This is a genomic window from Achromobacter sp. PD1 (genome assembly GCF_048541815.1).
Classification (GTDB): domain Bacteria; phylum Pseudomonadota; class Gammaproteobacteria; order Burkholderiales; family Burkholderiaceae_B; genus Achromobacter; species Achromobacter bronchisepticus_A.
Map to the genome: position 1 here is coordinate 3128580 of NZ_CP183349.1, position 53797 is coordinate 3182376.

63 protein-coding genes, 1 tRNA gene and 4 pseudogenes (2 of these 68 only partly in view) are annotated in these 53797 nt (G+C 62.2%); 42 read left to right on the plus strand and 26 right to left on the minus strand.

From position 1 onward, the window contains the following. The 3 genes in view from ACM1PE_RS14760 to ACM1PE_RS14770 are tightly spaced (at most 32 nt apart) and all read right to left on the minus strand, a layout consistent with a single transcriptional unit that may run on beyond the window. On the minus strand, positions 1-323 hold the start of the coding sequence (locus tag ACM1PE_RS14760) for a zinc-binding alcohol dehydrogenase family protein (protein WP_004357654.1). Its footprint begins 703 nt before the window's first position; only the first 323 of its 1026 coding nucleotides appear in the window; its start codon is at positions 321-323; its stop codon lies beyond the left edge, outside the window. Then, the gene (msrA, locus tag ACM1PE_RS14765) at positions 323-886 is read right to left on the minus strand and encodes a peptide-methionine (S)-S-oxide reductase MsrA (RefSeq protein ID WP_011191350.1); all 564 of its coding nucleotides are present in this window, start codon (positions 884-886) and stop codon (positions 323-325) included. Before msrA (ACM1PE_RS14765) ends, ACM1PE_RS14760 begins: the two co-directional genes overlap by 1 nt. A gap of 32 nt (positions 887-918) precedes the next feature. Next, entirely contained in the window at positions 919-2151 is a 1233-nt protein-coding gene (locus tag ACM1PE_RS14770) for a bifunctional alpha/beta hydrolase/OsmC family protein (RefSeq protein ID WP_045269764.1), read from the minus strand. 228 nt (positions 2152-2379) lie between these two features. Between ACM1PE_RS14770 and ACM1PE_RS14775 the strand changes: the two genes are divergently transcribed. From ACM1PE_RS14775 to ACM1PE_RS14810, 8 genes are all read left to right on the plus strand, one after another. Beyond that, the gene (locus tag ACM1PE_RS14775) at positions 2380-3255 is read left to right on the plus strand and encodes a LysR family transcriptional regulator (protein WP_011191349.1); all 876 of its coding nucleotides are present in this window, start codon (positions 2380-2382) and stop codon (positions 3253-3255) included. Positions 3256-3401: 146 nt separating this feature from the next. Beyond that, entirely contained in the window at positions 3402-3845 is a 444-nt protein-coding gene (gene msrB / locus ACM1PE_RS14780) for a peptide-methionine (R)-S-oxide reductase MsrB (protein ID WP_004099035.1), read from the plus strand. Position 3846: 1 nt separating this feature from the next. Continuing rightward, positions 3847-4386: a peptide-methionine (S)-S-oxide reductase MsrA gene (msrA, locus tag ACM1PE_RS14785; protein WP_004099036.1), complete on the plus strand. Its 540-nt coding sequence runs from the start codon at positions 3847-3849 to the stop codon at positions 4384-4386. A gap of 132 nt (positions 4387-4518) precedes the next feature. After that, positions 4519-5223 carry a glutathione S-transferase N-terminal domain-containing protein gene (locus ACM1PE_RS14790; RefSeq protein ID WP_004099038.1) on the plus strand — a complete coding sequence of 235 codons (705 nt, stop codon included), beginning with the start codon at positions 4519-4521 and terminating at the stop codon, positions 5221-5223. Beyond that, complete coding sequence (locus tag ACM1PE_RS14795; RefSeq protein ID WP_039392455.1) at positions 5220-6188, plus strand: magnesium and cobalt transport protein CorA; 969 nt, start codon at positions 5220-5222, stop codon at positions 6186-6188. The genes ACM1PE_RS14790 and ACM1PE_RS14795 overlap by 4 nt, the downstream gene beginning before the upstream one ends. A 91-nt stretch (positions 6189-6279) precedes the next feature. Then, positions 6280-6852, plus strand: coding sequence for a hypothetical protein (locus ACM1PE_RS14800; RefSeq protein ID WP_047722653.1), 573 nt, complete (start codon positions 6280-6282; stop codon positions 6850-6852). Positions 6853-6939: 87 nt separating this feature from the next. Beyond that, on the plus strand, positions 6940-7389 hold the full coding sequence (locus ACM1PE_RS14805) for a hypothetical protein (protein WP_004099042.1): 450 nt from the start codon (positions 6940-6942) through the stop codon (positions 7387-7389). 106 nt (positions 7390-7495) lie between these two features. Beyond that, positions 7496-7897, plus strand: a complete 402-nt coding sequence (locus tag ACM1PE_RS14810) for a RidA family protein (RefSeq protein WP_004099044.1) — start codon at positions 7496-7498, stop codon at positions 7895-7897. 30 nt (positions 7898-7927) lie between these two features. Here the strand turns inward: ACM1PE_RS14810 and ACM1PE_RS14815 are convergent, their stop codons facing one another. The 6 genes from ACM1PE_RS14815 to ACM1PE_RS14840 all read right to left on the minus strand — a co-directional run bounded on the left by ACM1PE_RS14815 (position 7928) and on the right by ACM1PE_RS14840 (position 12196). Next, positions 7928-9199 carry an MFS transporter gene (locus ACM1PE_RS14815; RefSeq protein WP_103827477.1) on the minus strand — a complete coding sequence of 424 codons (1272 nt, stop codon included), beginning with the start codon at positions 9197-9199 and terminating at the stop codon, positions 7928-7930. Further along, a complete protein-coding gene (locus ACM1PE_RS14820) occupies positions 9187-9699 on the minus strand; it encodes a DM13 domain-containing protein (RefSeq protein WP_004357637.1) in 513 nt (170 codons plus the stop codon). The genes ACM1PE_RS14815 and ACM1PE_RS14820 overlap by 13 nt, the downstream gene beginning before the upstream one ends. A gap of 3 nt (positions 9700-9702) precedes the next feature. Next, a complete protein-coding gene (locus ACM1PE_RS14825) occupies positions 9703-10173 on the minus strand; it encodes a TlpA family protein disulfide reductase (protein WP_011191345.1) in 471 nt (156 codons plus the stop codon). Between the two features lie 151 nt (positions 10174-10324). After that, complete coding sequence (locus ACM1PE_RS14830; RefSeq protein ID WP_011191344.1) at positions 10325-10615, minus strand: DUF1330 domain-containing protein; 291 nt, start codon at positions 10613-10615, stop codon at positions 10325-10327. Between the two features lie 62 nt (positions 10616-10677). Then, positions 10678-11109, minus strand: a complete 432-nt coding sequence (locus ACM1PE_RS14835; protein WP_004357630.1) for a GlcG/HbpS family heme-binding protein — start codon at positions 11107-11109, stop codon at positions 10678-10680. Positions 11110-11182: 73 nt separating this feature from the next. Then, entirely contained in the window at positions 11183-12196 is a 1014-nt protein-coding gene (locus ACM1PE_RS14840; protein ID WP_066117801.1) for a zinc-binding alcohol dehydrogenase family protein, read from the minus strand. Positions 12197-12801: 605 nt separating this feature from the next. Here ACM1PE_RS14840 and ACM1PE_RS14845 point away from each other — a divergent pair. The 8 genes and pseudogenes from ACM1PE_RS14845 (at position 12802) to ACM1PE_RS14880 (ending at position 17868) form a co-directional block, all read left to right on the plus strand. Then, a complete protein-coding gene (locus ACM1PE_RS14845; protein ID WP_033982388.1) occupies positions 12802-13407 on the plus strand; it encodes a sulfite oxidase-like oxidoreductase in 606 nt (201 codons plus the stop codon). Then, the gene (locus tag ACM1PE_RS14850; RefSeq protein ID WP_044059343.1) at positions 13400-14143 is read left to right on the plus strand and encodes a ferredoxin reductase; all 744 of its coding nucleotides are present in this window, start codon (positions 13400-13402) and stop codon (positions 14141-14143) included. Before ACM1PE_RS14845 ends, ACM1PE_RS14850 begins: the two co-directional genes overlap by 8 nt. Positions 14144-14211: 68 nt before the next feature. Then, complete coding sequence (locus tag ACM1PE_RS14855) at positions 14212-15477, plus strand: thiolase family protein (protein WP_033982398.1); 1266 nt, start codon at positions 14212-14214, stop codon at positions 15475-15477. A gap of 100 nt (positions 15478-15577) precedes the next feature. Next, positions 15578-15802 (plus strand): annotated as a pseudogene (locus tag ACM1PE_RS14860) (glutaredoxin domain-containing protein); the annotation flags it as partial. A gap of 69 nt (positions 15803-15871) precedes the next feature. Continuing rightward, complete coding sequence (locus ACM1PE_RS14865; RefSeq protein WP_046092728.1) at positions 15872-16153, plus strand: DUF427 domain-containing protein; 282 nt, start codon at positions 15872-15874, stop codon at positions 16151-16153. Positions 16154-16323: 170 nt separating this feature from the next. Beyond that, on the plus strand, positions 16324-16590 hold the full coding sequence (locus ACM1PE_RS14870) for a hypothetical protein (protein ID WP_103243974.1): 267 nt from the start codon (positions 16324-16326) through the stop codon (positions 16588-16590). 198 nt (positions 16591-16788) lie between these two features. Then, positions 16789-17283 carry a Dps family protein gene (locus ACM1PE_RS14875; protein WP_018429639.1) on the plus strand — a complete coding sequence of 165 codons (495 nt, stop codon included), beginning with the start codon at positions 16789-16791 and terminating at the stop codon, positions 17281-17283. Positions 17284-17334: 51 nt separating this feature from the next. Then, on the plus strand, positions 17335-17868 hold the full coding sequence (locus tag ACM1PE_RS14880; RefSeq protein ID WP_103243975.1) for a peptide-methionine (S)-S-oxide reductase: 534 nt from the start codon (positions 17335-17337) through the stop codon (positions 17866-17868). Positions 17869-18866: 998 nt separating this feature from the next. Here the strand turns inward: ACM1PE_RS14880 and ACM1PE_RS14885 are convergent. Together ACM1PE_RS14885 and bdcA are read right to left on the minus strand one after the other, a co-directional pair. Then, positions 18867-19547: an NADPH-dependent F420 reductase gene (locus ACM1PE_RS14885; RefSeq protein ID WP_199416583.1), complete on the minus strand. Its 681-nt coding sequence runs from the start codon at positions 19545-19547 to the stop codon at positions 18867-18869. Continuing rightward, positions 19540-20253, minus strand: a complete 714-nt coding sequence (gene bdcA, locus ACM1PE_RS14890; RefSeq protein WP_026227545.1) for an SDR family oxidoreductase — start codon at positions 20251-20253, stop codon at positions 19540-19542. Before bdcA ends, ACM1PE_RS14885 begins: the two co-directional genes overlap by 8 nt. A 71-nt stretch (positions 20254-20324) precedes the next feature. Between bdcA and ACM1PE_RS14895 the strand changes: the two genes are divergently transcribed. Continuing rightward, positions 20325-20918 carry a TetR/AcrR family transcriptional regulator gene (locus ACM1PE_RS14895; RefSeq protein WP_018429645.1) on the plus strand — a complete coding sequence of 198 codons (594 nt, stop codon included), beginning with the start codon at positions 20325-20327 and terminating at the stop codon, positions 20916-20918. A gap of 333 nt (positions 20919-21251) precedes the next feature. Here the strand turns inward: ACM1PE_RS14895 and ACM1PE_RS14900 are convergent, their stop codons facing one another. Then, positions 21252-21527, minus strand: a complete 276-nt coding sequence (locus ACM1PE_RS14900) for a dual specificity protein phosphatase family protein (RefSeq protein WP_103243978.1) — start codon at positions 21525-21527, stop codon at positions 21252-21254. 79 nt (positions 21528-21606) lie between these two features. Between ACM1PE_RS14900 and ACM1PE_RS14905 the strand changes: the two are divergent. Beyond that, positions 21607-22361: pseudogene (locus tag ACM1PE_RS14905) on the plus strand (IS3 family transposase); the annotation flags it as partial. 31 nt (positions 22362-22392) lie between these two features. On the opposite strand, the gene ACM1PE_RS14910 reads toward ACM1PE_RS14905, so the two are convergent. Further along, positions 22393-22477 (minus strand) — tRNA-Leu (locus tag ACM1PE_RS14910). Between the two features lie 382 nt (positions 22478-22859). Between ACM1PE_RS14910 and ACM1PE_RS14915 the strand changes: the two genes are divergently transcribed. Further along, complete coding sequence (locus ACM1PE_RS14915; RefSeq protein ID WP_103243979.1) at positions 22860-23144, plus strand: helix-turn-helix transcriptional regulator; 285 nt, start codon at positions 22860-22862, stop codon at positions 23142-23144. On the opposite strand, the gene ACM1PE_RS14920 is transcribed toward ACM1PE_RS14915, so the two are convergent. The 3 genes from ACM1PE_RS14920 to guaB form a co-directional block, all read right to left on the minus strand. After that, the gene (locus tag ACM1PE_RS14920) at positions 23110-24366 is read right to left on the minus strand and encodes a tyrosine-type recombinase/integrase (protein ID WP_151690346.1); all 1257 of its coding nucleotides are present in this window, start codon (positions 24364-24366) and stop codon (positions 23110-23112) included. The two genes, ACM1PE_RS14915 and ACM1PE_RS14920, sit on opposite strands and share 35 nt — an antisense overlap. Positions 24367-24660: 294 nt before the next feature. Further along, positions 24661-26253, minus strand: coding sequence for a glutamine-hydrolyzing GMP synthase (gene guaA, locus ACM1PE_RS14925; protein WP_059373213.1), 1593 nt, complete (start codon positions 26251-26253; stop codon positions 24661-24663). 118 nt (positions 26254-26371) lie between these two features. Beyond that, entirely contained in the window at positions 26372-27832 is a 1461-nt protein-coding gene (gene guaB / locus ACM1PE_RS14930) for an IMP dehydrogenase (RefSeq protein WP_059373216.1), read from the minus strand. A 190-nt stretch (positions 27833-28022) separates the two neighbouring features. On the opposite strand from guaB, the gene ACM1PE_RS14935 reads away from it, so the two are divergent. Further along, the gene (locus ACM1PE_RS14935) at positions 28023-28664 is read left to right on the plus strand and encodes a DUF2239 family protein (protein ID WP_419343680.1); all 642 of its coding nucleotides are present in this window, start codon (positions 28023-28025) and stop codon (positions 28662-28664) included. A gap of 99 nt (positions 28665-28763) precedes the next feature. Here the strand turns inward: ACM1PE_RS14935 and ACM1PE_RS14940 are convergent, their stop codons facing one another. Continuing rightward, the gene (locus ACM1PE_RS14940; protein WP_419343681.1) at positions 28764-29357 is read right to left on the minus strand and encodes a LysE family translocator; all 594 of its coding nucleotides are present in this window, start codon (positions 29355-29357) and stop codon (positions 28764-28766) included. A gap of 118 nt (positions 29358-29475) precedes the next feature. Between ACM1PE_RS14940 and ACM1PE_RS14945 the strand changes: the two genes are divergently transcribed. Together ACM1PE_RS14945 and ACM1PE_RS14950 are read left to right on the plus strand one after the other, a co-directional pair. After that, the gene (locus ACM1PE_RS14945) at positions 29476-30426 is read left to right on the plus strand and encodes a GlxA family transcriptional regulator (protein WP_419343682.1); all 951 of its coding nucleotides are present in this window, start codon (positions 29476-29478) and stop codon (positions 30424-30426) included. Positions 30427-30534: 108 nt separating this feature from the next. Further along, a complete protein-coding gene (locus tag ACM1PE_RS14950) occupies positions 30535-30915 on the plus strand; it encodes a DCC1-like thiol-disulfide oxidoreductase family protein (protein WP_059373224.1) in 381 nt (126 codons plus the stop codon). A 58-nt stretch (positions 30916-30973) separates the two neighbouring features. Here ACM1PE_RS14950 and ACM1PE_RS14955 read toward each other — a convergent pair whose 3' ends face one another. Then, positions 30974-31243, minus strand: coding sequence for a hypothetical protein (locus ACM1PE_RS14955; RefSeq protein ID WP_059373226.1), 270 nt, complete (start codon positions 31241-31243; stop codon positions 30974-30976). 122 nt (positions 31244-31365) lie between these two features. Continuing rightward, positions 31366-32085 carry a carbonic anhydrase gene (locus tag ACM1PE_RS14960; protein ID WP_251879707.1) on the minus strand — a complete coding sequence of 240 codons (720 nt, stop codon included), beginning with the start codon at positions 32083-32085 and terminating at the stop codon, positions 31366-31368. A 193-nt stretch (positions 32086-32278) separates the two neighbouring features. Here ACM1PE_RS14960 and ACM1PE_RS14965 point away from each other — a divergent pair, with 193 nt between their 5' ends. From ACM1PE_RS14965 to ACM1PE_RS15035, 15 genes are all read left to right on the plus strand, one after another. Next, positions 32279-32464 carry a hypothetical protein gene (locus tag ACM1PE_RS14965; protein WP_059373231.1) on the plus strand — a complete coding sequence of 62 codons (186 nt, stop codon included), beginning with the start codon at positions 32279-32281 and terminating at the stop codon, positions 32462-32464. A gap of 155 nt (positions 32465-32619) precedes the next feature. Then, positions 32620-33120, plus strand: a complete 501-nt coding sequence (locus tag ACM1PE_RS14970) for a hypothetical protein (RefSeq protein ID WP_419343683.1) — start codon at positions 32620-32622, stop codon at positions 33118-33120. A 2-nt stretch (positions 33121-33122) separates the two neighbouring features. Next, a complete protein-coding gene (locus tag ACM1PE_RS14975) occupies positions 33123-33722 on the plus strand; it encodes an OmpA family protein (RefSeq protein ID WP_059373233.1) in 600 nt (199 codons plus the stop codon). A gap of 130 nt (positions 33723-33852) precedes the next feature. Beyond that, positions 33853-34179, plus strand: a complete 327-nt coding sequence (locus ACM1PE_RS14980; protein ID WP_419343684.1) for a hypothetical protein — start codon at positions 33853-33855, stop codon at positions 34177-34179. A gap of 306 nt (positions 34180-34485) precedes the next feature. Next, positions 34486-34716, plus strand: a complete 231-nt coding sequence (locus tag ACM1PE_RS14985) for a hypothetical protein (protein WP_054456318.1) — start codon at positions 34486-34488, stop codon at positions 34714-34716. A 75-nt stretch (positions 34717-34791) separates the two neighbouring features. Continuing rightward, entirely contained in the window at positions 34792-35049 is a 258-nt protein-coding gene (locus tag ACM1PE_RS14990) for a hypothetical protein (protein WP_059373237.1), read from the plus strand. Positions 35050-35266: 217 nt separating this feature from the next. Beyond that, entirely contained in the window at positions 35267-36244 is a 978-nt protein-coding gene (locus ACM1PE_RS14995; RefSeq protein ID WP_059373239.1) for a LysR family transcriptional regulator, read from the plus strand. Next, positions 36241-37704: an NAD(P)-binding domain-containing protein gene (locus ACM1PE_RS15000; protein WP_419343685.1), complete on the plus strand. Its 1464-nt coding sequence runs from the start codon at positions 36241-36243 to the stop codon at positions 37702-37704. Before ACM1PE_RS14995 ends, ACM1PE_RS15000 begins: the two co-directional genes overlap by 4 nt. Then, positions 37701-38675, plus strand: coding sequence for an ABC transporter permease (locus tag ACM1PE_RS15005; RefSeq protein ID WP_054456315.1), 975 nt, complete (start codon positions 37701-37703; stop codon positions 38673-38675). Before ACM1PE_RS15000 ends, ACM1PE_RS15005 begins: the two co-directional genes overlap by 4 nt. Then, a complete protein-coding gene (locus ACM1PE_RS15010; protein WP_059373243.1) occupies positions 38672-39589 on the plus strand; it encodes an ABC transporter permease in 918 nt (305 codons plus the stop codon). The genes ACM1PE_RS15005 and ACM1PE_RS15010 overlap by 4 nt, the downstream gene beginning before the upstream one ends. Beyond that, positions 39586-40593, plus strand: coding sequence for an ABC transporter ATP-binding protein (locus ACM1PE_RS15015; RefSeq protein ID WP_419343686.1), 1008 nt, complete (start codon positions 39586-39588; stop codon positions 40591-40593). The genes ACM1PE_RS15010 and ACM1PE_RS15015 overlap by 4 nt, the downstream gene beginning before the upstream one ends. Next, entirely contained in the window at positions 40590-41603 is a 1014-nt protein-coding gene (locus ACM1PE_RS15020) for an ABC transporter ATP-binding protein (protein ID WP_054456312.1), read from the plus strand. The genes ACM1PE_RS15015 and ACM1PE_RS15020 overlap by 4 nt, the downstream gene beginning before the upstream one ends. A gap of 65 nt (positions 41604-41668) precedes the next feature. Then, on the plus strand, positions 41669-43240 hold the full coding sequence (locus ACM1PE_RS15025; RefSeq protein ID WP_054456311.1) for an ABC transporter substrate-binding protein: 1572 nt from the start codon (positions 41669-41671) through the stop codon (positions 43238-43240). Positions 43241-43243: 3 nt separating this feature from the next. Then, a complete protein-coding gene (locus tag ACM1PE_RS15030) occupies positions 43244-44539 on the plus strand; it encodes an acyl-CoA thioesterase/bile acid-CoA:amino acid N-acyltransferase family protein (RefSeq protein WP_419343687.1) in 1296 nt (431 codons plus the stop codon). A gap of 18 nt (positions 44540-44557) precedes the next feature. After that, a complete protein-coding gene (locus tag ACM1PE_RS15035) occupies positions 44558-45727 on the plus strand; it encodes a CMD domain protein (protein WP_419343688.1) in 1170 nt (389 codons plus the stop codon). Between the two features lie 257 nt (positions 45728-45984). Here the strand turns inward: ACM1PE_RS15035 and ACM1PE_RS15040 are convergent, their stop codons facing one another. The 4 genes from ACM1PE_RS15040 to ACM1PE_RS15055 all read right to left on the minus strand — a co-directional run bounded on the left by ACM1PE_RS15040 (position 45985) and on the right by ACM1PE_RS15055 (position 48571). After that, complete coding sequence (locus ACM1PE_RS15040; RefSeq protein WP_419343689.1) at positions 45985-46908, minus strand: hypothetical protein; 924 nt, start codon at positions 46906-46908, stop codon at positions 45985-45987. Then, positions 46901-47686 carry a hypothetical protein gene (locus ACM1PE_RS15045; protein ID WP_419343690.1) on the minus strand — a complete coding sequence of 262 codons (786 nt, stop codon included), beginning with the start codon at positions 47684-47686 and terminating at the stop codon, positions 46901-46903. The genes ACM1PE_RS15040 and ACM1PE_RS15045 overlap by 8 nt, the downstream gene beginning before the upstream one ends. A gap of 103 nt (positions 47687-47789) precedes the next feature. Then, on the minus strand, positions 47790-48116 hold the full coding sequence (locus ACM1PE_RS15050) for a hypothetical protein (RefSeq protein WP_419343691.1): 327 nt from the start codon (positions 48114-48116) through the stop codon (positions 47790-47792). 11 nt (positions 48117-48127) lie between these two features. Next, entirely contained in the window at positions 48128-48571 is a 444-nt protein-coding gene (locus ACM1PE_RS15055; protein ID WP_419343692.1) for a hypothetical protein, read from the minus strand. A gap of 393 nt (positions 48572-48964) precedes the next feature. Between ACM1PE_RS15055 and ACM1PE_RS15060 the strand changes: the two genes are divergently transcribed. Together ACM1PE_RS15060 and ACM1PE_RS15065 are read left to right on the plus strand one after the other, a co-directional pair. Beyond that, complete coding sequence (locus ACM1PE_RS15060) at positions 48965-49726, plus strand: peptidoglycan-binding domain-containing protein (protein ID WP_419343693.1); 762 nt, start codon at positions 48965-48967, stop codon at positions 49724-49726. A 2-nt stretch (positions 49727-49728) separates the two neighbouring features. Then, a pseudogene (locus ACM1PE_RS15065) lies at positions 49729-50009 on the plus strand (peroxidase-related enzyme); the annotation flags it as partial. A gap of 87 nt (positions 50010-50096) precedes the next feature. Here the strand turns inward: ACM1PE_RS15065 and ACM1PE_RS15070 are convergent. Together ACM1PE_RS15070 and ACM1PE_RS15075 are read right to left on the minus strand one after the other, a co-directional pair. Then, the gene (locus tag ACM1PE_RS15070) at positions 50097-50726 is read right to left on the minus strand and encodes a LysE family translocator (protein ID WP_419343694.1); all 630 of its coding nucleotides are present in this window, start codon (positions 50724-50726) and stop codon (positions 50097-50099) included. A 36-nt stretch (positions 50727-50762) separates the two neighbouring features. Then, a complete protein-coding gene (locus tag ACM1PE_RS15075; RefSeq protein ID WP_419343695.1) occupies positions 50763-51143 on the minus strand; it encodes a VOC family protein in 381 nt (126 codons plus the stop codon). Between the two features lie 220 nt (positions 51144-51363). Between ACM1PE_RS15075 and ACM1PE_RS15080 the strand changes: the two genes are divergently transcribed. The 3 genes from ACM1PE_RS15080 to ACM1PE_RS15090 all read left to right on the plus strand — a co-directional run bounded on the left by ACM1PE_RS15080 (position 51364) and on the right by ACM1PE_RS15090 (position 53731). Beyond that, positions 51364-52224 (plus strand): class I SAM-dependent methyltransferase, encoded by an 861-nt coding sequence (locus ACM1PE_RS15080; protein WP_419343696.1) that lies wholly within the window; start codon positions 51364-51366, stop codon positions 52222-52224. Positions 52225-52329: 105 nt separating this feature from the next. Continuing rightward, entirely contained in the window at positions 52330-52905 is a 576-nt protein-coding gene (locus tag ACM1PE_RS15085) for a hypothetical protein (RefSeq protein ID WP_419343697.1), read from the plus strand. A 526-nt stretch (positions 52906-53431) separates the two neighbouring features. Further along, positions 53432-53731, plus strand: coding sequence for a hypothetical protein (locus ACM1PE_RS15090; RefSeq protein ID WP_419343698.1), 300 nt, complete (start codon positions 53432-53434; stop codon positions 53729-53731). Positions 53732-53789: 58 nt separating this feature from the next. On the opposite strand, the pseudogene ACM1PE_RS15095 reads toward ACM1PE_RS15090, so the two are convergent. Further along, positions 53790-53797: pseudogene (locus ACM1PE_RS15095) on the minus strand (IS3 family transposase) (its annotated part continues 736 nt past the right edge of the window); the annotation flags it as partial.

Consider the following 53797-nt stretch of genomic DNA (forward strand, 5'->3'; position numbering starts at 1 on the left):
TGGAACGCACCCTGCGCAGGTTGATTTACGGTTGTCCCGACCGCCTGTCCGATGACTCGATCGCCGACCTTGAACCGCTCGACCGCGCCACCGACCGCCGCGACCTCACCGGAGACGTCGCTGCCGAGAATCGCGGGATAGTCGAGCCATGGCAAAAGCGCGACGTCCTGCAGAATCCAGTCGAGTGGGTTGATCGCGATGGCCGCGTTGCGGATCAATATCTCGTTCGCCGCCAGATGCGGCAGAGCGGTGACACCGATCCTCAGTGGCTGCCCCGGCGCTTTCTGCCAGGCGGCCTGATTAGTCACGGTTTCGGTCATCATCAACTCTTTCTGTCAAGTATTACAGCTGGGCGTTCGTCTGAGCGGTCCAACCGCCAGGTCGGGCGCACGAAGTGGCAGCTATAGCCCCCAGGATAGCGCACCAGGTATTCTTGGTGCTCTGGCTCCGCCTCCCAAAAGGGTTCTTCTGGGTTGATCTCCGACACGACCGGGCCAGGCCAGCTTCCTGATGCCTCGATTTCCGCGATGGTTGTGAGGGCGACTTCCTTCTGCACTTCGGTGGTGTAGAAAATCGCCGATCGATAGCTCGGACCGACATCGCTGCCTTGTTGCTCGTAGGTCGTGGGGTCATGTATCTGGAAGAAGAGTTCCAAGAGCGAGCGATAGGCGAGAACGGAAGGGTCGAAGGTCACTTCCACTGCTTCCGCATGGCCGTAATGTCTCGCGTAGGTCGGATCAGGCATTTCTCCGCCTGTGTAACCGACACGCGTCGAAATGACTCCCCTGGCTCGGCGCAGCAAATCCTCCATGCCCCAGAAGCAGCCGCCTGCGAGAATTGCTCGCTCTGTCGCGGCCGCCCTATTGCCGGTAGGCGATTGGCTCACAGTCCGTTCGCCCTCCTCCGTGTGCGCCACGGTCAAGCCAGCCTCGCGGGATCCGCAGCCTGACTGGCGCTCAAGAGCTCGGTCTGCACGTCCGAACCCCGGATGAGACTCAGATCGACGGGACACCGATCAGCGATCGCGAGGATCCGAGCGCGCTGATCATCACTCAGCGGCCCATCGAGGACAATGGTGCGGGTGAACCGGTCGGGTGGCATCATGTCCGGCACCTTCTCGTGCTGCACGGTCGTGCTCGCCCGTTCGAGCGGAAAGCCCTTGCGGTTCGCATAGAGACGCATCGTCATCACCGTGCAGGCTGCGAGGCCGGCAGATACGAGTTCGTAGGGAGATAGTCCGGTCCCGAGGCCACCGACCGATGCTGGCTCGTCGGCGAACAGAGTGTGCTCGCCGCTGCGGACCTTGAGCTGGAACGTCCCTGCAAGAGTTTCGGTGGCGACGACGCCCTCCGCAACCTCGATCTGCGGAAGATCCGCGCTGAGTGGTGGGAGAAAGCGGCTCGCCCAAACCGCCACCATGGCCGCGGCGTAGTTCGCGTCCGCGACGTCGGTGAGAAGGTGATCCGCGTTGTCGAGCGAGATGAAGCTTTTAGGGTGCCTGGACGCGACGAAGATGCGCGACGCGTGGTCGATGCCGACCACCTGATCCAGCGGAGAGTGCATGACCAGCACCGGCCGTCGCAGGGAGGCAATGGCCTTCTCGACGTCGATCCCCTCAACCGCCTCAAGGAACCCTCGGCGAATGAGGAAGGGCCTACCGGCAATCTCCACCGAGGCCTCGCCCTCGCTCGCGATGGTGTCCAGATCATTCGGTCCGAAGAGGCGCAAGATATGCTGAAGGTCGGCCGGCGCACCAATCGTCGCTACCGCCGCAATATCAGGCATGTCGGCGGCGGCTACGATCGCAGCGGTGCCACCCAGGCTGTGCCCGACGAGGAGGGACGGTGACATGCCCGCCGCCGCCATCGCATTTGCGGCGGCCCGAAGGTCCTCGACGTCCGACGCGAAGTTCACAGGTTCTCCCGTCCCACCGCCGATCCCGGTCCCGGCGAAATCGAACCTCAAGACCCCGATGCCCGCACGCGACAGCGCGCGCGAGATGTGAACAGCGGCGCGACTGTCTTTCCCGCACGTGAAGCAGTGGGCGAAGATCGCCCAGCCCCGCGGCGTCCCTTCCGGCGGTTCGAGGTGCCCGGACAGCGGAGAGCCAGCCCCACTGACAAACGTAAATGATCTTCCTGCCATGTCCATCAAACCTCCAGCACGCGGCTTGGCGGTTGCGCTCTCAGAACCTTCGACGGAGCTGAGCGGAGCGCACCGCCAACCGGTAATCGTCATCTCAGGCTATCATTTATATGTCTGGCGCATATAGACAAGCCCCTATATCATGATTATATGCGCCAAGCATACTTCTGCGACCTGCGTTCCAAAGGCGGTCTCACGGAAGAGGTATCAGTCAGGCGCGTGGGCCAAAGGACTATGGAACTCAATCAAGTCAGCTATTTCATCAACTTGGCCGAGACGCTGAATTTCACAGCGGCCGCTCGCTTGAGCGGTGTGTCACAGCCAAGTCTGACCCGCGCGATCCGCCGCTTGGAAGATGAGCTTGGCGGGCCGCTGATCTATCGCGACGGGAAGAACAGCCGCCTGACTGGCCTTGGCCATGACGTCGAGGCAGAATTCCGGCGCATGGTGGTCGCGATGAAGAGCGTTCGCAATCACTCGGAGCACTGGGCGATGGGGGGGCACCGCGTGCTGGATGTCGCCGTCGCGCCCACCGTCGGACCAAAGGAATTTACGGCATTCTTCGAGAGCGCATTGGCGGAGATGCCATCCATCGAAATCAAGCTGCACTCGCTCCAGTCGAACGAGGACACATCGGAGGTGCTTTCAGGAAAATACCACGCGTGCATCATGCCGCGTGAAACAAGACCGGAACGCAAGCTGGATGTGCATCCTCTATTTCGGGAGCGCTTCGTGCTCGGCTGTTCTGCAAACCATCCCTTGGCTGCCAACGAGATCGTGCGCGGCGAAGACCTGCTCGAGTTTCCTTTCGTCGATCGCCTGAAATGCGAGTTTCGCGATCGGATCCTCGATCACTTCGCGCGACGGGACTTGCTCATGCGACCTCGCTTTCGATCAGATCGCGAGGACTGGGTGCAACGGGTCGTCGCTGACGGCCACGCCATATGCATTCTTCCGGAACGATCGCCGACCGTGCAAGGCCTCGTCACTCGGCCGATCGACGGATTTGTCTTGGAGCGCGAAGTCGTGATCGCGACAGTATCCGGCTCCACGGCAACGGTCGAGATACGGAACATCGCGCAGCTGGCAGCCCGGTATGAGTGGAACTGAATCACGACGTGAAGAGCTTCGGCGCTATGGAAACTATACGCGCAGCGTATTGGATAAATCTGGGGCGCACTGCGATAGTCGGCGCAATGACTGCAAAGATAAATGACAGTGTGTCGAGCTCTCTAGATTAATTATTGGAGACTATCATGAAGTTTGAGAAGTCACAGGCAGCAGTTGACCGCCTGACCCCCGAGCAACGCCGGATTACCCAGGATTCGGGGACCGAAAGGCCCTTCACGGGTGAGCACAACGACAACAAGGAGCCTGGCATCTACGTCGACATAGTGTCGGGAGAGCCGCTGTTCGCTTCAACGGACAAGTTCGATTCGGGTACTGGCTGGCCCAGCTTCACCAAGCCGATCGTTCCGGCAAACGTGAACGAGGTGCGGGACAGTGCACACGGCATGGTCCGGACGGAGGTCAGGTCGGTACACGCCGACAGCCATCTGGGCCACGTTTTCCCGGACGGTCCTTCCGACCGCGGCGGTCTGCGCTACTGCATCAACTCTGCGTCCCTTCGCTTCATCCCGCGCGACGAGATGGAGTCCGAGGGATACGGTGAATATCTCGATCAAGTAGAGGAGGCTTAACATGCATCAGCGCGCTGTTCTCGCAGGAGGATGTTTCTGGGGCATGCAGGATCTGATCCGCAAGCGGCCCGGCATCATCTCGACCCGTGTGGGTTACACGGGCGGCGATATTCCGAACGCCACGTATCGTAATCACGGCACGCATGCCGAGGGGATCGAGATTGTCTTCGACCCGACAGTGACGAGCTACCGGCACATCCTGGAATTCTTCTTCCAGATCCACGATCCGACGACGCTGAACCGCCAGGGCAATGATCGTGGGCTCTCCTACCGGTCGGGCATCTATTATGTCGACGAGGAGCAGAAGCGCGTCGCCGAGGATACGATCGCCGATGTGGATGCCTCGGGGCTGTGGGATGGCAAAGTGGTGACCGAGGTCCAGCCGGTCGGCGAGTTCTGGGAGGCCGAGCCCGATCACCAGGATTATCTGGAGAAGCGGCCGGGCGGCTACACCTGCCACTTCGTCCGTCCCGACTGGGTTCTTCCAAAGCGGCATGAGGCCGGCGATGTGAGCCCTGCGGCCGGGGCTGCAGCGGAATAGGCTTCGCTGCCGTTAGTGCCGCGCCGATCCGGTTCGCAACCTCCGACGACCGCGTCAATCGACGCGGTCGTCGAACCCGGCCTTGAAGCAGATCATTCCATTCAGCCGCCGTCGCAGTGCCAGGATCCAGATATGACAGACCTCTCCTCCTTTCCCATCACGCAGCGCTGGCCAGCATCTTATCCGGATCGCTTGCAACTATACGCGGCCCCCACGCCCAACGGCGTCAAGGTCTCGATGATGCTGGAGGAGACTGGCCTGCCGTATGAGCCCCACTTCGTCGACATCTCGAACAACGAGTCGAAGGATCCAGCGTTCGTGTCGTTGAATCCCAACGGCCGCATACCCGCGATCATCGATCCGGCTGGCCCTGACGGCCAGCCCATTGGCATATGGGAAACCGGTGCGATCCTCATCTATCTGGCCGACAAGACGGGGCAGCTCATCTCAACAACACCCGCCCAGCGGTACGAGACTCTGGCCTGGGTGTTCTTTCAGGTGTCGGGCGTTGGGCCGACCTTCGGACAGCTAGGCTTTTTCCTGCGATTTGCCGGCAAGGACTATGAGGACAAGCGACCTCGGCAGCGCTTTGTTGATGAATCCAGGCGTCTTCTCGGGGTCCTGGATCACCGGCTGGAGGGCCGCGAATGGATTGTCGATGATTACTCGATCGCGGACATTGCGACGTTTGGCTGGGTGAATGCGCTGGTCGAATTCTACGCAGCGGGCGACATCCTCGGCCTAAGCAGCTATTCGAACGTGCAGGCATGGCTCGAACGCGGGCTGGCGCGACCGGCTGTACAGCGTGGCCTGCGAATTCCTGCGAGGCCTGCATGACCATTATCGCCGCATATTATTACAACGAAGGTAAGCGAGTCCGTGAAATCAGGCTCGATGAGCACGTCGAACTAAACGAGAATCGCTCGGGCTTCTGCTGGATCGCGCTTAGCGAGCCCACCGCAGACGAACTCAGCGCGATCCAGACGACGTATAACCTCCATCCTTTGGCGATCGACAACGCCATGCACCCGCTGTGCCCGCCCAAGCTCGAGGTCTACAACGATGAGTTGTACGTCGTCGCCCAGACCGCCGAGCTGGTCGGCGACCGGATCAGCTACGGCAAGATGGCGATCTTCACCGGTCACAATCACCTTATCACCGTGCGGCACGGCAATGCCGGAGCGCTGGGCAAACTTCGGGAGCAACTCGAGGCATCGCCGACGCAGTTCGGCAAGGGTGTCGACTATGTGCTGCACGCGATCTTGCACCGAGTGGTCGACCAGTATCTGCCCATCTTCGAAATGATCGAGGACGACGTCCTGGCGATGGAGCGACGGTCGCTGCACGATTTCCTCGGGCCAGAAGAGGTGGCGCGAATCTTCGAACTAAGGTCCGAACTCACGCGGTTCCAGCGCACGCTCGGGGCTATGGCCGAGCTGGTGCGAAAGCTCGTTCGCGGCCACTTTCCCTGCATCAGCGCCGAAATGACACCATATTTCCACGACGTCGCGGACCATGTCCACCGCGTGCAGTCCATGGTCGACGGCCTCCTGCTTGTCCTGTCCACGGTCTTCGAGGCCAGCAGCCTTCTGGAAGCGCAAAGGATCGGTGTGGTCACTCGCCAGCTCGCGGCCTGGGCGGCGATCTTGGCGGTCCCGACGGCGATCGCCGGAATATATGGCATGAACTTCAAGCACATGCCGGAACTGGACACGCCATATGGCTACTTCGTCGTGCTCGGAGTGATAGCGGTGTTCTGCCTTCTCCTGTTCATGCGCTTCAAGAAGGCCAAGTGGCTATGAGTAACGCACTTCGCGAGCTTCTCCGTCCGCCGAGTCACAGCGCGCTTTGTGCGCGAGCGTGTCCAATCCAGTTCAAGATGAAGGTGCTTCCATGACCTCCCAGGTGACCGACGTTCTAGAAGCAGTCCAGTCATTCATCGCCAACGGCTATGACCGCGAATACCGCGTCAAGGACGGCAATCTCGTCGATCTCGAACTAGGGTCAACCCTCGATGCATGCAGCATTCGCGTCGATGCGGCGTTGCGCCTCGAGAGCGGGGACGACGGCGAAGATGCCTCCAACATCTACGCGATCACCGATCCGGCGACAGAGCATAAAGGCCTGTTGATCGACGCCTTCGACGTGTTCCACGAAATCTGCCCCCGCGACTTGTCCGAGCGCCTTGTGGAGCATCGGGAAACAGCACCGGCAGGTGACCAGGACGCGCCGAGCAAGCACGGACTACGGAAAGTCTACAAGAGCGAGTTTCACAGCGATCCCGAGCGTTACGTTCTGCGCGAGGGCTTTCCAGACTTCCCGCCATGCCCTTTCGGCCAATCCTTCAGCATCCTCGGCTTCGATACCGCCGAGCAGGAATATGTCTGGCTCGTCACGAGCATCATTCGAGATCCTCGGCTGATCAGGGTTCCATACCAGGGCGAAGACGTCATCAGCGACGAATAGCGGTGTCGCTTAGCCGGAAAGGCTGGCCATCCTGGCCCACACATCTGCAGGCTGAACTTTAAGAACATCGAAAATTAGGAGGTGATTATGGACTGGAACAAGGACCACATACGAGAAACTATGCTCTTGCTGGAGACAGCAGCGTTGCACAGCGCTCGCGAAAACTACCTGGACTATGTCTCTACCGCTCGGCTCGATCGGAGCGAACCGATCGAAAACGACGAACTAGCTCAGGCCGAGGTCGCGAGCGACTTCGCTGAAGCGCTCGATGACACGCTCCATGACTACGCCAATAAACTCGAAAAGCTCAGGACGATCGATTTCGGCCCCAAGTTGGCCGTCAACGAAGGCGCTGTCGTCAAGCTGTCCGGCCGCCACTTTGTGATCGCGGTGTCAACGAGCAAGTTTACCTGTCAGGGGCGTGAGCTCATGGGCATTTCCACGATGGCGCCGATCTTCGAAGCGATCGAGGGTGCCCGAGCCGGGGAGACCGTGCAGTTCAACGGCCGGGACCTCACCGTAGAAGACGTGGAATAAAGCCCTCCACCGCAGCCGGCGCGCTAGTGCCGAACGCCCTGCATCTCTTTCTGCATGCATACGGTCACTTGCAGCCGCATTGACCTGGCTCATCAAAGGCAAACTCATGACAACACCTTCATTCTTCATCACCCCCGGATACGGGACGCGCCTGCATGACGCGCTTCATTATTCTCAGGCAATGCGCATTGGTGACCGCGTGGAGATCTCCGGACAGGGCGGATGGAACGACGATCTCGTCATTCCGGAGTCGATTGAGGAAGAGATCGAGCAGGCGTTCAAGAACGTGGAACGGACGCTCGCGACCGCCGGAGCACGCTGGCCGCATGTGGTCCACGTCAATTCCTATCACGTCGGTGGATTCCCTCCCGTGATCAACGAAACAATGGCCAAGCTGTATCGCCACTACATGCCCGACCGCGCTCCAATCTGGACGCAGTTGGGAATCGAAGCGCTGGGGCTTCCAACCATGCGTATCGAAATTCGCGTAACAGCTATCATCGCCTGACCCCGCGGTTCGTGCAGGCGCCGTGCCGCGCTAATCCCGCACGCCCTGCGCCCGCTTCTCCATGCATATCATCGTATCGAGAGATCCGGTTATCATCGGCGTGCTCGGAGAACGGGGGGCCGCCTTGGCCTGGTTGGCGCGCCTCGGCTGCCTGCGGGCGATGGCCAGCACTGCCAGGAGCGTGAGCAACGCCGCCGCATAAAGGAACAGGCCGCCAGGGCCGACGATATTCATTGCAGCTGCTCCTATTAGGGGGCCAGCGGCTGTCCCGATCCCGTTGAGCAACAGAAGCCCGCGCGCGGTGCCGAGTAGCCGACCGGCCGGAAGATCGTCGTTTGCGACGGCGAGACACAACGAATAAATCGGGATGCCAAAGCCGCCGAACAGCGCACCTGCCGCAAGGAGCAGCGGCAGAGGCGCTTCCACCGCCAACGCTACGCCGATGGCAGACGCTGCGGACGCCAGCGCCGCACCGGCGATGACAAGATTCCGGGGCACTCGATCCGAAAGCCAACCGAGTGGCCAATGGAAGGCGAGCGTTCCACCAAGAACCGCAGCCATGAAGGCGGAGATACCGCCCACATCGAGGCCGATGCTCTGGGCAAAGTTCGCGCCCATGCCCCAGAAACCACCGATAGCCAGGCCGGCCAGGAAAGCGCCAGCCGCAGCGAGAGGTGATACGAGGACGAGGTCCCTGAACGCGACCCATTCCTGTTCCACCTGGGCCGGCGGATGACTGGGCAGCAAGGTGATCGGAACCACCGCCGCTGATATCAGCAGCGACACGATGAGGAACAATGTCACGTCGGCGGGCGGTGCGATGTTGAGTAACGCCTGCCCGATTGCCCATGAGCCCATAGAGACAACTCCGAATATCGACAGGAGCTGCCCGCGTGTGGATGGCAATGCGTGGGCGTTGAGCCAACTCTCCGTTGCGAGGATCATGCCCGCGTAGGCGAAGCCGGTAATCAGGCGAAGCGGCATCCAGGCGATCGGCTCCACGAACGCCACATGGAGAAGGGCGGTCATCGAGGCAATGGCCGCGAAGCCGGCGAAGGTTCTGACATGTCCCACGGAGACGATGATCGGTGGCAACACGAGCGCGCCGATCGTGAAACCCGCGAAATAGAAGGACATCATCGCGCTGATCGCGCCGGTCGAGAACCCCTCATGGCCGGCTCTCACGATCAGGAGCGTGCTCAGCAGGCCATTGCCCAGCAGCAGAGCGGCGACGCTCAGCAGCAGCGCCGCCACCGGCGCGAGAACGAGGCCGCGCTTGCCCGCCGACCTCATGGTATCCATCGCCGGGCTCGTTCTCGGGCCTGACTTGAGGGTTGATACTCTGCCGCACTGATGAACTGGTCGAATGCTTCGCACCAGATGACGACCGTGTTGTAGTCACGGACATCGATGCCGGCAGGCACCTCGACGATGAAGCCGTTGAACGTCTTCACATCGCCCACGCGGACTGATCTGTCCTTGATTAGGAGAAAGGCCTCCTTCGTGTCGACGAAACGTGGTGCGAGGTAGAGCTTGTAGTCGGGACCAGGGGCGAGGCGCCCGATATGGGCGATACGGTCGCGCGAGACCCGGATCTCGCCTTCCCCCCAGTGAAGCAGGTCGCTGCCTTTGAGATCGCGGGCCAGACGCCCTGCGTAGAGCGTCTCGGCTGAGATGGTCCGCAAGGCCGCCGCGTCCGGGGCCTGGGGGGCGGTCAGGATCGGCAGCGTGTAGACACCGCCCGCGAAGCCCATGGCGAGCATCGCGAGATGGGTGGCAATCAGGATGACCCAGCGCCGCATCGGTTACACCAGCTCCAGTCCCTTCACGAGCTGATCGGCGTCGAGATGGAAGTCCGAGAATACGATGCGGCCGCCAGCGTCCATCACGGAGAACCAGGGCGTTCCCCGCGTGCGGTAGTCCTCCATGAAGGTGGGAAGCGTCGCGCCGGCAGGTGGCTCGTCCTGACCGAACGCGACAGGAAGCGCATACTTGAGCTGGTTCACGCGCAGCTTCTCGAAGGTGTTCTCATCCGCTCCTTCGAAGACGGTCTGGATCACCGCGAAGCCCACGCCCTTGGCGCTCAATGCACCATGCAACCTTTGTAGCGTCGGAAATCCATGCAAATGGCAGCCACGGCACCAGTGCTGGAAGGCGAAGAGGACTTTCGGGCCGGTGCCGAGATCCGACAGCTTGAGCGGCGCGATGCTTTCTCCATCCGCGCCAATCCATCTCTGCACCCGCAGCTCGGGGGCTTGTCGTTCGTCGACGCTCATCTGATCCTCCAATTCCGATGCAGAAGTCCGATGAGTGGTCGCGTGTGGCGATGGCACGCGAACCTCACCGCCTTGATCCCCTACAGGTTGTAGGATGCGAGTTCGCCGACCGATACCTCGTGGCCAGCCCCGCCGTTCTTCCGTCGGTGTGTCACCGCCGCCCCTCAATGACAAAGGCGCGATAGCGGGAACCGGCAAAACGGTGCGCAGCGATGGTTTGGTAGGCGGGGCTATGATACCAATCACGGGCGGCCTGCATCGTCGGGAACCGCAAAATTACGGCCCCTTCGACGGGCGGCCCCTCCAAATGCTCCATCGCGCCATAAGCGGCGAGAAAGGTTACGTCGTGGCCATCGAACGATGGGCCGACGCCTGCAGAATAGGTTGCGAGTTCTTCCGGATCGGTGGTTTCTTCGCGGGTGAAGACGACGAACGCTTCCATCTTAAAGTCTTTCATAAGGTCGCATCTGCAGGCCACCGCCGCTGGCGATGGCCTTAAAGTCGTCAGGCTGGCAGCTCGAACCCGATTTTCGTGAGTGCCTCGACGCACGCATCCTGATCCTGCTGATAGTTGCCTCCGGAGATGCCGATCCCGCCGATCAACTTCCCGTCTTCCAGGATCGGATAGCCTCCGCCGACAGCGACCATCCGGGGGCGATAGGCCAGCGGCGCCACTTTTGGATCGTTCGAAACATAGTCGTTCCAGACATGGGTCGGGTACCCAAACGAGGCGGAACTCCAAGCCTTGTCGATGGCAACATCGACGGTGAGAAACGGCGCGTCATCAGTGCGCTCGAACGCGCGCAGGTTACCGGTGGCGTCGACGACGGCGACCGCAGCCGGGATGCCGATTGTACGTGCCGCGGCGATCGCCGCGTCGATGAGGGCGACGGCGGTTTCGCGGTTGATCGAGGCGGTGGCAATGGATTTCGTCATGAAATTTCCTTCACCGTGGCGTAATCCGTCCGGCGTTCTTGAGGTTAGAAAAGACGTTCGGCGGTGGCAGTCATCAGAAGCCTTCGAGGACAATCTTGCCTCTTGCCGCGCCACTTTCGATCAGTGCGTGCACCGTCTTCAGATTGGCGGCATTAATTGGCGACAATTTTTCGGTTAGCGTCGTGCGAATTTTGCCGTCGTCCACCAGCACCGCCAGCGAATTGAGGATCTTGCCCTGCTCATCCATGTCGGGCGTGCCGTAGAGCGACCGTGTGAACATCAGCTCGTGGTGGATCGACACTGCCTTGCGCTTGAACAGCATGACGTCGAGCGCCTTGGGATCGTCGATGAATCCGAACCGTCCTTGCGGGGCGATCAGTTCGGCGATGTCGGATGCATGCTGCTCGGTATGCGTGGTCGAGAACACGAAAGCGGGAGCGCCGATGTTGAGCTCGGCAATCTGTGGCGCGAGCGGCCGAGAGTGGTCGATGACATGATGAGCCCCAAGCCCTTTAACCCACTCCTGGGTTTCCGGCCGAGAGGCGGTGGAGATGACGATGAGATCCGTGCGCTGTCGAGCGATCTGGATGGCGATCGACCCGACCCCACCCGCACCACCGATGATGAGGATCGCCGCCGCCGCCCCGGGAACGGGCTTCGTCACGTCCAGGCGATCGAACATGGCTTCCCAGGCCGTCAACGTCGTGAGTGGCAGCGCCGCCGCTTCCGCCCAGTCGAGCGACGCGGGTTTACGACCGACGATCCGGGCGTCGACGAGATGGAACTCCGCATTGGTGCCAGGCCTTATGAGCGATCCGGCATAATAGACCTCGTCGCCTACCGCGAACTGCGTCACGTCGGGGCCGACCTCTTGCACGATCCCGGCCGCATCCCATCCCAGCACTTTCCAATCGCCATCAGCGGGCGGCGTGCTGCTGCGGATTTTGTAGTCGACCGGGTTGACCGAGACAGCCTTCACCTCAACCAGGATATCGCCTCCTTCAGCGACAGGCCGAGGCAGATCAATGTCGACCAGAGAGGCGTCCTCGGCGATGGGTCCCGGAACCTTGTAACCAACGGCTTTCATCGGTGTCTCCAGCTTGCTGTATCCTGAAGTCTTATCGATCAGATCGAAATTTCTTCCGAAATATACTCAGGATTTAAAGATTTCGCGTGTCAGACTATGAAGGTATGCGCGCAACATATCCAATAGCGGTACGACATAGTTTCCATACCTCGGAGCCGGATTCAGAAGTTTATCGAAAATAGCGGTTTATTGCTGTTCGGCGGGTGAGCATCCGGATGGAGGCGATAAGCGCCCAAGCGGTTGAGGAGTCGACCTCTCAGCGGTCGCGTTGGCAGGGGCGATCTCGCCCGCCGGTCTCACACCAACGTTGGCAAGCGACGGCGTCCGCTCGAAATCCGCTGACGGGGATACGCCTGCAATGCCGATTCGAAGCTATCGAAACTATAGCTACAGGGTATTGGGAAATCATACTGGACTGACGCTATAGTCTTCACGCACAACCACGACTCAAAATGGTCCAACACTTTTCTCTACGCTAATAGAGAATCCGGTATTCTGATTTTCAGTGAATTGGCTCGTTCGGCGGTTGTGCGCGCAAAGATCTTTTACAGAATTCTGAACTGAATCAGGTTCTGGTCTGTCGTGACAAGCAAGGGGGTTTCGCTATGGTCACCAGAGGTTTCACAGGCCGCGGTCCAGGCGGCGACCAGTCCGATCGGATTCCGCCGGGTCAGCATCTCGTGGAGAATTTCCCTGTTCTGACGGCCGGGCCAACGCCGAGCGTGGAGCCCTCCGATTGGAAATTCACCGTCAAGATCGGTCCGAAGCCCGTCAAAGTGTGGAACTGGAGCGAGTTCAACGCCCTACCGAAGACCAAGATGACCCGAGACATTCACTGCGTCACGTCCTGGTCCAAGCTGGATACCGCCTGGGAGGGCGTACTCATCGAAGACATCCTTGCAGATGCAGGGCTCGATCGGCCCACCGATTTCGTCTTGGCGCACTGCTACGATAATTACTCGACAAACGTCCCGCTGGCGGATCTGCTCTCCGGGAAAGCGATGGTCGCCCTCAACTATGCGGGCAAGCCGCTTCCCCGCGATCATGGAGGGCCGGCGCGTCTTCTGGTTCCGCACCTTTACTTCTGGAAGTCCGCCAAATGGGTGAACGCGCTGCAATTCACAACGCGTGACGAGGCGGGCTTCTGGGAGCTGCGCGGCTATCACATCTATGGCGATCCGTGGCGCGAGCAGCGATACACCAATGACTGAAAACGGCGCGCAAATCGCGTGGCAGTCATGCGTGATCGACGAAATCGTCCAGCAAACCCCGAGTATCAAGAGCTTCTTCCTTCGGTTGAGCAAACCGTTCGCGCACATCGCAGGGCAGCACGTCGATGTCCGGCTGACCGCGCCCGGTGGCTACAGTGCGATGCGGAGTTACTCGATTGCGTCTTCGGCAATCTCGTTCCCGACGGTCGAGCTCGCTATCGAGCGCCTGCCGGATGGCGAAGTTTCGCCGTTCTTCCACGATGTCGCGGCGATCGGCGACGAAATCGAGCTTCGTGGTCCGCTCGGCGGCCATTTCCTATGGCCTGAACCTGCCATAGACCCAGTGCTGTTGATCGGGGCAGGCTCCGGCCTCGTGCCGTTGATGGCGATGATCCGGCAGCGCCGCGCACTAGCCCAGGTCGTGCCGACAGCGCTGCTCCTGTCCGCACGAACCGCTGAAGACGTTCTCTTCTCAAAAGAGCTTCATTCCATCGAATGCAGCGATCCGGCATTCGCCTTGGCGCTGGCAATTACGCGCGAGAACCCGATCCGCGCATCGGACTTTGCGCGACGGATCGACGGCGTGATGGTCCAAGAAGTTCTGGCCCGGCTTCACCGAAAGCCCACACAAGTATTCGTTTGCGGGTCCAACGGTTTCGTCAACATCGCGACCGAGGGCGCGCTGCTGGCCGGCCTGGACCCCTCCATTGTCAAAACCGAGCGCTACGGCGGCTAGCGGCGCAAGCTACTTCGCGTCCCGCCGATCGTGGACGTGCAGCCCACGGATTAATTTTGGAGATCATCATGAGCCGCTTTGCCGAACCCGTCTTCATTGCCGCTGGCCTTCGGACGCCTTTCGGCCGCGGCGGAGGCGCGTTGGCTGCCTACGATGCCATCTCTCTGTCCGTGCCTGTCGTGCAGGCGATGGCGGCGCAGGCGGAGCCTGATCTCCTCGTCTGGGGAACCGTGATCCCGAATTTGGGCTGGAGCAATATTGCTCGCGAAACCTGGCTTGATGCCAAGCTCAATCCGACTGTTCCGGCGTTCTCCGTCGTCCTGGCATGCTCGACCAGCATGACGGCGACCTTCGCTGCGGCAGGGATGCTGGGCGGAGGAACCGACCTCACCATGGTCGGCGGGTCCGAAGTCATGAGCCGGCCGTCAATCGCCCTGACGGCCGATGCATCGAAGCGGCTCACCGACCTCTTTGCGCAGGATGCGACCGCCGCGCTTGCCGCCCTCCAGTCTCTGACTCCACGAGACTACGTGCTCCCCACAAAGGGCTGGGCAAACCGGATCACCGGAAGGACGATGGGTGATCATATGGAGGAGACCGCCAAGGCTTGGCGGGTCTCGCGCGTCGCGCAGGATGATTGGGCGCTCAAGAGCCACCAGCGGGCAGTCGCTGGTTGGGAACGTGGCTTCTTCGACGATCTCGTGATTTCGCTGCCTGAGCTGGCGCGCGATGCGAACCCGCGCGCCGATACGTCGCCCGAACGGCTGGCCGCACTCAAGCCCGCCTTCGATCGCGACAGCGGGAGGGGAACCCTGACCGCCGGCAACAGCTCACCGATTACGGATGGAGCCGCCGGGTGTTGGGTCGCTACCGAAGCCGGTGTGGCGAGACTCCCGGCGGGCACCCCCTACGCGCGGCTCGTCGACTACGAGATCTCTGCCGTCGATCTCCACACCGAGGGCCTGCTGATGGCGCCCTCCTATGGCATTCCGCGCCTGCTCGCGCGGCATCAACTCAGCTTCTCCGACATCGCACTCTGGGAAATCCACGAAGCCTTTGCAGCCCAGGTCCTGGCGAACGTCGCGGCCATCACCGATCGGGAGTGGGTGCGCGCGACAGCCGGTGTCCAGGCGGCTATGGGCGATTTTGACTGGGACCGCGTCAATCCCAATGGAGGCTCGGTCGCCCTGGGTCATCCGTTCGGCGCTACAGGCGCGCGCGACCTCAGCCAGGCGGTGAAGGAACTTTGGGCCATGCCGCCCGGATCGCGCGCAATCGTCAGCATCTGCGCCGACGGCGGTCAAGGCACAGTCGCCCTCCTCGAACGCGGCTGACGGTAGATCAACGCCATGACAGCGATCCGCTTCCAACTGTCGGAGACGCGATATGACAACTGATGTGCTGCTGTACATCACGAACTGATGCCCGTTCTGCCGCCGGGCGAAGATGCTCCTCGAGGAGAAGGGCGTGCAATGGAAGGAACTCGATATCGAGGCGGATCCGGTTCACCGGCAGGCCATGACGGAAGCGTCGGGTCGAAACACCGTGCCGCAGATCTTCATCAACGGCACGCATGTCGGTGGCTCCGACGAGCTTTTCGAGCTCGATGTCAGAGGCGAACTCGACAAACTCCTGGGGCGCACGCCGCCCGCCATCTGAGGGGGTGCGGCCTTGGGGCAGACAGCCCGCAAGCCCCGTGCCGGTTGATGAATACGAAAGGAGAGTCCGTTGGTCTCAGCTATCTGGAATGACGCCACCATCGCCACAAGCAACGAGACGGTCGTCGTCGAGGGAAACCACTACTTCCCACCGTCGGCAGTCGATTTTGGCCTGCTTGAGATGAGCCCGCACACGTCCGTCTGCCCGATCAAGGGCACCGCGCGCTACTTCCATGTGCGTGTGGGAGACGCGCTCAACGTGAACGCAGCCTGGACCTATCCAGATCCGACGCCAGGCGCCGAGGGCATCCGGGATCATATCGCCTTCTGGAAAGGCGTGGAGGTTGCGTAGCAGGCGGACAGGTGGCGGCCTCAGCGCCATGTGCAAGCGCCCGCGGGACGGCTTTTCCGCCCATCCCAGGCCGCGTCGGCTACAGGGCTCCGCCCCGGACCTTCTCCGCGGACTGGCGCCGAGGGCCTCGGACCCTTGGGCTTCTGTCGAATCAAGACGACTGGATTGAGATGGAGCATGCCGAGTTCGATGCCGCCTTCGCGGAGCTTCCCGAGGGATACAGCGAAGGCGCCTACGAAGGCCGGCGTTTCGGCGTGACTGTCCGGCGATCCGGTGACGGACGTCGCAACAGCCTGTTCGCCAGGGAGTTGGCCGGGACCGACATTGTCAGCTTCAACCTCTATCGCGTTACATCAGATAGAACATTGCTGAAGCCGTGCGAGATGTCCGCCGAAAAGGTCGTCGCGTTCGTGCTGGATTTCCGACCGGCCCCCTGACGGGCAGGTGGAGGTCCCGGCCGACCGGTCCGCCTGCGACGCCCGGCCCCCCAAGACTGCGCATGTCGCTCAAAGGTATCGAAACTATAGCCACCGGCCATTGGACTTCGTCTGGCAATGAATTCATCTTCTATACATCGCCATCCGTGGGGGAATCGGTGCTGGATCCCGTGTAGCCAGATTGAGAAAGTCTAAGCGATGACGAACAACAATGCCTCCGCCCTTCCGACACCTTCTGATCTTGACGAATGCGCGGCGATGACTGTCGCCGACGCTCTGAAGATCATTCTGGCGAACAGCTACGCGATTTACCTGAAGACAAAAAATTTCCACTGGCACGTCTCCGGACCCTACTTCAGGGACTATCACCTGCTTCTTGATGAGCAGGCCGCAGAGATCCTCGCCGTCACCGATGCGATCGCCGAGCGCGCCCGAAAGACGGGCAACACCACCATTCGATCGATCGGCGATATCGCGCGCCACCAGACGATCAAGGACAATGATGCTGAGTTCGTGACACCGCAGGACATGCTGGGCGAGCTCCGCGCCGACAATCTCCACATGGTCGAGTCGTTTCGCCGCGCAAAGGACGTCGCGGACAAGGCGAAGGATAATGCGACGTCCGGCCTGATCGATGCCTGGACGGACGAGGCTGAGCGCCGTGCGTGGTTCCTCTTCGAAATCAGCCGCTAGCGCTTTGCCGGGCAAACCTACGTCAGGATTCACGCCTCGGCGTGGGAGGTGATGATGGCGAAGGCCGGCTTTGGAGGGGGATGCCATTGGTGCACAGAGGGAGTGTTCCAGGCGTTGCGCGGCGTCGCCCAGGTCGACCAGGGCTTTGTCCGGTCGGACGCGCCGGCAGATACCTGGTCAGAAGGGGTGATCGTCACCTTCGATCCATCGGTTATTCCGTTGGCGACGCTGTCCGAGGTGCATCTCAGAACGCATTCCGCTGCCAGGGCCCGCTCGCCTCGCAGCAAGTACCGCAGCGCGATCTACATCTTTGAAGAGAGCCAGCGGCCGGAGGCCGAACAGGCGATCGTCCGCTTCGCCGGCGCGTCTGCCAAGGCGGTGCACACCCTGGTCCTCCCGTTTAAAGGTTTCAGAGCGTCGGACGAGCGTTACCAAAACTACTATCGAACCGACCCGAGCAGGCCCTTCTGCCGCCGCTACATCGATCCCAAGCTGGATCATATCCGACGGCACTTTTCGGAACTGGCGCTCCCTGAAGCGAACCCGACTGTCCGGCAAGTCATCGATAGCGGTGATGGTTCGTAGTTCTAATGCGGCTCCGCGCTGAAGCATTCGACGAGTTCGCGCGCAATGAGACCTTGATTGCCATGCTCCATACGGCGTTCCCCGGAATCGGCCATGTCCGCCGCAACCCTGTCGGATACGCCTGGGTTGCTCTCAACTACACCAACCGCGACCCCAACTGATCATCGACAGCGCGGTGCGCCTATTCGGCCCATCTTCGGACTGACGGTCGGCAGCGTTCCGGTTAAGCGGCTCGCCGCGGAACAGCGCGGTAACGCCCGTAGCCAACCTTGATCAACAGTCCTTCCTCGCACATCCTTGTTAAGTAGCACCGAGGAATGCCGACCTCCGTCAAATCACGGGTGCGGACTTCGCCTAGCTTCTCCGCCAACATCACTGCGCGCTCTCGGAGATTCGGCATCGGCCCGCCGGCAGCGACAATCCTTTCTGCTCTCAGTCGATCACGCTTGCGCATCTTGACGGCGGGCCTTTGGATATGATTGAGGGGAATCGGCAGATCGAAGTTCGCATTTTCACCGACTCCGGCGAGCCACGCTTTTTCCTACGCCATGGCGCGATACTGTGCGCTGGCGTGCGATGTTTCCCTACGCTACGATCCGGTGCGATCCTGTTGGCTTGGCCAGCGCAGGGCCGCAAGAGCGATCGAAGGCAGGCGTAGAATAGCGTTACGTACCGAGCTCGCCCACCCCTTCAGCGCGCCCGTCGCATAATCGGTGGCCATGGCGTGGAAAGACAGGCGATCGGCGGCGCATTTCGGCTTCGCGCCAGCAGCGGTCATTACCGACTTGGCTGAAAGGCGACATTCCGCTCTTCACACAGACTCCCGCTTTCAGTCGAACACCGTAGGCCTTGTCGGCGGGATCGCGGATCGCTGCTGCCCTCTCAGCGATACCGACCGCGGCAGGCGCAGGCCGACATGAACGTGATGCCGGCGCGGGCGAGAGAACGGCGAAGACCTCGTAGGCATGGGCGGTGTGGTCGGGCAGAGGCAGTCTGCCCTATCTCGGTGGGAGCGGTGTCGCCTTGGCAAGGTTCGCAATCAGCGCGGGACGCGTTTGATGGTCGTGCGCGTGCCATGCGGGCTGACCCGGAGCGCTCCGCCAGGACTCGCTAAGCGGGCTGTTGTCCGCCGTGTCGAAGCCGAACTGGTCGTACAGTCGCGTGACCAGCGCCACCGCTTCGGGATAGTCGCTCGACACCGACAGCGCGTGCCGCCCCGGCGTGCCAGCGGGCCGCGCCGACAGCAACAGGCGCGGTGCCTGGATATGCGTGAACGCCCTCGCGACCTTGGACGTTGGCAGCTGGTCCTGCCGCAGTTCGTGCTCGGTCTTCGCGCCGGTATCGACGAGGGCATAGCGCCCGTCGCGCCACGGCATATAGTTGTTGGTGTCGAGCACGATCTTGTTCGCCAGTTGCGCCACGGGCATGTCGTTGACCAGCTTGAGCGGGACCGCGATCACGACGAATTCTCCCGCCTCCGCCGCACCGGCAGCGGTCGCGGCGCGGGCAGGCGGCCCGAGCTCCGCGACCAGCCCGGCCAGGGTTTCGGGCCCCCGCGAGTTGGCGATGACAACCCGATAGCCGTTGGCGATGGCGGCGCGGGCAATCTGGCTGCCGACCTCGCCCGCGCCGATGATGCCGATGGTGGTCATCGGCGCGGGCGAGGTCGGATCAGGCACCGAACGCGCCGTCGATGGTGTGCATGGCGCCCGTAACGAACCCCGCCTCCGGGCCGGCGAGGTACGCCACCATGCCCGCGACTTCCTCTGGCCGGCCGTGGCGCTTGATCGCCATGAAGCTGTGCAGCAGCTCCTTCATCGGTCCGTCCGCCGGATTGGCGTCGGTGTCGATCGGGCCGGGCTGCACCACATTAATCGTGATCCCGCGGGACCCGAAGTCGCGTGCCAGCCCGCGCGCCATCCCTTGCAGCGCAGACTTGCTGAGCGCGTAGGAGGACATGCCTGGAACGGGCATCCGGTCGCCGTTCACCGATCCGATGACGATGATCCGGCCACCCTGGGGCATCTGGCGCGCGGCCTCGACCGAGGCATGATAGGGCGCGTGGATATTGATCCGGAACAGCCGGTCGATTGCGTCCGGATCCTGCTCCAGAGAATCGCCGAAAACACCGATTCCGGCATTGACGACCAGCACGTCGAGCGCGCCACTGTCCTTCACGCGCGCGATCACCGCGTCGCGATCCGCGCTGTCCGTCTCGACAGCGGTGCTGCCCGTTTCGGCCGCCAGCGCGTGGGCCGCGTCAGGCGAACCGGAATAGGTAAAGGTCACCTTCGCACCATCTGCCACAAAACGCCGAACGATCGCCGCGCCGATCCCCCGACTGCCACCCAGCACGAGAACGGATTTCGCCTCAAACACACCCATCGGACTTTCCTTGATCAATAACTTACGACTCGCTACATAAACGACTTGAAACACCCGTCAAGGTATTTGTAGTGGTTCATACAAAATTATCCCGCGCACGCGGCAGACCGCGCCTGTTCGACCCGGACGAAGCGGTCGCGACCGCCCAGCGGCTGTTCCATTCGCGTGGCTATGATGCCGTCAGCATCGCGCACCTGACTCAGGCGATCGGGATAAACCCGCCCAGCTTCTATGCCGCCTTCGGCAGCAAGGCCGAGCTCTACAGCCGCATTCTCGATCGCTATGCCGGTACCGGCGCGATCCCGCTGTTCGATCTGCTGAACGCCGATCGCCCGGTCGCGGAATGCCTCGTCGCGGTGCTGGAAGCGGCGGCGCGGCGCTATGCCGCCGATCCGGACGCGGCGGGGTGCCTCGTTATCGAGGGTGTGCGCTGCACCGACCGCGAGGCACGCGAGGCGGCCGGAACGTTCCTTGCGGCGGCGGAGGAGGCGATCCATCGCTTCGTCGCCGCGCGCCATCCCGAACAGGCCGAGCGCGTGACCGACTATATGAGCACCGTCATGGCCGGCCTGTCCGCCAGCGCTCGCAACGGGCACGATCTCGATCGCCTGCTCGCCGCCGCCCGGCTCGCCGGGGCTGGTCTTGAGCAGGTGGTTCGCGGCTAATCCGCAAGCTCGGCAAAATGACCAGGACGTTATCGACCGGAAAGGTTGGTCGCGAACACCGCGTCGCGCTGCCGCTTCAGCGTTTGCGTGCCATCGGAGTTGGACACCTGGATATGGCCGATGGGCAATGCGCACTCCGCCAGAAAAGACTGAAGCTCCCGGGCATGTCAGCTTATCGTGCGGACGCGAAGCTGACATGCTGAAGGTCCGAAACGAGTCACTAGCGGAACTTGGGTTCAGTGCCGGAAGCGGACACTCCACGCGAGTCGGTCACAAGTAGGCTCGCGGCTCCCGCTCCCGAAAGGTCATCTTTGGAACAGCTCCGAAAGTGAGCTAGCCATCCTGCAAATACTTCGCCCAATTCAGCCGCACATAGTCCGCCATGCCCTGAGCAGGTGCGTACGGCGGGTAGAGCCTCCGAAACGCCAACAGTGCGGCAGCGGGATCTTGCGACCCCAGCGCGTCCGTGTGTTTCAGTAGATAAAGCAACGCAATCGAGGGCGACCGCGAGAGGCCCTGGTTGCAGTGAACCAGCACTTTGAACTCGCCGATGTGACGGTCGATCGCGCCGAGCGCCGTATCCACGATGATAGGCGCGATGAAGCTCACCTGCGCGACATCGACTGGTCTGCCCCCTGAAAAGTGGTCCTCCCTGAATTAGGCTTTCGAGCCTTTGGAGGATTGAGCGATGGCGCAGAAGAAGCACAAGCCTGAAGAGATTGTCTCGAAGCTTCGGCAGGTCGACGTTTTGGTGTCGCAGGGACGGCCGGTAGCCGAGGCGATCCGGGCGATCGGGGTGACGGCATTCACCTATTATCGCTGGCGCAAGGAATTTGGCGGCCTGAAGAGCGACCAGGTTAAGCGGCTGAAGGATCTCGAGAAGGAGAACGAGCGGCTGCGCAAGGCGGTGTCTGACCTGACACTGGAGAAGCTGATCCTGAAGGAAGCTGCGTCGGGAAACTTCTGAGCCCCGCCCGGCGCCGGCGCTGTGTCGAGCACGTCAGAGCCAAGCTCGGCGTATCGGAGCGGCTGGTGTGCCGGGTTCTGGGGCAACATCGATCCACACAGCGCAAGATGCCGATGGCGCGAGCCGAGGAGGCGGCCCTGACCGCCGACATCGTCGAACTCGCCACCCGCTATGGGCGCTATGGTTATCGTCGGATCACGGCCTTGCTGCACCGGGCGGGCTGGGTGGTGAATATGAAGCGCGTCGAGCGGATCTGGCGGCGGGAGGGGCTCAAGGTGCCGTACAGGCAGCCGAAGAAGGGCCGCTTGTGGCTGAACGATGGGTCCTGCATTCGGCTGCGGCCGGAATATCCCAACCACGTCTGGTCCTACGACTTCGTCGAGGACCGCACCCATAACGGGCGGAGGTTCCGCATGCTGAATGTGATCGATGAGTTCACGAGGGAGTGCCTGGCGAGCCGGGTGAGATTCGAACTTTTTGGCCGTCGGTTTACCTTGAGATTAAAGGTGGTGCGGGTGGTCGGAATCGAACCGACACTCCTCTCGGAACCGGATTTTGAATCCGGCGCGTCTACCAGTTCCACCACACCCGCACATTTGCCGCCGATTCTAGCCGACGCTCTCTGCACCTATACTGCACCTAGAGCGAAAAACCGAATATCGCCAGCCTCTTTTCCTTCCTTCTCAACCCCCTGAAAACACGCCGCTTTCAACTCGTCGTGTTTTTCTGTGGATTGGTAGACAAACCACTTTTTGAAGGGAGTCGTGTCTACCGCAGGCGTCGGCGTTGTTGCAGGCCCCACACGTTTCGAGCTTGTCCATCAGCGCCTGTTCGCCCCTATGCTGCTCCTAGCAGTCAGGAAGAACCCGCCGATGTGTACGCTATAGCCCGAAAACACCGCAATGCGTTTCGAAGGGGCTTTCACTATCACCATCTATCATTCTCAATCGCCTCAGCAATGAAGGAGATTGAGAATGGCAAAGATCGAAACTACACAAATTCGGAGAACAATCCGGCGGCAACAGTTGCGAGAGATGGTACCGATGGCCGACAGCACAATTTATGAAATGGAGCAGCGTGGCGAGTTTCCCCGCCGGTTCGCGCTCTCGCCACGTTGTATCGTATGGGACCTGGCCGAGGTCGAGGCTTGGCTCACGGCACGGCGGGCTGCGCCGATCCGGCGTGCCCAACATCCTGATGTTTCCAAGCGTAAATCCCGCCCGGTCAAAGGGCGGGATCCAGTTCCATCAAGGGCATAGCTTGCGGCAAAAGCGCGGGGGCATACTTCCGGCCATCGATCCAGGCGTCAACGGTATCCGCCCACTGCTGCATCATATGCCGACGCTGCACCTCATACTCGGCCTTGTTATAGACGCCGCGCGACGAACGCCCGTCCTCGTGCGCCAGGCACTTTTCGATCCAGTCGCTGTTAAAGCCCAGCTCATTTAGCAGCGTCGATCCGGTCCGCCGCAGATCATGGACCGTGAATGGCTCCAGTGGCAGCCCCTCCTTCTTGGCTCGCTCGACGACCGCGTAGGTGATCCGATTGAACGTCGCGCGAGACATTGGCGCGTCCGCGTCGTACCGGGACGGCAAAAGATATCGGGAGTTGCCGGAGCAGGTCTTAAGCGCGATCATGATGTCTAACGTCTGTCGGCACAAATAGACGTTGTGCGGCTTCGAACGCTTCATGCGCTCCTTCGGGATGGTCCAGACGGCGTTGTCAAAATCGATCTCGTCCCAAACTGCATCCTGCAACTCGCTCTTCCGGACCATGGTGAGGAGGTAGAGCTTCATACCGAGGCGGATCGTTGGCAAAGTCGCAACATGCTCGAGCTGCTTGAACATGATGCGGATCTCTGCGGGCGAGAGCGCGCGGTCCTTCGGCGTAAAGGTAGCGATCGAGGCTGGACCGACGTCATCGGCCGGATTGGCGACCTTCTCGCCGTGCAGAATGGCAAAGCCGTAGATCTGCTTGAGGATATCCCGCACATGGATAGCAGTTGCAGGCGCACCCCGTTCGACGATCTTGCCGCAGTGAACGCGTAGATCATCCGGTGTGATCTCCGTCAGGAGACGATTTCGCCAGACGGGCATGAGTTCGCGTTCGAAGATGGAGCGACGCATCGCGCGCGTGCTGTCGGCCATGGTCGCGTTGGTCAGCCACTTCTCGCCGAATTCGCCGAAGCTCTTTGCTTCCTTGATCCGGCGTTTCTCCCGCTGCTTCTCGATGGCGGGGGACCGCCCCTCGGCGATCGCCCGACGGGCGTCGATGCATAGCTCGCGAGCCCTGGCGAGCGATATTCCGTTACGGGCATATCTGCCGAGATAGACGGTCTCTCGCCTGCCGTTCAGCCGATAGTCGAGCCTGAACGAGATGGCGCCCGACGGCGCGACGCGCACATACATGCCGTCACGATCGGATACCTTGTACATTTTCGCTTTTGGTTTCAAGCACTTGAGTGCTGCGTCGGTCAACATTTCGGGCCTCCTTGCGGAAAAGTACCGTCACGCGGTTTTTGAAGGCCAATGGCGCTGAAAACTATTATATTTCAGTGCGTTAATTCGAAAAAAGTACCGTCATTGGCCTCATTTGACCTGACGGTACTTTCGTTTTTCCGGTTGATCAATGGGGGCGAGGCCCGTCAGCGAGGCCGCCGGACATGATCTATGCCCACCGATAGATGCCGATAGCCAAAGGATAGATTTATTTTTGATTTCAGTAGCTTAGATCGTACCGCAGCGTAAAATCGGCGGCGTTCGGATGGGCCTGAATCATTCCCACTCGATCGTCGCCGGCGGCTTGCTCGACACGTCATACACAACACGATTGATGCCGCGCACTTCATTGATGATGCGCGACGACACCCGAGCCAGCAACGGATGCGGCAGCGGCGCCCAATCGGCGGTCATGAAGTCAAACGTCTGCACCGCACGCAGCGCCACGACGTATTCGTAGGTACGCCCATCGCCCATCACGCCCACCGACTTCACCGGCAGGAACACGGCAAACGCTTGCGAGGTCAGCTCGTACCAGGTCAGGCCGCTGGCCTCGTCCTTGGTGTTGCGCAGTTCCTCGATGAAGATCGCGTCGGCGCGGCGCAGCAGTTCGGCGTACTCGTGCTTGACTTCGCCCAGGATGCGCACGCCCAGGCCGGGGCCGGGGAACGGGTGGCGGTAAACCATCTGCGGCGGCAGGCCCAGGGCCACGCCGAGTTCGCGGACTTCGTCCTTGAACAGTTCGCGCAGCGGCTCCAGCAGTTGCAGGTTGAGCGTGTCCGGCAGGCCGCCCACGTTGTGGTGCGACTTGATGGAGGTGGCCTTGCCGGTCTTGGCGCCGGCGGATTCGATGACGTCGGGGTAGATCGTGCCCTGGGCCAGCCACTTGGCGCTCTGCTGCTTGCCGGCCTGTTCCTGGAACACTTCGACGAATTCGCGGCCGATGATCTTGCGCTTGGCTTCGGGGTCGGCCACGCCGGCCAGCTTGCCCATGAACTGGGCGGTGGCGTCGACGTGGATGATCTTCACGCCCATGTTTTCGGCGAAGGTCTGCATGACCTGCTTGCCTTCGTCCAGGCGCAGCAAGCCATGGTCGACGAACACGCAGGTGAGCTGGTCGCCGATGGCCTTGTGAATCAGCGCCGCGGCCACCGAGGAGTCCACGCCGCCGGACAGGCCCAGGATGACTTCGTCCGTGCCGACCTGCTCGCGGATGCGGGCAACGGCTTCGGCCACGTAGTCGGGCATGTTCCAGTCGCCTTCGCAGCCGCAGATCTCGTTCACGAAGCGGGCCAGCATGGCCTTGCCCTGCACGGTGTGCGTGACTTCGGGGTGGAACTGGACGGCGTAGAACTTGCGGTCTTCGTCGGCCATGCCGGCGATGGGGCAGGACGGCGTGGAAGCCATCAGCTTGAAGCCCGGGGGCAGCTCGGTGACCTTGTCGCCGTGGCTCATCCAGACCTTCAGCATGCCGTGGCCTTCGGCGGTGGAAAAGTCTTCCAGGCCTTCCAGCAGCTTGGTGTGGCCGTGGGCGCGGACTTCGGCGTAGCCGAATTCGCGGTGGTCGGAGAAGCTGACCACGCCGCCCAATTGCTGCGCCATGGACTGCATGCCGTAGCAGATGCCCAGGACGGGCACGCCCAGTTCGAACACCGCATGCGGCACGCGCATGGAGCCTTCTTCGTAGGCGGAAGCGTGGCTGCCGGACAGGATGATGCCCTTCAGGCCTTGCGCCATCTGGTCGCGCACGAAGGCGTCGTCGACGTCGCCGGGGTGCACTTCGGAGTAGACGCCGGCTTCGCGGACGCGGCGGGCGATCAGCTGGGTGACTTGCGAACCGTAGTCGAGAATGAGGATGCGCTGGTGCATGGAGACTCTACCGGTAAAGAATAAAACCGCAGTAAATAAAACCGCACCGGCAGAACCGCTGATTCATGTTGCGGTTCTGCCGGTGCGCGATGCATGACATTGTAGTTGACTGTACGGATCAGTCGGCGCGGTAGTTGGGCGCTTCCTTGGTGATCTGTACGTCGTGCACGTGGGACTCGCGCACGCCCGCGGAGGTGATCTCCACGAATTCGGTCTTGGTGCGCATGTCGTCGATGGTGGCGCAGCCGCAGTAGCCCATCGAGGCGCGGATGCCGCCGACCAGTTGGTAAATGATGGCCAGGACGCTGCCCTTGTAGGGGACGCGGCCTTCGATGCCTTCGGGAACCAGCTTGTCGGCGTTGTTGGACGGATCCTGGAAGTAACGGTCGGCGGAGCCGTCCGTCATGGCGCCCAGGCTGCCCATGCCGCGGTAGGACTTGTACGAACGGCCCTGGAACAGCACGACTTCGCCGGGGGCTTCTTCCGTGCCGGCGAACATGCCGCCCATCATGCAGGCGAAAGCGCCGGCCGCCAGGGCCTTGGCGACGTCGCCCGAGTAACGGATGCCGCCGTCGGCGATCAGGGGCACGCCCGTGCCTTCCAGCGCCTTGGCAACTTCGGAGATCGCATGGATCTGCGGCACGCCCACGCCCGCGACGATGCGGGTGGTGCAGATGGAGCCGGGGCCGATGCCGACCTTGACGCCGTCAGCGCCGTACTCGACCAGCGCGCGCGCGGCGGCCGCGGTGGCAATGTTGCCGCCGATGACTTCAACCTTGGGGTAGTTCTGCTTGACCCAGCGCACGCCTTCCAGCACGCCCTTGGAATGACCGTGGGCGGTGTCGACGATAAGGACGTCGACGCCTGCCGCAACCAGCTTTTCCACGCGCTCTTCGGTGCCGGCGCCCACGCCCACGGCCGCGCCCACGCGCAGCTGGCCCTGGGCGTCCTTGCTGGCCATCGGGTGTTCGGTGTTCTTGACGATGTCCTTGACGGTGGCCAGGCCACGCAGTTCAAAGCCGTCGTTGACGATCAGCACGCGCTCCAGGCGGTGCTTGTGCATCAGGGACTGCGCCTCTTCCAGCGTGGCGCCTTCCTTCATGGTGACCAGGCGTTCCTGCGGCGTCATGATGTTGCGCAGGGGCTGGTCCAGGTTCTCTTCGAAACGCAGGTCGCGGTTGGTGACGATGCCGACCAGCTTGCGCCCTTCGACCACCGGCAGGCCCGAGATGCCATGCTGGCGCTGCAACGCGATGGCGTCGCGCACCTTCATCTGGGGGGTGACGGTGACCGGATCGATCACGATGCCGAATTCGTGGCGCTTGACGCGGGCGACTTCACGCGCCTGGGCGTCAGCGGACAGATTCTTGTGGATGATCCCGATGCCGCCCTCTTGCGCCATGGCGATGGCCAGGCGCGATTCGGTCACGGTGTCCATGGCGGCGGACACGAGCGGGATATTCAGGGTGATGTTGCGAGTAAGGCGCGTAGCCAGGGAAGTGTCGCGAGGCAGGACCTCGGAATACGCAGGCACCAGCAACACATCGTCGAAGGTGAGCGCTTTTTGTACGAGACGCATGGGTAACTCCGGGCGCAAAGCAAGATTATACGCCGCTTGGGTGTTTTGCCTAGGTGTTGACCCTAGGTTCTCGGGGATATTTCTGTACCTCAGGGTGGTGCTTTTTCCGCATCACTATTTTTACCCGGGTGTATTGACATCTATTTTTACCCGGATCATAATTCATTCACGAATTTCACCCGGATAAAACATGAGCAACTCAATCACCCCCCTCCCCGCCGATCCGCACACCGCCTTCGCCGGTCATCGCATTCTTGCCGCCGGCGCCCTCTCCGACGTGGCGCTCGCGGTCAGGCTGGCGATGGACGAAGGCCGCGACGCCACCATCCTCGTGTTCGACGACCTATCCGGCAAACAGGTCGATCTGGACCTCAGCGGAAGCCATGCCGCCATCGCGGAGCGCCACCGCGTCCGCATTGACCCGGCCGCCCCACCACCCGAAGCGCCCGCCGGCGCGGCCGATGACGCGCAACCGCGCGGCCGAGGCCGCCCCAAGCTGGGCGTGGTAGCGCGCGAAGTGACTCTGCTGCCGCGCCATTGGGAATGGCTGGGCGCGCAGCCCGGCGGCGCTTCGGTAGTCCTGCGCAAGTTGGTGGAACAGGCGCGCCGCGACAACGAGGCGCAGGACCGCCTGCGCGAGCGCCAGGAGGCGGCGTACCGGTTCATGTCCAGCATGGCCGGCAACCTGCCCGGTTTCGAAGAAGCCACGCGGGCGCTGTATGCCAGCGACCGCGAGCGTTTTACGCAGCAGATCGCCGCATGGCCCAAAGATGTGCGCGGCTACGCCATGGGTCTGGCATGGGGCGCGCCCGGTGAAGCCGCCGCGGACTGAGCCGTGTCGGGGCGCGGCCTGCGCAGGCCGCCCCCCCCCCAAAAAAAGCGGCCACGGGATTCCTCGGCGCACTTTCTCCAATGTTGCCGCTGGCTTGCATCACCGCAGCATCGGCCACAACGTCAGCGCCAGCAGCAATCCCATGCCGATGTTGAACCACTTCAGACGCCCCGGCTGCGCCAGGAATCCGCGCAGCGCCACGCCGAAGCCCGCCCACAGCGAAACGCTGGGCACGTTCACCACCGCGAACACCAGGCACATCCACGCCAGCGACGCCCAGGGCGCCGCGGCATCCACATAAACCGCAACCGCGGCCAGCGCGACGATCCAGGCCTTGGGATTGATCCATTGGAACAAGGCCGACTCCATGAACGTGAGCGGCCTGGCAGACGCCTGCCCCGCACCGATGGAACGCGATAGGGCTATGCGCCATGCCAGGTACAGCAGATAGGCCGCGCCCCCTACCTTCAGGCCTGCCGACAGGGCCGGCCAGGCGTGGAACAGCGCGCCCAGGCCCAGACCCACCCCAAGCAGCAGCGTAGTGAAGCCAACGGTGATGCCCAGCACCTGGGGCAGCGTCCGGCCGAAGCCGAAGTTGGCGCCCGAGGTCATCAACATGACGTTGCTGGGTCCCGGCGAAACCGAGGTCACGAAGGCGAATACCGCCAGGGCAAACAGATTTTCAAAAGACAAGATACGGCTCCGGCAAGGCGCGGCGCACGTTTGCGCTCGCGATCAGGCAGCCGCATTGTGAGTCCGGGCCGGCCTGATTAATATTGGCGGTTTTGACATCTTTGATAGCGTTCTTGCCATGAAGATCCAGATCCTGGCCCTGGAGGGCGTGTTCGATACCGGCCTGTCGGCCATCCTGGACGTGTTCACCACGGCCAACGAGCTGGCGCCGCTGCTGCCCGAACCGGTCCAACCGTTCGACGCGCGCATCGTCGGCATGCGCCGCAAGGTGCGCAGCGCACAGGGATTCGGCGTGCCCGTCTCGGGCAGCCCGGACCCGTCGGACCCCGACTGGCTCGTGATCCCGGCCATCGCCTGCAAGATGCCCGAAACCCTGCTGCCCGCGCTGGACCGCGCCGACGTGCGCGACGCCGGCCGCATGCTGCGACAGCGCGCGCCTGGCGCGAACACCGCAGCAGCCTGCATCGGCACCTTCGTGCTGGCGGAATCGGGCCTGCTGGACGGCCACAAGGCGACTACCACCTGGTGGCTGGCGCCGCTGTTCAGGCAGCGCTATCCGGCGGTGGACCTGGAGGACCAACGCATGCTGGTGCGCTCGTCGTCGCTGCTGACCGCGGGCGCGGCGCTCAGCCACATGGACATGGCGCTGTGGCTGGTGCGACAGGCCAGTCCGGAACTGGCCGCGTTGGTGGCGCGCTATCTGATCGTGGACCAGCGGCCCTCGCAGTCGGCCTATGTCATCACCGATCACCTGACGCATGCCGAGCCGCTGGTGCAGGCCTTCGAGCGCTGGGCCCGGGCGCATCTTGCGCAGGGCTTCTCGCTGGACGCCGCGGCGCAGGCGCTGGGCGCCAGCAAGCGCACGCTGGCGCGCCGCATGCAGGAGGTCCTGGGCAAGAGCCCGCTGTCGTTTTTCCAGGATCTGCGCGTGGAGCGCGCGGCCCATTTGCTGAAGACCAGCAGCCAGTCGCTGGAGCAGATCGCGGCGCAAGTCGGCTATGCCGATGGCGTCACGCTGCGCAACCTGCTGCGCCGGCGCCTGGGGCACGGCGTGCGCCAGATGCGCTGATATCCGCGCCTACGACGCGGGCGGTGGGCGCTGGCCGCGATATGCGTTTTAATCGGAAGCAAGAGGCAGGCGCGCCTTTCGCGCCCGCGCATTTCCACACGGTGCATCATGGCCATCGCAAAGAACTTCCTGCTCTACGACGGAGACTGCCCTTTCTGCTCGAACTACGTGCGGATGCTGCAACTGCAGAAGGCCGTCGGCCCCATCGATCTGCTGAACATGCGCGACCACCCTGATCTGGCGGTGGCCTACAAGGCGCAAGGCTACGATCTGAACCAGGGCATGCTGCTGCACCTGGACGGCCAGGACTACTGGGGCGCCGACTGCATCAACCGGCTGGCGCTGCTCAGCACGGGCAACGACCTGTTCAACAGCGTCAACGCGGCCGTGTTCCGCAACCCCTGCCTGTCGACGGCGCTCTATCCCTTCATGCGCACCGGCCGCAGCCTGGCGCTGACGCTAATGGGCAAGAAGAAGATGCAGATGTAGCCGCGCCGGCCGCTGAGCCGACGCGGGAACGGGATCTGATTAAAGACGGCGCGCCGCGCTACGCGGCGCCGACGGCTCTCGCCAAAGGCGCTGCGGCCGTTTCCGTGTGCACGCCCGCATCGGAACGGCGCCACCCCGAAGCCGGATCGCGCTTGTCGTGGAGATAATCCCAATCCGTGCCGCACACCGCACAGGTGTACGCTTCGTGCTGCACGCCGCGTTGCTGCTGCCCCGTCGACCGCACCACGCCCAGGCTGATCAGGTTGTCATGACCGGGCGCATCGCGCCGGTCCGTGACGATAGCCTCGCATTTTTCACACGCCCCCATGCCTCTTCCCCTTTCAGTATCCTTTCATCGGATATTACGAAGGGAAAAACGCTTAAAGCTCAGCAATTCTCACCATTGCGGGGCCGGCCGGCGCTGGAGTTCAGCCGCCCCCTGCGCTGGCGTCAAACCAATGTCACCTTGCCCGTGGCCAGGCTGTACACGCCGCCGACCACTCCCAACTTTTTCTGCTGCACCATCTCCTGCAAGAGAGGCTGCGCCGTTTTCAGGCGTTCGACCGTCAGTCGCACATTGGCCTGGACCGCCGCGGCCACCAGGTCTTTCGCGCCCGACTTGTCCGCAAGCTCGACGGCGGGCTTGAGCGCATTCACCAGCGCGGGTAGATGGCCCGGCAGTTCGGTCTTGTCCCTCCATGCCTTCACCGTCGCGTCCACCGCGCCGCAGTTGTCGTGGCCCAGCACCAGAATCAGCGGCGCGCGCAGGACCAGGGCGCCGTACTCCAGGCTGGCCAGGCCGTCTTCGTTCACGAAGTTGCCGGCCACGCGCACGATGAAGAGGTCGCCCGGCCCTTGGTCGAAAGCCAGTTCCGGCGCCACCCGCGAGTCCGAACAGCCCAGGATGGCGGCGATGGGCTTTTGCTTCACGGCGCGGGCGGCGCGTCCCGCGGAATAGTCCCGCATGTTCGGCTTGTTGGCGGCGTAGCGGGCATTGCCCGCCATCAGGCGCTTCAAGGCCTCGTCGGGGCCGATATCGTTTGACGGCACGGCGGCTTGGGCATCGCCCAGCCAGCCTGAAGCGCCGGCTGCGGCGATCGCTGCGGCGCCGAACAGCAGGCGGCGGCGGTTGAATTGCGGGGAATTGGCGAAAGAAGAACAGTCGCACATGAAGCTCTCCTGAAAGAAGAACATCCGGGAAACCAGCGCAGGACCATTGTGCTGCCGCGGCCTCTTCAAATGCTCAAACATCGCGCCGCCAGGATCAAAAAAAGCGCCGTAACCGCAGCTTGAGAAACACGGATGAGGGGCGTAATGTGGAAAAGCGGCATATGCCGCGTCACCTGCTTAATAGGTACGCACCATGACGCCCAACACTCCCCACCCCAATCCCTCCCACGCCGCGCCAGACGCGCAGGCCGACAAGGAACGCGCCCGCGCGGATCACCAGCATGAGGAAGCCCGGCGCAAGGCCCTGGTCGGCTCGCAGCACAAGGAAAACGTCCGCAGCGTCGCCGCGCCGCGCTACCACGGGCACCGCGGCGGATGAGGCTCGCGTCGGCTAGATTCCGTAACGTCTTGGAAAAACATCGAACTGAAATAAGCGCCTGAAAGTTGGACCATCTTGCGTTGGACTTTGGACGGGACCGAAAGGATGAGTCCCGGTCCGCACGCCCTGCCCTGAATGGTTTTCAACGACAAAGGATGCTTATCGTGATTCCGATCAGAAAGACAGCCGCCGCCTGTGCCCTGGGTTTGGGCATGCTGGCGGCGGTAGCCGGCCAGACCGTTTTTGCCCAAGCCCAGGCCGATGCTCCCGCGCCGCTGGCCACCGGCCTGACCGAATCCGGCAGCGCCGAGGGCCAGGTCATCGAAGCGGTGCGCAGCGGCGACATCCTGTCCATCAAGGTACGGTTCAAGCCCGTCGTCATGGGCAAGACGGAGATGCTCTATCCGCAGATCAGCAAGAGCGACTATGAAAACAGCTTCTACGTGGTCGCCGGCAACAAGAAGCATCTGCTGCTGAGAGACAGCAACGACAAGCCGCTGACCAATCCCAAACTGATGATCCGGACCGAGAAGGACGCCCCGATCGCCGGCTCCTGGCAGGGGAAGTTCCCCGCCCCGCCCAAAGAGATCAAAGAGGTCTCGTTGACGATACCTGGCGTCGAGACCTTCGACGCCATCAAGATCACCGACCGCTAGCCATGGCCGGCTACCCGGGCACGTCCACTCTGCTGGCCGCGGCGTTGCTCGCCGCCGCCAGCGGCTCCATGGCGCAGGAGCCACCCTACAAGGCCGAGATCCTGGATCTGCAGGCCACCATCCTGGACCTGAAGGGGCTGCCTTCCGATGCCAGCGGCGGCATATCGGACCTGAACGCGCAGATAGACGGACTGGCCGCGCGCCACGACGGCCTGTCGGTGCGGCAGGACAAGAACGCCGTGACCGTCGCCATGCTGGGCGACGTGCTGTTCGATTTCGACAAGACCGCCATACGCCCGGCCGCCGAACCTACGCTGCGGGACATCGCCAGCCTGATCCAATCCAGTTCGGCCGGCACCGTCGGCATCGAAGGCCACACCGACTCCAAGGGCTCGGCCTCCTACAACAAGGATCTGTCATTGCGCCGCGCGCAGGCGGTGGCGCAATGGCTGGCGAATCATGGCGTGGACAAGTCGCGGCTGACCGTCAAGGGATACGGCGATACCCAGCCGATCCAATCGAACAAGCTGGCCAATGGCGCGGACAATCCGCAAGGACGGGCGCAGAACCGGAGGGTGGAGTTCGTGCTGCCCAAGCACTGAGCGCAAGGGGCGAGGTTGCCGGATAGGTGGCCGCATCATTGCGCCGCAGACCTCACACGGCCTGCGGTACTATGCGCGCGTCATTGTCCCCATGTCGCCGACGCGTGCCGGCGTTGCAGGAAGTACTCCCATGCGCCTCATCCACCGAGCCGTCCTTGCTTGCGCCCTGCTGGCTGCTCCATTTGCCGCCGTGGCCGGCGATCTGAACAAGGCCAACTGCACCTACAAAGGCGTCCCGCTGTATGGCAAGGTGAAGATCGTCGCCGCGTTCCCCGACATCAAGGTCAAGGTGGTCAGCGCGTTTGCCGACCTGTCGGTGAAGAAGGTCGACGCTTTCGCCGACAGTTGCGGCGAATGGAAAATCGTCGATAGCTTCCCGGACTTCAAGATCCAGTTGGTGGACGCCTTTCCCGACGTGACAATCACCTGGGTGAATGCGTTTCCGGGCGTCCGGTGAACATGATTGCGCGTATCGGCTAGGGCAGCCGGACTACTCCTCTTCGCCGTAGCCAAAAGGCCAACGGCGCTTGTTCGGCTCGGGCGCGGGTTGCTGACTGTGCATGACGGGCTCCTGAGGTTCGATGGACGAATACTACCGGCATCCGTCAAATCGAACTGCAAAGGTTCGCAAAGATCGCGGCAATCATGCCGCAAGAGCCCCATCCGTGTTTCTAACACAAGGTAGACGCAGCCCGCATCGGGGCTAGAACGTATGCCATTTCCTGGACCGGCGCGTAGGATTGAAGCCGTACGGGAGAGCGCCATGCCAGATTCCAGCTGGATTTGCGGCAGCGAGCCGCCGGGTCGCCAGGGATTCTTCGAGACGGAATTCAATACTGGCCAGACCGAAGTCACGATGTACTCCGTATTGGGCTGGATGCCGCCAGCGCATCGCGGCTACGTGGTCCGGTGGCGCTCGCTGGAACCGGCGGTGGAACAGGCGGAAATCGAACGCTATCTGTACTACCGGCGCGAGGGGCGCGGGCATTCTTGAACTTCTGGTCGTTGGCAGGCGCAAGGGCCTGGTGCTAGCCTTGAAATGGCCTGCCGCCGTCATTGGAGACCTCTCATGCCCGAGTTCATTGAAGCGAACCTTGACACTCTGTTCACGCTTGCCCAGAGCCGTACCGAAAGCTATCTGCGGGCAGCCGAAACCCAGATCGATGCGGTTTTCGGTGGGGGCTATGCCCGAGAGCATCCAGAATTGATCGCGGCGTTCATGAAGACCGCGTCCGATGAATTCACGCGCACGGCCACGGCCAAAGTCCTGCAGAACCTGGGGTACTCCCTGGACTCGGTTGCAGACGCACTGCGCACCCGGGCCTGATCAGGATCTCCGCGCCCGCGGGCTCTCCGCGCGCACCCGCATGCGGCCAGCCCGATACCGGGCTGCTGAGCCGCTTGCGCTCTAAATCCTTGAAATAACTAGCAGTTATGAAATTCCCTGATGAAAACCCCATCAGGGAATTTACTTATGCGCTTTAATTATTTGCAAAGCGCATACTTGCCGGGCAAGAATTCGTCCTTGGCATAAATCAAATCAGATGGAACTTCGTCAACTCGAGGCCTTCGCGGCCGTCATGTCCACGGGCAGCGTCACTGCTGCCGGCCGGCTGTTGGGACGCTCCCAGCCGGCGATCAGCCGGTTGTTGCAGGAACTGGAAGCCGAGATCGGCTATCCCTTGTTTGCGCGCAGCGGCCCGCGCGTGACGCCCACCGAGCAGGGCTTCCTGCTGTATGACGATGTCGAGCGCGCGTTGGCGGGCATGCAGCAGATCCGCAGCCGCGCCGATGAAATCGCCCGCGGCCAGGCCCAGCCGCTGCTGATGGCCGCCACCTCCGCCCTGGCGGCGGGCCTGGTGCCCGACGCGCTCAAGCGCATCGAGGACCGGATCGGCGCCGCGCGCATCCAGTTGCGCAGCGCCTCGCCCGAGCGCGTGGTGCACGCCGTGCTGTCGGGCGCCGCGCAACTGGGCGCGACCAGCCTGCCGCTGGAGCACCGCGGCCTGACGGTGCACTGGATCGGGCAAGCGCCCTGTGTGGTCGCGCTGCCGGAAAACGATCCGCTGGCGCAACAAGCCGTGGTGCCCGTCGCCGCACTGGCTGGACGCCGCATGATCACGATGGCCAATCCCTACCGCCTGCGCCGCCGCCTGGACGCCGCGCTGGCGCAGAACGCCCAGACGCTGGGCACCATGGAAACCAATTCGTCCGTCAACGCCCTGGCCGCCGTGCGCGCCGGACTGGGCGTGTCGGTGCTGGAACCGATCACCGCCTACGGCGCCCCCATGCCGGGCGTGGCGATCCGGCCCATCGACCTGGACATTCCCTTTTTCTTCGGGGTCATCACCCCGCAGTCGCAAACGCCGACGCCAGCCTGCCAGGCCATGGTCGACGCGCTGGCCCAAGCCGCCGCAGCCCTGCTGCCCGGCTTCGCCCTGCACGACGCCGCCGAACATTCGGCGCTGCTGCAGTCGATCTATGGCGACGACGCCCCTCTTACGGAATCCCCTGCTATATGAATCAGCCTGTAGCCACCCCGCCGCAAGGCCTAGCCGTGCTGGAAGCGCGCCTGCGGCAAGACCTGTCCTGGCTGGAAATCCCCGCCAAGAACTGGGTCACGCCGCGCCTCGTCGACGGCCAGCCCGTGCTGGATGTGGCCGTCGTCGGCGGCGGCATGGCCGGCCTGGCCGCGGCCGCCTCGCTCAAGCACCTGGGCATCAACGCCCCGATCTTCGACCAGGCGCCCGAAGGCTATGAAGGTCCCTGGGCCACCACCGCCCGCATGGAAACCCTGCGTTCGCCCAAGCAGCTGACCGGCCCCGCGCTGGGCCTGCCGGCGCTGACCTTCCGCGCCTGGTTCGAAGCCCAGTTCGGTTCCGAGGCCTGGGAAGCGCTGGACAAGATCCCGCGCCTGCAATGGATGGATTACCTGCGCTGGTACCGCCGCGCGCTGGAACTGGATGTGCGCAACGAACACCGCATCCTGGCAGTGCTGCCGCGCGCCGACCAGCTGGTGCAGCTGGACATCGAATCCCCCGCCGGACGCAGCACGGTGCTGGCTCGCCGGGTAGTGCTGGCCACCGGCCGCGACGGCCTGGGCGGCGCCTATGTGCCTGATTTTTCGAAGAAGCTGCCGCGCAACCGCTGGGCGCATTCGTCCGACGTGATGGACTACAACACCCTGGCCGGCAAGCGCGTGGGCGTGGTGGGCGCGGGTGCGTCGGCCATGGACAGCGCGGGTACCGCGCTGGAAGCCGGCGCCGCCAGCGTAGACCTGCTGATCCGCCGCAACGACATTCCGCGCATCAACAAGGGCAAGGGCGCGGGCAACCCCGGCCTGACCCACGGCCACCTGACCCTGCCCGACGAATGGAAGTGGAAGATCCGCCACTACATCAACGCCGCCCAGGTGCCGCCGCCGCGCGGCAGCACGCTGCGCGTCTCGCGCCACCCCAACGCCCGCTTTAATCTGGGCTGCGGCGTGCAGGACCTGGCGCTGGTCGGCGACGAGATCCACGTCACCACGCCCAAGGGCGTGTTCGTGCTGGACTTCCTGATCTTCTCCACGGGTTTCCGCATCGACTGGACCGTGCGTCCGGAGTTCGCCGCGCTGGCGCCGCACGTGCGCGCCTGGGGCGACCGCTACGTGCCGCCGGCCGGCGAAGAAGACCAGGAACTGCATGACTCGCCCGACCTGGGCGCGGTGTTCGAATTGCAGGAAAAGACCCCGGGCGCCTGTCCCGGCCTGGACCGCGTGCATTGCTTCTCCTACCCGGCAGCGCTGACGCAGGGCACGATCTCGGGCGACATCCCGGCCATCAGCGAAGGCGCCAAGCGCCTGGCGCAAGGCATCGCCGGCCTGTTCTACCGCGAGGACGTGGAGACGCACTACGCCAATATGGAAGCGTTCTCCGAACCCGAAGTGTTCGGTGACGAATGGACGCCGGCCCCGGCCCCGCAAGCGGAGACCGCGCAATGACGGGCTGGTTGCTGCGCCGCATCGCGCAAGCCGCGGTGGTGGTCTTCCTGATGACGCTGATCGTCTTCGTGGGCCTGCATGCCATCGGCAATCCGGTGGACATCCTGATCGGCCAGGACGTGGACCAGGTGGACCGCGCCCGCATCATCGCCGAACTCGGCCTGGACAAGCCGCTGTGGGAACAGTATCTAGCGTTCCTGAACGGTGCCCTGCACGGCAATCTGGGCAACAGCTTCGTCTACAACATCCCTGCCGTCGAACTGGTGATCCAGCGCCTGCCGGCGACGTTCGAGCTGGCCATCGCCGCAATGATGTTGGCCGTGGTGGTGGGTCTGCCTCTGGGCCTCTACGCCGGTCTGTATCCGGATAGCCGTTTCGCCAAGATGATCATGGCGGGCAGCATCGTCGGCTTCTCGCTGCCGACGTTCTGGATCGCGCTGATGCTAATCATGACCTTCAGCGTGTCGCTGGGCTGGCTGCCGGCCAGCGGCCGCGGCGAAACTGTGGAGTTCCTGGGCTTCCAGTGGTCCTGGCTGACGGCCGACGGCTGGCGCCACCTGATCCTGCCGGCGTTCAACCTGTCGCTGTTCAAGATTTCGCTGGTGATCCGCCTGACCCGCGCCGGCGTGCGCGACGTGCTGCCGCTGGACTTCGTGAAGTTCGCGCGCGCCAAAGGCCTGTCGCCCATGCGCGTGGTCTGTGTGCACGTGCTGCGCAACACCATGATTCCGCTGGTGACGGTGCTGGGCCTGGAGCTGGGCTCCACCATCGCCTTCGCCGTGGTCACGGAAAGCATCTTCGCGTGGCCCGGCGCCGGCAAGCTGATCCTGGACAGCCTGAACGCGCTGGACCGCCCCGTCATCGTGGCCTACCTGATCGTGGTGGTGTGCCTGTTCGTGACCCTGAACCTGATCGTGGACATTCTTTATAAAGTGCTGGACCCGCGGGTGCGGCTGGAGGCCTCGGCATGAGCGCCGTATCTACCCCGAACCCTACCCCCGCGCTGCGCCGCGAATCGCCGTGGCGGCGCAACCTGGCCGAGTTCATGTCGTCCAAGACGGCAGTGCTGGGCCTGGCTGTCGCCACGCTGCTGATCCTGGCCGCCATCCTGGCGCCCTGGATCGCGCCGCAGAACCCTTATGACCTGCTGCAGATCGACGTGCTGGACGCGCGCCTGCCGCCGGGCAGCATGAACGGCCTGGACACCTTCCACTACTGGCTGGGCACCGACGGCCAGGGCCGCGACCTGCTCTCGGGCATCCTGTACGGCCTGCGCATCAGCCTGGTGGTGGGCGTGGGCTCGGCCCTCATCGCCGGCATCGTCGGCACGCTGCTGGGCCTCTTGGCCGCCTACGCCGGCGGCAAGGTGGACGCCCTGATCATGCGCCTGGTCGACCTGATCCTGTCGTTCCCGTCCATCCTGGTCGCCATGATGATTCTGGCCTACCTGGGCAAGGGCGTGGGCAACGTGGTGCTGACGCTGGTGATCCTGGAATGGGCCTACTACGCCCGCACCGCGCGCGGCCAGGCCCTGGTCGAGCGCCGCCGCGAATACGTGGAAGCCGCCCGCTGCCTGGACATCCCCAACTGGCGCATCATGTTGAAGCACATCCTGCCCAACTGCCTGCCGCCGCTGATCGTCATCGGCACTTTGCAGATTGCGCGCGCCATCACGCTGGAAGCGACCTTGAGCTTCCTGGGCCTGGGCGTGCCCGTGACCGAACCGTCGCTGGGGCTGCTGATCTCCAACGGCTTCCAGACCATGCTGTCCGGCGAATACTGGATCAGCTTCTACCCCGGCATCGCGCTCCTGATCACCATCGTGGCGATCAACCTGGTGGGCGACCGCCTGCGCGACGTGCTGAACCCGAGGACCCACAAATGAGCGCCGACCGCCATACTGCCGGCGCGCCGACGCTGGAGGTGCGCAACCTGCGCACCCACTTCCATACCCGCGCGGGCGTGCTGCCCGCCGTGGACGACGTGTCCTTCACGCTGGAACGCGGCAAGATCCTGGGCCTGGTCGGCGAGTCCGGCTCGGGCAAGTCCGTCACGGGCTTCTCCATCATGGGCCTGGTCGACGCGCCGGGCCGCATCGTCGGCGGCGAAGTGCTGTTCCAGGGCCGCGACCTGACCAAGCTGGCGCCGCGCGAGCTGCGCAAGCTGCAGGGCAACCGCATCGCCATGATCTTCCAGGATCCGATGATGACGCTGAACCCCGTGCTGCGGGTGGACGCGCAAATGATCGAGACCGTGCGCGCCCACAACAAGATGAGCGTGGCGCAAGCCCGCGCCCTGTCGCGCGACACGCTGGGCATGATGGGCATCCCCAGCCCCGAAGAGCGGCTGCTGGCCTACCCGCATCAGCTGTCCGGCGGCATGCGCCAGCGCGTGGCCATTGCGATTGCCATGCTGCACCGGCCCGACCTGATCATCGCCGACGAGCCCACCACCGCGCTGGACGTCACCATCCAGGCGCAGATCCTGTCCGAAGTGCAGAAGCTCGCGCAACAGCACGGCACCAGCCTGATCTGGATCACCCACGACCTGTCGGTGGTGGCCGGCCTGGCCGACGACGTGGCGGTGATGTACGCCGGCCGCATCGTCGAGCACGGCACCGTCGACGACGTGCTGGACCGTCCGCAGCACCCCTACACCGTGGGCCTGATCGACAGCCTGCCCAGCAACAACCGGCGCGGCCAACGCCTGCGCCAGATTCCCGGCATGACGCCCAACCTGCTCAACCTGCCCACGGGCTGTGCCTTCGCGGCGCGCTGCTCGCGCGCCACCGCCGCCTGCGGCCAGCAGCCCGGCATCACCCAGGCCCTACCCGAACACAAAGTGCGTTGCTTCCACCCCACGATCCAGACCAGCGAGGTAATGGCATGAGCGCGACCGCCCCTACCCCGCTGATTGATCTCAGCCAAGTCAGCAAGCGTTTCGGCGAACGCCCCACCGGCCCCGCGACGCGCGCCATGCAGCGCCTGGGCCTGTCCAAGCCGCCCGCCGTGACCCGCGCCGTCGACAACGTGGACCTGATCGTCAACCCCGGCGAAGTGGTCGGCCTGGTCGGCGAGTCCGGCTGCGGCAAGTCCACGCTGGGCCGCATCGCGGCCGGCCTCTTGACGCCCTCCGGCGGCGAGATCCGCATCAACGGCGTGCGCCCGGCCGACATGAACTCGGCCCAGGCCCATGCCGCGCGCCTGCAAGTGCAGATGATCTTCCAGGACCCCTACGCCAGCCTCAACCCGCGCCTGCGCGTGGACGAGATCGTGGGCGAAGCGGCCCGCATCCACGGCCTGGTCGGCAACGGCGACTTCGACGACTACGTCAGCGCCCAGCTGGAACGCGCCGGCCTGGACCCCGCGCTGCGCCAGCGCTATCCGCACCAGTTCAGCGGCGGCCAGCGCCAGCGCATCGGCATCGCCCGCGCGCTGGCCGTGCAGCCCACCATGCTGGTGTGCGACGAGGCCGTGGCCGCGCTTGACGTATCGATCCAGGCGCAGATCCTGAACCTTTTCATGGACCTGCGCGAAGACCTGGGGCTGACCTATCTCTTCATCAGCCATGACCTGGGCGTGGTCGAGCACCTGTCCGACCGCGTCGTGATCATGTACCTGGGCCGCGTGGTGGAAACGGCCACGGTGGAAGAAGTCTTCCGCCACCCCAACCATCCGTACACGCAGGCCCTGCTGGCCGAGATCCCCAGCCTGAAGTCGCGCCACAAGACCTTTACCGCGATCAAGGGCGAGATCCCCAGCCCGCTGAATCCGCCGGGAGGCTGCCATTTCCATCCGCGCTGCCCGCATGCGATGCCGCGCTGCAAGACCGAGGTTCCCACCTTGAAGGGAATCGCCATCAACCACCTGAGCGCCTGTCACCTGAACGACATGGCGTGAACCCAGCCGCCGCGCCGCGGCTTCCGGATTAACCGCTAGTTCCCCCTATACCAAGGACCCCGAACATGAAACGCCTGATTCTCACCACCCTGACCGCCGCCATCCTCGGCGCTTCCGCCGCCGCCAGCGCGGACGACCTGTCCATCGGCTTCGCCGACCCGCTGTCGTCCCTGGACCCGCAGCTGAACAACCACGCCGGCGACCGCTCGGTGGCCCTGCACTTCTGGGACCTGCTGATCGAGAACAAGTGGAACAAGCTGCAGCCCGGCCTGGCCGTCAGCTGGAAGCCGCTGGACGACAAGACCTGGGAATTCAAGCTGCGCGAAGGCGTCAAGTGGCAGGACGGCACGCCCTTCACCGCCGACGACCTGATCTACTCCTACACCCGCGCGCGCGCCGTGCCGGGCAGCGTGGCCACCTATGCCGGCTACCTGCGCACCATCGACACGATGACCGCCAAGGACCCGCTGACGCTCATCGTCAAGACCAAGGCCCCCAACCCCGACCTGCCGCTGAACCTGGCCTCGGTGCACGTGGTCAGCAAGCACGTCGGTGAAAAGTCCACCACCGAAGACTACAACTCGGGCAAGGCCATGGTCGGCACCGGCCCCTACAAGTTCGTGTCCTACACCCCCGGCGACCGCGTCATCATGGAACGCAACGACGGCTACTGGGGCGACAAGCAGATCTGGGACAAGGTCAACTACCGCTACATCAACAACGCCGCCGCCCGCACCGCCGCGCTCTTGGCCGGCGACGTGGACGTGATCGACAAGGTCTCGGTGTCGGACCTGGCCAAGCTGCAAAAGGCCGCCAACGTGTCGGTCTACCCCTACGACGGCCTGCGCGTCATGCTGCTGCAACCCAGCTTCAACCCCGCACCCAACCAGTACATCACCGACAACAACGGCAAGCCGCTGGACAAGAACCCGCTGCTGGACGTGCGCGTGCGCCAGGCCCTGAACCTGGCCATCAACCGCAAGGCCATCGCCGACCGCATCCTGCAAGGCGCCGCCACCGAAGCCAACCAGTGGATGCCCAAGGGCACCATCGGCTACAACCCCGACGTCAAGGACATCCCCAACGACGTCGCCCAGGCCAAGAAGCTGCTGGCCGAAGCCGGCTACCCGGACGGCTTCAAGCTGACCATGCACGTGCCCAACGACCGCTACCCGCAAGGCCCGGAAACCGCCCAGGCCGTGGCGCAGTTCTGGACCCGCGCCGGCGTCAAGACCCAGGTGGAAGTCGTGCCATGGGCCGTGTACTCGGGCCGCGCCAACAAGAACGAATTCGCGGTCAGCATGTTGGCCTGGGGCAACGGCACCGGCGAAGGCAGCTACGCGCTGGTCAACATCCTGGCCACCGCCGACGCCAAGAAGGGTCTGGGCGCGTCCAACTGGGGCCGCTACAGCAACCCCAAGGTCGACGCCGCGCTGGAGCAATCCACCTCGGAATTCGACGTAGCCAAGCGTGAAGCCATCCTGCGCGACTCCGTCAAGATCGTGTACGACGACGTCGGCATCATCCCGCTGTTCCACTACAAGAACATCTGGGCCACCAAGAAGGGCCTGAAGGTCACCCCCATGACCAGCGACCGCACGGCCGCCATGATGGTGACGAAAGAATCGGGCAAGTAAGCCATGACGCCCACCCTGACCATCACCCCGGCCGTCGACCTGATCGACGTGCCGCGCCAGATCCGGGTCGAACACGTGGCGCCCGGCCAGACGGTGGAGATCACCGCCCTGACCCGCCGCAACGGCGTGCTCTGGCAAAGCCAGGCCGCCTTCGTGGCGGGCGCGGACGGCACGGTCGACCTGGGCCGCGACGCGCCCGTGTCCGGCGACTACGAAGGCGTGGCGCCCATGGGCCTGGTCTGGTCGCAGTCCCCCGTGGACTCGTCCAGCCGCGAGCACTTCAACCACCCGGTGACCGAAGCCTTGGTCACCGACGTGGTGGCGCGCGCCGCCGGCGCGCAGGCCCAGGCCAGCTTCACCCAGCGCCTGGCGGCTGACGGCGTCACGCGCCAGGACGTGCGCGAGGAAGGCCTGGTCGGCACGCTGTACCTGCCGCCCGGCCCCGGCCCGTTCCCTGCGGTCATGATCCTGAACGGCTCCGGCGGCGGCATCAACGAACCGCGCGCGGCGCTGTATGCGTCGCGCGGCTACGCCGCCTTCGCGCTGGCCTACTTCAAGGCGCCGGGCCTGTCGGACTACATCTCCAACACCCCGCTGGAATACTTCCAGACCGGCCTGCGCTGGCTGCGCAAGAAGGTAAGCCCCAAGCACGACTTCGTCGCCATCAGCGGCCAGTCGCGCGGCGGCGAACTGGTGCTGCTCTTGGGCGCCACCTTCCCCGAGGAAGTCTCGGCCGTGGTCGCCTACGTGCCCGGCGCCGTGGTCCACAGCGGCCAGAACGCCTGCGATCCCAAGATCGGCCGCGAAGGCCCCACGTGGCTGCTGGGCGGCAAGCCCATCCCCCACGTCTGGGAAAACAACCGCACCGCCACCTGGGCGCCCTTCGACGAAGGCCCCTCGCCCCACCGCCACGAAAAAGCCATCCTCACCGCCCTGCAAGACCCCGACGCCGTGGCCCGCGCCCGCATCAAGGTCGAAGACATCCAGGGTCCCGTCATGCTGCTGTCCGGCACCGACGACGGCTCCTGGCCGTCCAGCATCTATTCCAAGATGGTGCAGGACAAGCTGGCCGAGGTGAACCATCCCTACCCGGTCGAGTGGCTGGACTACGAGAACGGCGGGCACTCCATCCTGTTCCCCTACGTGCCCACCACCCAGCTCGTCTACGCCCACCCCGTGTCCGGCAAGATCAGCACCAGCGGCGGCAACCCCAAGGACAACGCCCGCGCCGACCAGGAATCCTGGGAAGGCGTGAAGCAGTTCCTCGATGCGGCAGTCCAGGCCCGCGCCACCAAGTAAAGAATCAAGGAGATCCGCATGGCTGAACCCATCGTCTACAACGTCACGGACGACCTCGTCGACCGCCTGATCGGCCTGGCCCCGGGCGCCAAGACCTACGAAGTGCGCCACTTCCGCGAGAAGGTCGCCGCCGCCACCCAAGGCAGCTACGACGCCCTGTTCGACCCCGCGCTGCCCGGCCTGTCCCTGGCCGAGCGCCTGCTGGTCGCGCTGTACGCCACCCGCATCACCCCGTCGCCGCTGCTGGCCGCGCACTACCGCGCGCGCCTGGCCGACGCCGGCGCCACCCCGGCCGACATCGCCGTCGCCGAATCCGGCAGGCCGGCTGATGCCGCCACCCCGCGCCTGGCCGCCATCCTGGAATTCACGCGCAAGCTGATCGAGAAGCCCGTCGAAGGCGACGAAGCCGCGCTCAAGACCCTGCCGGCCGCCGGCGTCTCCACGCCCGCCGTGGTCACTCTGTCCCAGCTCGTCGCCTTCCTGTCCTACCAGGTCCGCCTGGTCGCCGGCCTGGAAGCCATGAAGGAGCTGGAAGGCCAGCCCGAACGTGCCGCCGGCACCCCGCCCGCGCCCTTCCCCGCCAACACCGCCGCCACCGCGCCCGGCGCCGTCATCAAGGCCCACGGCTTCACCAACGAATCGCTGGAATGGAAGGCCTGGCTCGACGTCGTCAACGTCGAAACCGCCACGCCCGAACAAGTCGCCGTCCTGGAAGAAAGCCACCCCAAGGCCAAGGTCTCGGACTACTACCTGTTCCTGGTGCATCAGCCGGAAATCCTGCGCCAGCGCTCGACGGCGTTCAACGCCATCATGTATGCGCCGGGCGGACTGTCGCGCGCCGAGCGCGAACTGGGTTCGACCTACGTATCGCGCATCAACGGCTGCGTGTACTGCGCGTCCGTGCATGCCCAGCGTTTCGAACAGCTGGCCAAGCGCAATGAAGTCATCGCGCAGGTGTTCGAGGATCCCGTCACGGCCGGCACCACGGCGCGTGAACTGGCTATCGGCAAGTTCTCGATCCAGATCACTGAAGCGCCTGCTGCGGTGAACGCCGACAGCATCCAGGCCCTGAAGGATGCGGGCTTGAACGAAGGCGAGATCCTGGATCTGCTGCATTCGGATGCGATCTTTGCTTGGGCGAATCGCTTGATGCTGAATCTGGGCGAGCCGGTTTTCCCAGCTGCTTGAGGTTTTCGGAGCGTGATACCAAACGTGTCGTGCTCCCGAGAATTTCTCCTCGCCCGGTCACCAGTGCCTAACGCCGTTCGCCCTGCCTGCCCTGCCGAAACGTAAAACTGCCACTTTACGCCTCCCCCCTGCGCCCCGCCTCTAGCAGGGGCGCATTGCCTTGCCCCACGCTCGAAGAAACCCACGACATCCGCCTCGGCCAGCTTCGAACATGCACTTTCGTTGTCATAAACTATCCGCGATTGAAAATTCTCGCTTTAATGCACAGCCTCATTATTTTTTGTTGTGACAAACACTTCATTAAGTCTAAGCGTCGACGATATCCACGCGGCCAGGGGATATGAAAATAATCCTATCAACACCCCTCCGCTGAAATCTGTGACAGTAAGCACCACCGGCGATCCGACTCCCTGTGTAGTTTGCCCCAATAGAAGCGCAATCGCGGACAAAAGAGCTCCCCGCAGCCCAGTAAGGAAAGTTACAAAAATATTCCGAACCCACTGCTCTCGAACTTCAGGATTTCTGAGCAATCGTTCGACCCAGACAAATACCGCCAGCAACATAGCGCCTACCGCACCACCAACAAATATACTAGTTTCGCTAGCCTGCACTGGAATAATCGGGAAAAAGCGAAAATTTTGAACAGGGCTTTCGGCGTTGTCATTGGCGTCTCTAGGACCTATGTTTTCAACCGCCACGTCTACAAAAAGGCGCAGCTTTGCATTAAACAGACTGTCATACCAAGATTGATCACTCCAACCCTTTCCCGACCCGACCACATTAGTAACGCCCTGAGGAATCGCATTTCCGGAAGATTCTGAGCGTTGTCTCACCGGCACCGGAAACCTGCATGACAGGCTATAGGTCTCTCCCGGTACCAGCGTATATTCACCCGCCATATCCGATTTACAAAAACCTCCCCCGTCAAATCTTCCGTTAGCTGAGGCGTCAATTTCGGCATTAACATTAGTTAGAATCTGATTAACAGAGCTCACATTCTTAAATGCAAGAGTAAGAAACACGGGACTCCCAACACGGTTCGCTGAATCTCCAATCGCGCTGACCTCAATGGGTTGCTGGTTATTCATTGACGCCGCAATGTCCGCCGCACTCGTGGGGTCTGATAAAAAAAAGTACGCCAGCACACCCCAAAACATGCAGAATCTGAATATTCTATTCATTTAGGCACCCCCCGTCTTCGGTTAGACGTCGCAGGTTGGCGATTTCTTTCTGCGTACGACCTGAGAATTCTTGCCGCTTCAGGTCATCCACGAACGACAGAAAAATTGAAATCCGCTCTCGGCAATCCTCTTTTTTCTCCACGACACACATATTTATATCCGGATTACCATCGAACTTATCGCATGAAGATATTGCTTGCAACCATGCCCTAATCGCCTCATTATCAATAACACTTGACCGCGTATCGGAGAGAATTTTATCAATTTCCAAATACTGCTTTCGAAGAGCCAAAGCACCGGTCAAAGCAGAGATGTGTTTGATAGTTTCGCGACGCAAAAGTTGAAGCTCCGTGACGTCAATGTCCATTTTTAGAGCTTCCTCCACAAACCTCTTACGGAGAGCGATTTCACTAACGAGGTACATATCAGCAGACTTTTCGAGATTTTCCCGTTTCCGCTTCCTATAGGCTTGTCGATGAAGGTCCGCAGCCTCACTGAAGAAATATATCAAAACCTTATCAGCCATAGAGTCCTGATCCAGTTTGACACTTGATCCCCAGGCATAACCGCAATCTGCAGCAGCAGGAGCCTGATTATTCTTACCCAGATCGTTAATAACGTTTCTCACCTCCGCCAACGATGCCTCGCCTCCAGGACAGGGCTGCGCCACCGCAATTGATGTGAACGGTGCAAAGAACATCATAATTATTAGCTGAAGCCCGAAGAAAACGGGCACCCTGGACATTAAGCCGCACATAGCTCTTATGTTATTAGTCATCGCAACTCCAGAGCGAGAAGCACACGCCAAAAAACGATAAATATATCTAGGCTCTAATATTTAAATTCCCTAGCACAACCCGATTGAAATCCAACTTCAATCACTACAAAAAAACCTTGAACGCCGTGGATACAACGGTATCAATCAATCCATTAATAAATCTATCTAACGCGACTTTTGCCAGCCCTATTCGTTTAAGAGCTACAAGTTCTGCCAGATCCTTTTTTCCAACCACAAGCCATTCGAAATCTTCGCGGGTTAGCGCTCCCACCTCCAACAACTGAGTCCATCGCTGCAAATCAGTCCTTAACTCACTAACGAATTGCTTTCCATCTTGAGCTGCGGCGGCTTCATATGAGCGCCAGCTATAGTTCGCAAAATCGACGATTTCATCCTGCAATTGCCTAAAAAAAGTATCAAATTCGGCCATTATTTTCTCCGTTAAGGACTCCGCCCTTCGCCCACTTTGCGCTTACCGCTCTCCAGTTCAATAACAGTATCAAAGCCATCGGATACGATACCCTTCGCCTCCAATATGTAACTCTCATTGAGAATCACGCTATCTTGCCAACGTTTTAGGAACCCTCCTAACGAGTTGCGCGCAGGATCCTTAATAATCTTCCATTGTTGTGCAACCTCACCGTTATTCGGGCGCCCCTTGGCGTATTCGTATGCTTTTTCGATGTTGAAAGTTAGACGTTCTACCACTTGACGCTGACTGGAGTAAGGCTCTCTTGCCTTGTCCATCGTTGCCATTGCTTCAACTTTCAGGGATGTAGCCTGTTCATAACCTTTTTCGCTGAATGGCGAGGTCGTCGAACAACCTGTGGCAATACCGATAAGCAGTGCCGTTATAGTTGCATTTATTATTATTGCAATTTTCATCTTCCCTCCTCGGCGAAAATTAGCGCACTTCTTCCAGCCGCCTGCAAATGTGGCCCCGTTACGTTCTCTAGACACGACCATATCGCAACCTCTTGGCACTCGCCCTCCAACCATAATTAATTTCGCAAGATTAAGCGGCGACAACATCAACCACAATAGTACTTTCGTACTACTATTTTTTTCTGTCTGAATTTTTATTGCCGTCCGATCTATTGAATTTTTTCGCAAGTCGCGTAACGAGCATAGATGTTTCCGCCCCCTATTTTTGATCGCAAAAAAAACGGATGTTCTCATATACTTTGGTCAACCCAGACGTAAGAACACGTCGTTTTGAGAGGTTCTTTTGCCGCGCTCTGCGACGCTGAATCTCTCGCCAACGCTCTGGAGGCAACAATGAGCACCTATGGCACAAGGCTTCTATCTAAGGGTATGCAGGGCGCTGATGTCGAGGAATTGCAAATACGTCTTGCAGGGTTTCGTGGGACGCTCCCAGACGGCGAGTTCGGACCCGGCACAGAGTTGCAGGTGGCCAAATTCCAAGTCGACGTGATGGGTAGGAGCGCCCCGAGTGGCATTGCTGACAGCTCAACTCTCAAGGCCATTGATTCATTCGCGGATCAGTTTCTAATCGACTTTTCCCGCTTGAAGTGCCGCTGCGGCATGTGCGACGGATTCGGGCAAGGCAAATTTAGGGGCAAGTACCTAGGTAATCGAAAGACCGAGGAGTTCCACCTTTATGAGTATCCTGGAATTCACCGTATGCTTCTTTGGGCAGTGCGAGCCGCTCACTTTTACATGCCGAAGCACCCATTCACTTTCAGTTCTGGTTACCGCTGTTCGGTCAACAATCAACAAAATCATCGCAATACCACAAATCACTGCGGCAAAGCCGTCGATCTGGACATCAAGCCTAAACCTGGCGAAACCAGACAAGACGATGTCCTAAAATGCCGTGAAGTCCGAGGAAAGCTGGTGGAGCTATCGAATGCCCAGATCGGATGGGAGGCCAGGAATCGAAAGTCACTGGAGCCAGACAGTATGGCCCCGACTTGGGTCCATTACGACGTGCGATCGTACGAAGCCAAATATCTTGACGATCGCTACTTTTGCAAAGACTTAGTCACGCTCAATGCGCGCACCCCGATCCTATTCTGAAGGCCCAGCGCTACGAACAACTTGCCAAGCGCAACAAGATCATCTCGCAGGTGATCAAGGATCCGCCACCACCGGCGCCACAGCGAGCGAGCTCGCCATTGGCAAGTTGTCGATCCAGATCACCGAAGCGCCTGCCGCGGTAAACGCCGACAGCATCCAGGCCCTGAAGGATGCGGGCTTGAACGAAGGCGAGATCCTGGATCTGCTGCATTCGGATGCGATCTTCGCCTGGGCGAATCGCCTGATGCTGAACCTGGGCGAGCCGGTTTTCCCGAAGGCGTGACCCCGCGGCGTCCGGCCGCTTGCGTGCCGGACGCTTGGCCTGAGGCTTGTCATCGCCGGCACTGGCCGTCGATGACTAGCCGCCGCATCAACGTTGCCAGGTCAGCAGCTTGACGCCTGCAACCGCAAACACCACGGCCACCGTCCCTTCGATCCAGCGCCGCAGCCTGGCGTACAGCGCAATCATCGGCGCGGTCGAGAAGGAGATCGCATAGCCGCCGAATACCATGACGCCGAGCAACGCGCAACCGCCGATGATCGCCGGCAAGGTGCCGTCCGACGCGCTCTCCCCCAACCCCAAGGACATGATCGCCATCCAGGCCAGCACCGCCTTCGGATTGCCGATGTGCATGAGCACGCCCTGGCGGTAGAGCAGCCGATAGCGCGGCGTCGCACGGCCCGTTTTCACATTCACAAAGGCCGCGCCCGGCCTCAGCGCCGACCTGCCGGTGCGGAACGCCAGATAGAGCAGATAAACGCCTCCCACCATCTTCATGATGTAAAGCGCCTGCGCGGACGCCGCTAGCACGGCGGAAATGCCCGTCGCCGCCAGCGTGGCCCAGAATAGCGAGCCGGTAATCACGCCCGCCGCCAGCGCAAGCGCCGGCACACGGCCGTCACGCATCGCCGTTGCCATGATCGCCATATTGCTGGGGCCGGGACTGGCGGTGGCAATCAGATAGGTGCCGTACACAAGAGCAAGCTGACTCACGAGCATTTGCGTTTCTCCAGGGATGCCAGGTCATATCCCGCGTTACAGCAGGAGGTCCCCGCGATGGACGATATGGACCTTGTTCCCATCGGGATCGCGCAGATACGCGCCGAAGTAGCCGTCACCGTAATGAGGACGCGCGCCCGGCGCCAGACCGCCCGCATGGGCCATGCTCACGGCTTCCTGCGAAGGAGCCAGAAAAGCGACCATGCTGCCATTGCCCACCGTCGCCGGCTCGCCGTCGTAGGGCATGTAGACGTAGAAGCGCGGCAGCAGCGCCTGGCCGGTCACCCAGCAAAGCGCCAAGGGCCCGCCATCCGGCGTGACAACGCGGCGCTTCAGTCCGAGCGGAAGCAGCACCGCGTCATAAAAACGGCCCGCGCGTTCAAGATCACGCGTCCCAACAGTGATGTGGCTGAACATTTGATGACTCTCCCTGCGCCCGCCCTGGCGGTGGGCGCTTTCAGAAATGCATGACCTGCTCCAATCGCATCGGGCATGTTACTCGCATGCCAAATCATGCGAATCACTAGAAGAGGCACAGTCCGCGCCCGTTCCGCCAGGGCCGGCCGCGTTTTCGTTAAACTGACGCTTTCCGCCTTCTTATGCGCCCCGCCCATCGCGGGGCGCATTGCCTTACCCCATGTCCGACAAAACCCACGACATCCGCCCCGGCCAGTCGATCGAACTGCTCAAGGCCCTGCACATCCTGACCCGCGACGGCAAGATGAACCAGGACAGCCGCCGCAAGCTCAAGCAGGTCTACCACCTGTTCCAGTTCATCGAACCGCTGCTCAAAGACGTCCAACAACAACGCGGCGCCGTCACCCTGGCCGACCACGGCGCGGGCAAGTCGTACCTGGGCTTCATCCTCTACGACCTGTTCTTCAAGGAACAGCCCGAGGCGCTGAAGAACGGCTCCCACATCTACGGCATCGAAACCCGCGAAGAACTGGTGAAGTCGTCGGAAGAACTGGCCAAGCGGCTGGGGTTTGGCGGCATGTCGTTTCTGAACCTGTCGGTCGCCGATTCGATCACGTCGGACAAGCTGCCCGCCACGATCGACATCGTCACCGCCCTGCACGCCTGCAACACCGCCACCGACGACGCGATTCATTTCGCGTTGGAGAAGAAGGCCAAGTACATCGTCGTCGTCCCCTGCTGCCAGGCGGAAGTGGCGTCGGTGCTGCGCAAGAACAAGGCGAAGGCGCTGGCCGATCCGCTGGCTGAGATCTGGCGGCATCCGCTGCATACGCGGGAGTTCGGGAGCCAGATCACGAATGTGCTGCGGTGCTTGCAGCTGGAAGCGCACGGGTATCAGGTCAGCGTGACTGAGCTGGTGGGATGGGAGCATTCGATGAAGAATGAGCTGATCATCGCCCAGTACAAGGATTTGCCGCGGAGGAAGGCGGCTGAGCGGCTGACGGAGATGCTGGATAGGATCGGGTTGCAGGAATTGAAGGATCGGTTCTTTGTGCCGAAACCTGCAGAGGCGGCGGCGTAAGCGCCGTCGTGCTTCATGCGGCAGCGTCAGCATCCGTGCTTGCCGCAGTCGTCCACCAGACGCACCGTATGACACGGTGAACGCCATTCAAGCGGCATTCCCCACATGCCCTCTCGCCCGCGCACGGCCGCCCCTGAGCAGACGGCGCTGCTAACAGCGGCCTTCCCCGCGCGGCTGCGAACCGAAGCTGCACATATCGCCGAGGAAATCTGCCCCTCGGTCATGTGCGGCCGCGGATTGTCCGTCATCGTGCAGGACGAGTCATTGACGCTGCCCTATCGCGTTCAGCATGGGGGCAGCGATTCCTTGTCTTCCAAGCTGGACGAACCCCAGGCACTGATCTACGCGTGCATACAGTCACGCCATCATGACGGCCAGGTACGCCAGCGCCAGATTGAGCGGCTGGCTGCGGCTTCCGAGCCTTGGGTTGTGCCGTTCGTGGTGCAGCTCTGCAGCGAATACGTCGTTGAAATCCTGCAGGACATCGAGGCGTGCTTGCCCTTGCTGGATAAGCACGTCTACGGAACGGTGCTTCGAGGCAATCCGGCCTTTCTGGATCTGGCGCAGCAACGCATGACCAGCTATTGGGATTGCTACTACCGGCGGCACTGGCTCGGGAGCGAAACCTATGTGGGGTTTCGCTTGTTCAAGCAGTTCCACGACTGGCAAGTCTCTGACTAGGACCTCACAGGCTTGAAATGCCCGATCCGCGGATCAATTGCCAGAGCTGCGGCGCAACCGATCGGATGAGTTCTTGTTCAAGCGCTTCGCTTCGTCTTCCGCGTAGTCTTCCTCGCCCTCTTCGTACTTGCCTTCATACATGCAGCTGCTGCGATTCCATCCGCCCTCGCCGCCGAGTGAACAACCTGAGCTCAAGGCGGCAAGGAACAAGAGGATGCTGCAACGGCCTAATCTTTGAATCGACATATCGCTCCCTGGTGATCGGGGTAAGTGTAAGGGATGGGGATGACGGCTGAGCCGGCGTGACCTGAGCCTGAATTGGAAACGACCGCCACCCATGGCGCGGATTTCGGCTCAAGTGTGCTCAATTTGGCACGGGTCACGCTTGATTGCGATGCCCGTCGGACTCGATACTGGCACCGCAATCCCACAAAGATCGCCCAGATTGACAGCTGGAAAAGACGGACGACATGGTCGCTGCAATGGCGACTGCCTTCTCTTTATTGCGTCAATACTGGAGCGGCTGATGGACGATCACCCTTTGACTCATGACCGATGGGCTACGCCGGACGATGCGGAGTTTGTCACCGTACGGCTTGCTGAGCTTCGGAAAATGGAACGGGCGTGCGCCGCGATTTGGACTATCGCTCGAATTGTCGGGAATGGCGCGAATCAGCCTGAGGCTAGTGGTGGGCAACCGCTGGATGCTTGGATTATGTCCAGTTTGATAGGAGGAATTGAAAGCCTATGCGATCACATGGCGGACCTTGTGGGGTCGAATCTTGACGAATCCAATCTTGGGGAAAGTGTGCCGGGCGACGATTGACAGCATGCGATAGACGAAATTGTAGTCTGAGCTGACCCGGATTTCTCGGACAGTTTGGTTAAGACA

Excerpts from the sequence above, each read along its gene's own strand:
- guaA (WP_059373213.1), bottom strand. The coding sequence starts at position 26,253 with ATGCACCAGCGCATCCTCATTCTCGACTACGGTTCGCAAGTCACCCAG.
- ACM1PE_RS14990 (WP_059373237.1), top strand. The coding sequence starts at position 34,792 with ATGCCCGAGTTCATTGAAGCGAACCTTGACACTCTGTTCACGCTTGCC.
- ACM1PE_RS15035 (WP_419343688.1), top strand. The coding sequence starts at position 44,558 with ATGGCTGAACCCATCGTCTACAACGTCACGGACGACCTCGTCGACCGC.
- ACM1PE_RS15090 (WP_419343698.1), top strand. The coding sequence starts at position 53,432 with ATGGACGATCACCCTTTGACTCATGACCGATGGGCTACGCCGGACGAT.
- ACM1PE_RS15015 (WP_419343686.1), top strand. The coding sequence starts at position 39,586 with ATGAGCGCCGACCGCCATACTGCCGGCGCGCCGACGCTGGAGGTGCGC.
- ACM1PE_RS14915 (WP_103243979.1), top strand. The coding sequence starts at position 22,860 with ATGGCAAAGATCGAAACTACACAAATTCGGAGAACAATCCGGCGGCAA.
- ACM1PE_RS14960 (WP_251879707.1), bottom strand. The coding sequence starts at position 32,085 with ATGTGCGACTGTTCTTCTTTCGCCAATTCCCCGCAATTCAACCGCCGC.
- ACM1PE_RS15000 (WP_419343685.1), top strand. The coding sequence starts at position 36,241 with ATGAATCAGCCTGTAGCCACCCCGCCGCAAGGCCTAGCCGTGCTGGAA.
- ACM1PE_RS14955 (WP_059373226.1), bottom strand. The coding sequence starts at position 31,243 with ATGGGGGCGTGTGAAAAATGCGAGGCTATCGTCACGGACCGGCGCGAT.
- ACM1PE_RS14820 (WP_004357637.1), bottom strand. The coding sequence starts at position 9,699 with ATGCGGCGCTGGGTCATCCTGATTGCCACCCATCTCGCGATGCTCGCC.
- ACM1PE_RS14980 (WP_419343684.1), top strand. The coding sequence starts at position 33,853 with ATGCGCCTCATCCACCGAGCCGTCCTTGCTTGCGCCCTGCTGGCTGCT.
- ACM1PE_RS15020 (WP_054456312.1), top strand. The coding sequence starts at position 40,590 with ATGAGCGCGACCGCCCCTACCCCGCTGATTGATCTCAGCCAAGTCAGC.
- ACM1PE_RS14825 (WP_011191345.1), bottom strand. The coding sequence starts at position 10,173 with ATGAGCGTCGACGAACGACAAGCCCCCGAGCTGCGGGTGCAGAGATGG.
- ACM1PE_RS15075 (WP_419343695.1), bottom strand. The coding sequence starts at position 51,143 with ATGTTCAGCCACATCACTGTTGGGACGCGTGATCTTGAACGCGCGGGC.
- ACM1PE_RS15045 (WP_419343690.1), bottom strand. The coding sequence starts at position 47,686 with ATGACTAATAACATAAGAGCTATGTGCGGCTTAATGTCCAGGGTGCCC.
- ACM1PE_RS14935 (WP_419343680.1), top strand. The coding sequence starts at position 28,023 with ATGAGCAACTCAATCACCCCCCTCCCCGCCGATCCGCACACCGCCTTC.
- ACM1PE_RS14800 (WP_047722653.1), top strand. The coding sequence starts at position 6,280 with ATGACCTCCCAGGTGACCGACGTTCTAGAAGCAGTCCAGTCATTCATC.
- ACM1PE_RS15005 (WP_054456315.1), top strand. The coding sequence starts at position 37,701 with ATGACGGGCTGGTTGCTGCGCCGCATCGCGCAAGCCGCGGTGGTGGTC.
- ACM1PE_RS14830 (WP_011191344.1), bottom strand. The coding sequence starts at position 10,615 with ATGGAAGCGTTCGTCGTCTTCACCCGCGAAGAAACCACCGATCCGGAA.
- ACM1PE_RS14815 (WP_103827477.1), bottom strand. The coding sequence starts at position 9,199 with ATGGATACCATGAGGTCGGCGGGCAAGCGCGGCCTCGTTCTCGCGCCG.
- ACM1PE_RS14835 (WP_004357630.1), bottom strand. The coding sequence starts at position 11,109 with ATGACGAAATCCATTGCCACCGCCTCGATCAACCGCGAAACCGCCGTC.
- ACM1PE_RS14970 (WP_419343683.1), top strand. The coding sequence starts at position 32,620 with ATGCTTATCGTGATTCCGATCAGAAAGACAGCCGCCGCCTGTGCCCTG.
- ACM1PE_RS15050 (WP_419343691.1), bottom strand. The coding sequence starts at position 48,116 with ATGGCCGAATTTGATACTTTTTTTAGGCAATTGCAGGATGAAATCGTC.
- ACM1PE_RS14880 (WP_103243975.1), top strand. The coding sequence starts at position 17,335 with ATGATGGCGAAGGCCGGCTTTGGAGGGGGATGCCATTGGTGCACAGAG.
- ACM1PE_RS14965 (WP_059373231.1), top strand. The coding sequence starts at position 32,279 with ATGACGCCCAACACTCCCCACCCCAATCCCTCCCACGCCGCGCCAGAC.
- ACM1PE_RS14995 (WP_059373239.1), top strand. The coding sequence starts at position 35,267 with ATGGAACTTCGTCAACTCGAGGCCTTCGCGGCCGTCATGTCCACGGGC.
- ACM1PE_RS14850 (WP_044059343.1), top strand. The coding sequence starts at position 13,400 with ATGACTGAAAACGGCGCGCAAATCGCGTGGCAGTCATGCGTGATCGAC.
- ACM1PE_RS14950 (WP_059373224.1), top strand. The coding sequence starts at position 30,535 with ATGGCCATCGCAAAGAACTTCCTGCTCTACGACGGAGACTGCCCTTTC.
- ACM1PE_RS14920 (WP_151690346.1), bottom strand. The coding sequence starts at position 24,366 with ATGTTGACCGACGCAGCACTCAAGTGCTTGAAACCAAAAGCGAAAATG.
- ACM1PE_RS14845 (WP_033982388.1), top strand. The coding sequence starts at position 12,802 with ATGGTCACCAGAGGTTTCACAGGCCGCGGTCCAGGCGGCGACCAGTCC.
- ACM1PE_RS15025 (WP_054456311.1), top strand. The coding sequence starts at position 41,669 with ATGAAACGCCTGATTCTCACCACCCTGACCGCCGCCATCCTCGGCGCT.
- guaB (WP_059373216.1), bottom strand. The coding sequence starts at position 27,832 with ATGCGTCTCGTACAAAAAGCGCTCACCTTCGACGATGTGTTGCTGGTG.
- ACM1PE_RS14805 (WP_004099042.1), top strand. The coding sequence starts at position 6,940 with ATGGACTGGAACAAGGACCACATACGAGAAACTATGCTCTTGCTGGAG.
- ACM1PE_RS15070 (WP_419343694.1), bottom strand. The coding sequence starts at position 50,726 with ATGCTCGTGAGTCAGCTTGCTCTTGTGTACGGCACCTATCTGATTGCC.
- bdcA (WP_026227545.1), bottom strand. The coding sequence starts at position 20,253 with ATGGGTGTGTTTGAGGCGAAATCCGTTCTCGTGCTGGGTGGCAGTCGG.
- msrB (WP_004099035.1), top strand. The coding sequence starts at position 3,402 with ATGAAGTTTGAGAAGTCACAGGCAGCAGTTGACCGCCTGACCCCCGAG.
- ACM1PE_RS14770 (WP_045269764.1), bottom strand. The coding sequence starts at position 2,151 with ATGGACATGGCAGGAAGATCATTTACGTTTGTCAGTGGGGCTGGCTCT.
- ACM1PE_RS14855 (WP_033982398.1), top strand. The coding sequence starts at position 14,212 with ATGAGCCGCTTTGCCGAACCCGTCTTCATTGCCGCTGGCCTTCGGACG.
- ACM1PE_RS14875 (WP_018429639.1), top strand. The coding sequence starts at position 16,789 with ATGACGAACAACAATGCCTCCGCCCTTCCGACACCTTCTGATCTTGAC.
- msrA (WP_004099036.1), top strand. The coding sequence starts at position 3,847 with ATGCATCAGCGCGCTGTTCTCGCAGGAGGATGTTTCTGGGGCATGCAG.
- ACM1PE_RS14975 (WP_059373233.1), top strand. The coding sequence starts at position 33,123 with ATGGCCGGCTACCCGGGCACGTCCACTCTGCTGGCCGCGGCGTTGCTC.
- ACM1PE_RS14870 (WP_103243974.1), top strand. The coding sequence starts at position 16,324 with ATGGAGCATGCCGAGTTCGATGCCGCCTTCGCGGAGCTTCCCGAGGGA.
- ACM1PE_RS14945 (WP_419343682.1), top strand. The coding sequence starts at position 29,476 with ATGAAGATCCAGATCCTGGCCCTGGAGGGCGTGTTCGATACCGGCCTG.
- ACM1PE_RS15060 (WP_419343693.1), top strand. The coding sequence starts at position 48,965 with ATGAGCACCTATGGCACAAGGCTTCTATCTAAGGGTATGCAGGGCGCT.
- ACM1PE_RS15085 (WP_419343697.1), top strand. The coding sequence starts at position 52,330 with ATGCCCTCTCGCCCGCGCACGGCCGCCCCTGAGCAGACGGCGCTGCTA.
- ACM1PE_RS14985 (WP_054456318.1), top strand. The coding sequence starts at position 34,486 with ATGCCAGATTCCAGCTGGATTTGCGGCAGCGAGCCGCCGGGTCGCCAG.
- ACM1PE_RS15080 (WP_419343696.1), top strand. The coding sequence starts at position 51,364 with ATGTCCGACAAAACCCACGACATCCGCCCCGGCCAGTCGATCGAACTG.
- ACM1PE_RS14840 (WP_066117801.1), bottom strand. The coding sequence starts at position 12,196 with ATGAAAGCCGTTGGTTACAAGGTTCCGGGACCCATCGCCGAGGACGCC.
- ACM1PE_RS14810 (WP_004099044.1), top strand. The coding sequence starts at position 7,496 with ATGACAACACCTTCATTCTTCATCACCCCCGGATACGGGACGCGCCTG.
- ACM1PE_RS14795 (WP_039392455.1), top strand. The coding sequence starts at position 5,220 with ATGACCATTATCGCCGCATATTATTACAACGAAGGTAAGCGAGTCCGT.
- ACM1PE_RS15010 (WP_059373243.1), top strand. The coding sequence starts at position 38,672 with ATGAGCGCCGTATCTACCCCGAACCCTACCCCCGCGCTGCGCCGCGAA.
- ACM1PE_RS15040 (WP_419343689.1), bottom strand. The coding sequence starts at position 46,908 with ATGAATAGAATATTCAGATTCTGCATGTTTTGGGGTGTGCTGGCGTAC.
- ACM1PE_RS15055 (WP_419343692.1), bottom strand. The coding sequence starts at position 48,571 with ATGAAAATTGCAATAATAATAAATGCAACTATAACGGCACTGCTTATC.
- ACM1PE_RS14775 (WP_011191349.1), top strand. The coding sequence starts at position 2,380 with ATGGAACTCAATCAAGTCAGCTATTTCATCAACTTGGCCGAGACGCTG.
- ACM1PE_RS15030 (WP_419343687.1), top strand. The coding sequence starts at position 43,244 with ATGACGCCCACCCTGACCATCACCCCGGCCGTCGACCTGATCGACGTG.
- ACM1PE_RS14790 (WP_004099038.1), top strand. The coding sequence starts at position 4,519 with ATGACAGACCTCTCCTCCTTTCCCATCACGCAGCGCTGGCCAGCATCT.